At 63.6% G+C, this 57,671-nt stretch carries 48 protein-coding genes (2 of these 48 cut by a window edge); 29 read left to right on the top strand and 19 right to left on the bottom strand.

Annotation, left to right across the window (positions count from 1 at the left end; genetic code table 11):
• Positions 1 to 3,445 carry the 5' portion of a DEAD/DEAH box helicase gene (locus HWX91_RS08225; RefSeq protein WP_081832937.1) on the bottom strand. It extends 1,046 nt beyond the left edge of the window, so the window shows 3,445 of its 4,491 coding nt (coding positions 1-3,445); the start codon lies at positions 3,443 to 3,445; its stop codon lies beyond the left edge, outside the window.
• A 206-nt stretch (positions 3,446 to 3,651) separates the two neighbouring features.
• The gene (locus HWX91_RS08220; RefSeq protein WP_042273988.1) at positions 3,652 to 6,975 is read right to left on the bottom strand and encodes an autotransporter outer membrane beta-barrel domain-containing protein; all 3,324 of its coding nucleotides are present in this window, start codon (positions 6,973 to 6,975) and stop codon (positions 3,652 to 3,654) included.
• Positions 6,976 to 7,315: 340 nt separating this feature from the next.
• On the opposite strand from HWX91_RS08220, the gene HWX91_RS08215 reads away from it, so the two are divergent.
• On the top strand, positions 7,316 to 8,365 hold the full coding sequence (locus tag HWX91_RS08215; RefSeq protein WP_028194652.1) for an aldo/keto reductase: 1,050 nt from the start codon (positions 7,316 to 7,318) through the stop codon (positions 8,363 to 8,365).
• A gap of 34 nt (positions 8,366 to 8,399) precedes the next feature.
• Here the strand turns inward: HWX91_RS08215 and HWX91_RS08210 are convergent, their stop codons facing one another.
• Positions 8,400 to 8,696 carry a carboxymuconolactone decarboxylase family protein gene (locus HWX91_RS08210; protein ID WP_042273986.1) on the bottom strand — a complete coding sequence of 99 codons (297 nt, stop codon included), beginning with the start codon at positions 8,694 to 8,696 and terminating at the stop codon, positions 8,400 to 8,402.
• A 177-nt stretch (positions 8,697 to 8,873) separates the two neighbouring features.
• On the opposite strand from HWX91_RS08210, the gene HWX91_RS08205 reads away from it, so the two are divergent.
• Positions 8,874 to 9,932, top strand: a complete 1,059-nt coding sequence (locus HWX91_RS08205) for an AraC family transcriptional regulator (RefSeq protein WP_028194650.1) — start codon at positions 8,874 to 8,876, stop codon at positions 9,930 to 9,932.
• Positions 9,933 to 9,935: 3 nt separating this feature from the next.
• On the opposite strand, the gene HWX91_RS08200 is transcribed toward HWX91_RS08205, so the two are convergent.
• From HWX91_RS08200 to HWX91_RS08190, 3 genes are all read right to left on the bottom strand, one after another.
• The gene (locus HWX91_RS08200; RefSeq protein ID WP_028194649.1) at positions 9,936 to 10,505 is read right to left on the bottom strand and encodes an FUSC family protein; all 570 of its coding nucleotides are present in this window, start codon (positions 10,503 to 10,505) and stop codon (positions 9,936 to 9,938) included.
• Positions 10,506 to 10,653: 148 nt separating this feature from the next.
• A complete protein-coding gene (locus HWX91_RS08195) occupies positions 10,654 to 11,076 on the bottom strand; it encodes a DUF3175 domain-containing protein (RefSeq protein WP_028194648.1) in 423 nt (140 codons plus the stop codon).
• 16 nt (positions 11,077 to 11,092) lie between these two features.
• The gene (locus HWX91_RS08190; RefSeq protein WP_028194647.1) at positions 11,093 to 11,599 is read right to left on the bottom strand and encodes a PRC-barrel domain-containing protein; all 507 of its coding nucleotides are present in this window, start codon (positions 11,597 to 11,599) and stop codon (positions 11,093 to 11,095) included.
• Positions 11,600 to 11,823: 224 nt separating this feature from the next.
• Here HWX91_RS08190 and HWX91_RS08185 point away from each other — a divergent pair, with 224 nt between their 5' ends.
• From HWX91_RS08185 to HWX91_RS08175, 3 genes are all read left to right on the top strand, one after another.
• The gene (locus tag HWX91_RS08185) at positions 11,824 to 12,387 is read left to right on the top strand and encodes a DUF4142 domain-containing protein (RefSeq protein ID WP_028194646.1); all 564 of its coding nucleotides are present in this window, start codon (positions 11,824 to 11,826) and stop codon (positions 12,385 to 12,387) included.
• Complete coding sequence (locus HWX91_RS08180) at positions 12,384 to 12,728, top strand: DUF1488 family protein (RefSeq protein ID WP_028194645.1); 345 nt, start codon at positions 12,384 to 12,386, stop codon at positions 12,726 to 12,728. The genes HWX91_RS08185 and HWX91_RS08180 overlap by 4 nt, the downstream gene beginning before the upstream one ends.
• Positions 12,729 to 12,827: 99 nt before the next feature.
• Complete coding sequence (locus HWX91_RS08175) at positions 12,828 to 13,409, top strand: membrane protein (RefSeq protein ID WP_028194644.1); 582 nt, start codon at positions 12,828 to 12,830, stop codon at positions 13,407 to 13,409.
• Between the two features lie 108 nt (positions 13,410 to 13,517).
• Here HWX91_RS08175 and HWX91_RS08170 read toward each other — a convergent pair whose 3' ends face one another.
• Positions 13,518 to 13,856, bottom strand: a complete 339-nt coding sequence (locus HWX91_RS08170; protein WP_028194643.1) for a BON domain-containing protein — start codon at positions 13,854 to 13,856, stop codon at positions 13,518 to 13,520.
• Positions 13,857 to 14,255: 399 nt separating this feature from the next.
• Here HWX91_RS08170 and HWX91_RS08165 point away from each other — a divergent pair, with 399 nt between their 5' ends.
• From HWX91_RS08165 to HWX91_RS08130, 8 genes are all read left to right on the top strand, one after another.
• On the top strand, positions 14,256 to 15,761 hold the full coding sequence (locus HWX91_RS08165) for an RNA polymerase factor sigma-54 (RefSeq protein WP_028194642.1): 1,506 nt from the start codon (positions 14,256 to 14,258) through the stop codon (positions 15,759 to 15,761).
• A gap of 138 nt (positions 15,762 to 15,899) precedes the next feature.
• Positions 15,900 to 17,087 carry a pyridoxal phosphate-dependent aminotransferase gene (locus HWX91_RS08160; RefSeq protein ID WP_028194641.1) on the top strand — a complete coding sequence of 396 codons (1,188 nt, stop codon included), beginning with the start codon at positions 15,900 to 15,902 and terminating at the stop codon, positions 17,085 to 17,087.
• A 292-nt stretch (positions 17,088 to 17,379) separates the two neighbouring features.
• Positions 17,380 to 19,176 (top strand): S10 family peptidase, encoded by a 1,797-nt coding sequence (locus HWX91_RS08155; protein ID WP_028194640.1) that lies wholly within the window; start codon positions 17,380 to 17,382, stop codon positions 19,174 to 19,176.
• Between the two features lie 63 nt (positions 19,177 to 19,239).
• Entirely contained in the window at positions 19,240 to 19,986 is a 747-nt protein-coding gene (locus tag HWX91_RS08150) for a FadR/GntR family transcriptional regulator (protein WP_028194639.1), read from the top strand.
• Positions 19,987 to 20,322: 336 nt separating this feature from the next.
• Positions 20,323 to 21,066: a (Fe-S)-binding protein gene (locus HWX91_RS08145; protein WP_028194638.1), complete on the top strand. Its 744-nt coding sequence runs from the start codon at positions 20,323 to 20,325 to the stop codon at positions 21,064 to 21,066.
• Entirely contained in the window at positions 21,063 to 22,454 is a 1,392-nt protein-coding gene (locus HWX91_RS08140) for a lactate utilization protein B (protein ID WP_028194637.1), read from the top strand. Before HWX91_RS08145 ends, HWX91_RS08140 begins: the two co-directional genes overlap by 4 nt.
• A complete protein-coding gene (locus tag HWX91_RS08135; RefSeq protein WP_028194636.1) occupies positions 22,441 to 23,028 on the top strand; it encodes a LutC/YkgG family protein in 588 nt (195 codons plus the stop codon). The genes HWX91_RS08140 and HWX91_RS08135 overlap by 14 nt, the downstream gene beginning before the upstream one ends.
• Positions 23,029 to 23,181: 153 nt before the next feature.
• A complete protein-coding gene (locus HWX91_RS08130; protein WP_028194635.1) occupies positions 23,182 to 23,607 on the top strand; it encodes a type IV toxin-antitoxin system AbiEi family antitoxin domain-containing protein in 426 nt (141 codons plus the stop codon).
• Here HWX91_RS08130 and HWX91_RS40625 read toward each other — a convergent pair.
• Positions 23,582 to 23,821: a hypothetical protein gene (locus tag HWX91_RS40625; protein WP_244144048.1), complete on the bottom strand. Its 240-nt coding sequence runs from the start codon at positions 23,819 to 23,821 to the stop codon at positions 23,582 to 23,584. The two genes, HWX91_RS08130 and HWX91_RS40625, sit on opposite strands and share 26 nt — an antisense overlap.
• Here HWX91_RS40625 and HWX91_RS08125 point away from each other — a divergent pair.
• The 4 genes from HWX91_RS08125 (at position 23,717) to HWX91_RS08110 (ending at position 29,760) form a co-directional block, all read left to right on the top strand.
• Entirely contained in the window at positions 23,717 to 24,526 is an 810-nt protein-coding gene (locus tag HWX91_RS08125; RefSeq protein ID WP_244144043.1) for a nucleotidyl transferase AbiEii/AbiGii toxin family protein, read from the top strand. The genes HWX91_RS40625 and HWX91_RS08125 overlap by 105 nt on opposite strands.
• Positions 24,527 to 24,631: 105 nt before the next feature.
• Positions 24,632 to 26,485, top strand: a complete 1,854-nt coding sequence (locus HWX91_RS08120; protein WP_042273984.1) for a VRR-NUC domain-containing protein — start codon at positions 24,632 to 24,634, stop codon at positions 26,483 to 26,485.
• Positions 26,482 to 28,758 carry an ATP-dependent DNA helicase gene (locus HWX91_RS08115; protein WP_028194633.1) on the top strand — a complete coding sequence of 759 codons (2,277 nt, stop codon included), beginning with the start codon at positions 26,482 to 26,484 and terminating at the stop codon, positions 28,756 to 28,758. Before HWX91_RS08120 ends, HWX91_RS08115 begins: the two co-directional genes overlap by 4 nt.
• Before the next feature lie 150 nt (positions 28,759 to 28,908).
• Positions 28,909 to 29,760 (top strand): alpha/beta fold hydrolase, encoded by an 852-nt coding sequence (locus HWX91_RS08110; RefSeq protein WP_028194632.1) that lies wholly within the window; start codon positions 28,909 to 28,911, stop codon positions 29,758 to 29,760.
• Here the strand turns inward: HWX91_RS08110 and HWX91_RS08105 are convergent.
• The 4 genes from HWX91_RS08105 to HWX91_RS08090 all read right to left on the bottom strand — a co-directional run bounded on the left by HWX91_RS08105 (position 29,699) and on the right by HWX91_RS08090 (position 36,364).
• Complete coding sequence (locus HWX91_RS08105) at positions 29,699 to 32,284, bottom strand: mechanosensitive ion channel family protein (RefSeq protein ID WP_028194631.1); 2,586 nt, start codon at positions 32,282 to 32,284, stop codon at positions 29,699 to 29,701. The genes HWX91_RS08110 and HWX91_RS08105 overlap by 62 nt on opposite strands.
• A 255-nt stretch (positions 32,285 to 32,539) precedes the next feature.
• A complete protein-coding gene (locus HWX91_RS08100) occupies positions 32,540 to 32,890 on the bottom strand; it encodes an NIPSNAP family protein (RefSeq protein ID WP_028194630.1) in 351 nt (116 codons plus the stop codon).
• 119 nt (positions 32,891 to 33,009) lie between these two features.
• Entirely contained in the window at positions 33,010 to 34,752 is a 1,743-nt protein-coding gene (locus tag HWX91_RS08095; protein ID WP_028194629.1) for an MFS transporter, read from the bottom strand.
• Positions 34,753 to 34,927: 175 nt separating this feature from the next.
• Positions 34,928 to 36,364, bottom strand: a complete 1,437-nt coding sequence (locus HWX91_RS08090) for a sigma-54-dependent transcriptional regulator (RefSeq protein WP_028194628.1) — start codon at positions 36,362 to 36,364, stop codon at positions 34,928 to 34,930.
• Positions 36,365 to 37,620: 1,256 nt separating this feature from the next.
• Between HWX91_RS08090 and HWX91_RS08085 the strand changes: the two genes are divergently transcribed.
• From HWX91_RS08085 to HWX91_RS08070, 4 genes are all read left to right on the top strand, one after another.
• Positions 37,621 to 37,908, top strand: a complete 288-nt coding sequence (locus tag HWX91_RS08085) for a hypothetical protein (protein WP_042273981.1) — start codon at positions 37,621 to 37,623, stop codon at positions 37,906 to 37,908.
• Positions 37,909 to 37,970: 62 nt separating this feature from the next.
• Positions 37,971 to 39,173: a CpaE/TadZ family protein gene (locus tag HWX91_RS08080; RefSeq protein ID WP_028194627.1), complete on the top strand. Its 1,203-nt coding sequence runs from the start codon at positions 37,971 to 37,973 to the stop codon at positions 39,171 to 39,173.
• 174 nt (positions 39,174 to 39,347) lie between these two features.
• A complete protein-coding gene (locus HWX91_RS08075) occupies positions 39,348 to 40,133 on the top strand; it encodes a methyltransferase family protein (protein ID WP_375792429.1) in 786 nt (261 codons plus the stop codon).
• Positions 40,134 to 40,227: 94 nt separating this feature from the next.
• On the top strand, positions 40,228 to 41,670 hold the full coding sequence (locus HWX91_RS08070; protein ID WP_028194625.1) for a nicotinate phosphoribosyltransferase: 1,443 nt from the start codon (positions 40,228 to 40,230) through the stop codon (positions 41,668 to 41,670).
• 7 nt (positions 41,671 to 41,677) lie between these two features.
• Here the strand turns inward: HWX91_RS08070 and HWX91_RS08065 are convergent, their stop codons facing one another.
• Positions 41,678 to 43,531 (bottom strand): ABC transporter ATP-binding protein/permease, encoded by a 1,854-nt coding sequence (locus HWX91_RS08065; RefSeq protein WP_028194624.1) that lies wholly within the window; start codon positions 43,529 to 43,531, stop codon positions 41,678 to 41,680.
• A gap of 1 nt (position 43,532) precedes the next feature.
• Complete coding sequence (locus HWX91_RS08060; RefSeq protein ID WP_028194623.1) at positions 43,533 to 44,408, bottom strand: extracellular solute-binding protein; 876 nt, start codon at positions 44,406 to 44,408, stop codon at positions 43,533 to 43,535.
• Between the two features lie 245 nt (positions 44,409 to 44,653).
• On the opposite strand from HWX91_RS08060, the gene HWX91_RS08055 reads away from it, so the two are divergent.
• The 3 genes from HWX91_RS08055 to HWX91_RS08045 all read left to right on the top strand — a co-directional run bounded on the left by HWX91_RS08055 (position 44,654) and on the right by HWX91_RS08045 (position 46,283).
• The gene (locus HWX91_RS08055; RefSeq protein ID WP_028194622.1) at positions 44,654 to 45,142 is read left to right on the top strand and encodes a molybdopterin-dependent oxidoreductase; all 489 of its coding nucleotides are present in this window, start codon (positions 44,654 to 44,656) and stop codon (positions 45,140 to 45,142) included.
• A 93-nt stretch (positions 45,143 to 45,235) separates the two neighbouring features.
• Complete coding sequence (locus tag HWX91_RS08050; RefSeq protein ID WP_375792428.1) at positions 45,236 to 45,832, top strand: nitrogen fixation protein NifQ; 597 nt, start codon at positions 45,236 to 45,238, stop codon at positions 45,830 to 45,832.
• A 52-nt stretch (positions 45,833 to 45,884) separates the two neighbouring features.
• Positions 45,885 to 46,283: a winged helix-turn-helix domain-containing protein gene (locus tag HWX91_RS08045; protein WP_244144027.1), complete on the top strand. Its 399-nt coding sequence runs from the start codon at positions 45,885 to 45,887 to the stop codon at positions 46,281 to 46,283.
• Positions 46,284 to 46,358: 75 nt separating this feature from the next.
• Here the strand turns inward: HWX91_RS08045 and HWX91_RS08040 are convergent, their stop codons facing one another.
• Complete coding sequence (locus HWX91_RS08040; protein WP_028194619.1) at positions 46,359 to 47,711, bottom strand: DUF2325 domain-containing protein; 1,353 nt, start codon at positions 47,709 to 47,711, stop codon at positions 46,359 to 46,361.
• Between the two features lie 129 nt (positions 47,712 to 47,840).
• The gene (locus HWX91_RS08035; RefSeq protein ID WP_244144026.1) at positions 47,841 to 48,371 is read right to left on the bottom strand and encodes a hypothetical protein; all 531 of its coding nucleotides are present in this window, start codon (positions 48,369 to 48,371) and stop codon (positions 47,841 to 47,843) included.
• 252 nt (positions 48,372 to 48,623) lie between these two features.
• On the opposite strand from HWX91_RS08035, the gene HWX91_RS08030 reads away from it, so the two are divergent.
• A complete protein-coding gene (locus tag HWX91_RS08030; RefSeq protein WP_028194618.1) occupies positions 48,624 to 49,103 on the top strand; it encodes a nuclear transport factor 2 family protein in 480 nt (159 codons plus the stop codon).
• A 109-nt stretch (positions 49,104 to 49,212) separates the two neighbouring features.
• Positions 49,213 to 50,091: a 2OG-Fe(II) oxygenase gene (locus tag HWX91_RS08025; protein ID WP_028194617.1), complete on the top strand. Its 879-nt coding sequence runs from the start codon at positions 49,213 to 49,215 to the stop codon at positions 50,089 to 50,091.
• An 87-nt stretch (positions 50,092 to 50,178) separates the two neighbouring features.
• On the opposite strand, the gene HWX91_RS08020 is transcribed toward HWX91_RS08025, so the two are convergent.
• From HWX91_RS08020 to HWX91_RS08010, 3 genes are all read right to left on the bottom strand, one after another.
• Positions 50,179 to 50,613 carry a GNAT family N-acetyltransferase gene (locus HWX91_RS08020; protein ID WP_028194616.1) on the bottom strand — a complete coding sequence of 145 codons (435 nt, stop codon included), beginning with the start codon at positions 50,611 to 50,613 and terminating at the stop codon, positions 50,179 to 50,181.
• A 118-nt stretch (positions 50,614 to 50,731) separates the two neighbouring features.
• Positions 50,732 to 52,171, bottom strand: coding sequence for an MFS transporter (locus HWX91_RS08015; protein ID WP_028194615.1), 1,440 nt, complete (start codon positions 52,169 to 52,171; stop codon positions 50,732 to 50,734).
• A 325-nt stretch (positions 52,172 to 52,496) separates the two neighbouring features.
• Complete coding sequence (locus HWX91_RS08010) at positions 52,497 to 53,378, bottom strand: isocitrate lyase/PEP mutase family protein (RefSeq protein ID WP_028194614.1); 882 nt, start codon at positions 53,376 to 53,378, stop codon at positions 52,497 to 52,499.
• 170 nt (positions 53,379 to 53,548) lie between these two features.
• On the opposite strand from HWX91_RS08010, the gene prpR reads away from it, so the two are divergent.
• From prpR to ahpF, 3 genes are all read left to right on the top strand, one after another.
• Positions 53,549 to 55,558 carry a propionate catabolism operon regulatory protein PrpR gene (gene prpR / locus HWX91_RS08005; RefSeq protein ID WP_102857549.1) on the top strand — a complete coding sequence of 670 codons (2,010 nt, stop codon included), beginning with the start codon at positions 53,549 to 53,551 and terminating at the stop codon, positions 55,556 to 55,558.
• Between the two features lie 136 nt (positions 55,559 to 55,694).
• On the top strand, positions 55,695 to 56,258 hold the full coding sequence (gene ahpC, locus HWX91_RS08000; protein ID WP_028194612.1) for an alkyl hydroperoxide reductase subunit C: 564 nt from the start codon (positions 55,695 to 55,697) through the stop codon (positions 56,256 to 56,258).
• Between the two features lie 148 nt (positions 56,259 to 56,406).
• Positions 56,407 to 57,671, top strand: partial view of an alkyl hydroperoxide reductase subunit F gene (ahpF, locus tag HWX91_RS07995; RefSeq protein WP_028194611.1) — the 5' portion only. Its footprint extends 328 nt past the window's final position; only the first 1,265 of its 1,593 coding nucleotides appear in the window; the start codon lies at positions 56,407 to 56,409; its stop codon lies off the right edge, out of view.

The raw sequence follows: 57,671 nt of genomic DNA, 5'->3' as shown, positions 1-57,671 counted from the left end.
GCACGGCGGCCAACGCTTCACGTCCTTCACTGCGGGTGTCCGGCGTCAGATGCTGCCACTCGAATAGAAAGCGCATGAAGTCGTGCCGTTCCACCGGCTCGATCTCGCGGCGCAAGCGCTTCACGGTATAGCGGTGTATCCGCGCCAGTAAGTGGCGTTCGCACCACTCTTCCTCGCTTGCGCCCGGCGAGAAGCGGCCACGCATCACGTAGCCTTCCGCTTCGAGGCGCAGCAAGGTCTGTTCGACAGATGCCGCCGGCAAGCGCAGCGCTTGCGCAATCGCGTGCACCGGCAGCGGGCCAAAACCGGTCAGCCGCGCGCGCAACACGTCGAGCAGGGCGTCGTCGGCGCTCCAGGTCTCGGTGAAGCCCTTCGGTGCGGTGAGCGGCGGCTCGAACGGCGCGTCCGGATAGAGCGCCTGGAAACAGGTCAGGCGCTCGACGGGTAGCCACAGCACGTCGTCGCCGCCGAACCGCAGGCGGGTCGCGCGGCCGGATTCGGCAAGCGACGCGAGCCACGCCGGCCAGCCTTCGTTGTGACCCGCTTCGGTTCCGGTGATGCACGCGAGGCCCGTTAGCGCTTCGTGCATCTCGTCGGCGGTGCGTGCCTGCGGCCATGCTTCGCCGCGTACGCTGTTGATCGCGTCGGCGTCCAGGGCGCCAAGGTCGTCGGCGCTGGCCGGATCGGTCCAGCGCCGGTTCAGTACCGCTTGCGTGCGGCGCTCTTCGATTGGTGCGTCGTCGAGATAGGCATACGGTTTTGCGTTGAGGATTTCGGCGGCAAGCGGCGAGGGCGCCGGCAGATCGCGGGCGATCAACCGCACGTCGCCCTGTTCGATGCGACGCAGCAAAGCGAGCCAGCGGTCGCTATCCATCGCTTCGTGCAGGCAGTCGTCGACGGTTTGGTCCACTAACGGATGGCGCGGGAGTTCACGCTCGCCGACAACGTTCTCCAGGCACGCAGCTTGCTCCGGAAACACGCTTGCCAGCAGATCTTCGCTACGCATGCGCTGCAATTGCGGCGGCGTCTTGCGCCCGCCGGTATAGCGCGGCAGGCCGAGCGAGGTGGTGGCGTTCCAGCGCCAGCGCACGCCGAACAGCGGTGCGTCGAGCAGCGCCTGGATCAACAGATGCTCGGCGCTGTTCGAATGCAGATAGCGCCATACGTCGTCGAGTACGAACGAATGGCTGCCGGTGAGTGAGAGGACGATCGCGTCTTCGGTGGCGGCGGCTTGCAGTTCGAAGTTGAAGGTCCGGCAAAAACGCTTGCGCAAGGCGAGCCCCCACGCGCGATTCACGCGGCTGCCGAACGGCGTGTGGATCACGAGTTGCGTACCGCCTGATTCGTCGAAAAAGCGCTCCATGACCAGCGTGTTTTGCGTCGGCAGCACGCTGAGGGCGGCACGTGCACGAGCGAGGTAGTCGACAATCTGGCGGGCGGCGGCTTCGTCGAGACCGAGGGTATCGATGAGCCAGTCGATCGCGTGCTGCAGGCGTTCAGCCATGGAATCGGTATCGATACCGGCATCGTCCGCGTTCCCGGCAAGCCGACGCTCGATCTCTTCGCGCAGGCGCGCCACGCCGAATGACAGTTCATCGCTGCGCCCCGGCGCTTCACCCAGCCAGAACGGAATATTCGGCGGCTGCCCTTGCGCGTCCTCGACTCGCACGCGGCCGCTCTCGATCCGCAAAATGCGATATGACGCGTTGCCGAGCTGGAACACATCGCCCGCGAGACTCTCGACCGCGAAATCCTCGTTGACGGTGCCGATATTGATCGCCTGCGGCTCGAGCACCACCGCATAGTCGGCGTTCTCGGGAATCGTGCCGCCCGAGGTCACGGCGACCAGTTTTCCGCCGCGCCGGCCGCGCAGCGTGCCGCTCACTACGTCGCGGTGAATATAGGCGCCGCGCGGGCCGTTGCGGCTCGTGTAGCCTTCCGCGAGCATGCGCAGCACGGCGTCATATTGCTCGCGTTCGAGTTGGGCGTAGGGGGCCGCGCGTCGCACCATGTCGAACAACGCGTCTTCGCTCAGTTCGTTGCTCGACACCTCGGCCACGATCTGTTGGGCGAGCACATCGAGCGGCGCGCGCGGGATCCGCAATGCATCGAGTTCGCCACGCCGCACGCAATCGAGCAGCGCCGCGCATTCGATCAGATCGTCGCGCGAGGCCGGAAACAGCCGACCCTTCGGCATGCCGCCGACGTGGTGGCCCGAGCGCCCCACGCGCTGCAGGAACGGCGCGATCGCGCGTGGCGAACCCATCTGGCAGACCAGATCCACGTCGCCGATATCGATGCCCAGTTCCAGGGAGGCGGTGGCGATCAGCACCCGCAAGTCGCCGCGTTTGAGGCGCTGCTCGGCGTCGAAGCGGTGTTCCTTCGCGAGGCTGCCGTGGTGTGCTGCGACCGCGTCCTTACCGAGGCGCTCGCTCAGATGACGCGCGGCGCGTTCGGCCATACGGCGCGTGTTGACGAAAATGAGCGTGGTGCGATGCATTGCGATCAATTCGGCGAGCCGGTCGTAGACGCGTTCCCACACTTCGTTAGGCATCACCGCTTCGAGCGGCACGGGCGGAATCTCGAGTGCGAGGTCGCGCTCGCGGATGTGCCCCACGTCGACGATCGCGCAATCCGCGGGAGTGGGGCTTTCGATACTCGCGCCGCCCACCAGGAAGCGCGCAACGGCGCTGACCGGTTTTTGCGTCGCCGACAGTCCGATCCGCGGCAAGCGCCGCTCGCACAGCGCGTCGAGCCGCTCGAGGCTGAGCGCCAGATGGCTGCCGCGCTTGCTGCCGGCGAGCGCATGAATTTCGTCGACGATCACCGTGCGCACCGTCGACAGCATGCGCCGGCCGGAATCCGAACCGAGCAGGACGTAGAGCGATTCCGGCGTGGTCACGAGAATATGCGGCGCGCGCTTTTTCAGCGCGTTGCGCTCCTGTTGCGTAGTGTCGCCGGTGCGCACGGCGGTGCGAATTTCGAGCGGCGCTAAGCCGCGCGCGTCGAGTTCCGCGGCGATGCCCTGCAACGGCACTTCCAGATTGATGCGGATGTCGTTGGACAGTGCTTTGAGCGGCGAGACGTAGACCACCAGGGTTTCGTCGGGCAGGACACCGCCGTTGGCGAGGCCTTGCTGAACCAGTTCGTCGAGCGCTGACAGAAAGGCGGTGAGGGTTTTGCCCGAACCGGTGGGCGCGGCGACGAGCGTTGAGCGGCCGCTGCGAATCTGCGGCCAGGCGGCCGCCTGCGCGTCAGTGGGCGCCGGGAAGGTCTTCAGGAACCAGCCGGCGACCGCGGGATGGAAGTCATCGAGCACAGTGGCCGTTGAAAGGCCGGAGGCGGGACGCGCAGCGGCGTCTGGCGCCGTCCGCGAGGCCGGATCGAAGCTGGCGGAATCAGGGTGCGCGCGCAAGGCGGTCGCGGATGTCGAGGCCGAAGTCATGCTGACATAGATGGGGGCGCGGCGTGCCATATCCAGAGGACGGCTAGCGCCGGCCTGTAGCGAAGATCAGCGTTCAGTCTGGCAGGTTTTTACCGGCTTTGCCGAGGGCCGACCGGGGGCGAGGAAGGTGTGAAGCGCGCTGGCAATTGCTACCGGCGCGGATCGTGCCGCGCCGCACCGGTAGCGCTTAGCTGGCTATGCGGAAACTACCAGATCCAGCGCACGCCCGCGTCGCCGGTTATCGTTCTCTGATGCGCGCCGCCCAGGTTCGTCAGCCAGCCGAGCGTCGCGAACACGCTGCCGGACGCGCTGAATTTGCCGACCACACCCGCGCCGAGCTGCGCCTCGGTTTGTCCGACCGTCCCCTGCATGACGGTTCCTCCGCCGAAGGTGACTTTGTCGTCGGCACCGAATTCGCGCAAGAGGCTGACGCGCAGATAAGGGCGCCATGCTGTCGCGAAGGCATCGAACTGACCTTGCAGGCGCGCACCGATTCGTCCGACAAAAGTATTGCCGCTATTGAAGCCGACACTCGACACCCCGTCGTTGAAATCGGACAGCGCAAGGTGCTGCCACACGAGTTGCGCCTGCGGTTCGAGCGAGAGGCCCGCACCGAGCGGAATCGGCAAGCCGCCTTCGAGCGAACCGGTGACCGCATTCCCGTGCGTCGTCGTGCCGACGCCGTCGCGCGAGCGCGGATCGACGTTCGGCGAGCTTCCCATCAGCACGGCGTCGGTGTACCAGCCGCTCGGGCCGACATGGGTCCAGTAACCGCCGAGGCTATACGCGTTGATCGCAAGGTGGCCCACCGCGAGATTGGGCATGCCGAGCGCAAAGCCGTCGACGTCGCCGGTGGCCCGCGCGAAACCGACGAACACGCCGTAGTGGTTGCGCTGGCCGCTCGCGCCGTGATCCGCGTAAAGATCCTGGCCGGCCTGAATGCCGTACACGGACCCGTCGAATTGCGGACTTGCCGTACCGCTCTGGCTCAACACGCTATGACCACCCCATACGCGGCCCCATGCGGCAGGCAATGTGCCGCTTTCGCTCAATAAGGCCTGATCGCCCAGGCGGTCGTGAAACGTATCGATCTGCATCAGGCCGAGTTCACGCGCGACACCGGGCGCCGCGGCGTAGATCGGCACTTCGACGCGATAGAGCGGCGTGGCGGCCGAGCCGGCCGGCGGTGCGGGCGGCAAGGGCGGTGTGCCCTCGGCTGCAACCGGCACGCCGGGTTCGGCGACCGGGGGCTCGCCGGGCGTGCCAGGCGGCTCGCCCGGTGTAGCCGTGGGCAGTGGCGCGACCGTATTGCGCAGATACCAGTTGTCCGTTGTACCGCCGCTCACACCGCCTTTGGCGAGGTAGTAAGAGTACGCGCCGGCCTTCACCGGTGTGGCCAGCGTGAACGCGCTCGAAGCCGTGGTGGCGCCGTTGGCCCCCTTAACCAGCTCGATGCCGTCCGCAATCGTTTGCGCGCCCTGGCCGCCGATGTTCGTGACTTGCAGACGGGTCGAACCGCTGGCCGTCCCGGCGCTCAGTACGAGGCGATCGGACGCCGCGCCGTCGCCGGCGACAACGGTGTTCAGTCCGATGGTGCCATTCTGGCCGGTATAGTTGCCCGTCACGTTCAGCACATTGCCGACGCCGGCGCTGGCCGGACCGCCAATCTGCACGAGTCCTGCATTGAGCAGTGAGCCGTTTATCGAGAACGCGCCGGTCCCCTCGCTGGCCAACAAGGGCAGTGCATTCGCCACCGCCAGCGTGCCATTGTTCTGGACGGCGCCCGTCACGCTGCCATAGCCGCCGAGCGTCGCGCCGGCGGCCACCGTGGTGGCGCCGCCGCCGGTCAGCGCGGCGTTCGCATGGCTAGCGTCGCCGATCGCGAGACTGCCCGCGGCGACCGTGGTGGGGCCGCTATAGGTGCTCACGCCGGTCATCAGCAAACTGCCGCTGCCGGCTTTCGTCAAGGCGCCGCTTCCGCTTACGGCCTGCGTGAGTGTGGAGTTGAACGCTTGTGTGTCGATGGCGCCGCCGCCCGCTGCCAGTGTTATTGCGCGCGTGCCGGCGAGGTCGAAGCTCGAGGTCAATTGCAAGGTGCCGCTGTTGAACGTCAGACCACCTGTGTTCGCGCCGAGCGCATTGTCCGCGCCCACCGCGATTCCGCCTTGATCGATAGTCGTACCGCCCGAGTAGGTGTTGCCGGTGGTCGCCGTCGGCGCGAGCGTCAATACGCCGGCGCCAGTTTTATCGACCGCGCCGGTGCCGCTGATCGTTCCTGCGTAGGTGCCCGCGCTGTCCTGGGCAAAGCGTACCAGGCCATTGTCGGTGACGCTCGCGGGCAGGTTCTGCGCATTCGCCTGCAAGGTCGCGCCGCTATCGACCAGCGCCGTCGCGCTTGCGCCGAGTGTACCGGTGAGACTGAGCGTGCCGGTTTGCACATGCGCGAGCGAGAAGGTCCCGCTGCCGGTCCAGTTCCACAGCGCCCCTTGCATCAGCAAGGTCTGAAAATTGGTAAACGCGTTCGATGCGGTGCCGGAGCCTTGCAGGATCACCGTGGCCGTTCCTCCGGCGCCGCCGTCGGCCGCGCCGTTGATCACGGAGCCGGTTTGCAGGATCAGCGTGTTGTTGCCGTTGCCCATCGTGATCGCCGTGCCGATGCCGCTCTGCACGAGTCCGGCATTCGTGATGGTGCTGCTGCCATTGAGCGTGCGGATGCCGGAGCCGTTCTGGCTGATGATGCTGCCGCCCGCGAGGTTCTGGATCGTTGCCACGAAGCTCGATCCCGCGGTATTCGAGAACACCGCATCGGAGCCGGCACCGCTCGCGGTGATCGTGCCGCTGTTGATCAACTGGTCGTTATTGCCTTGCAGATAAGCGGTTGGACTGTTCGCGCCGGAGGTGGACAGCGTGCCGCTGTTGTTGATGGTGCCGTTGCCGCCCAGAATCGATGCGGCGCGTGCGTTGCTGCCCGAGGTCGTCACCGTGCCGCTGTTGATCAGCGTGTTGTTCGACTGCCCGACGTTCGTTTGTCCCCACGCGGCCGTCATGCCGTAAGCGTTGGGGCCGCTGGTCGTGATCGAGCCGCGGTTGGTCAGTGTGTTGCCGCTGCCGTTGGCGGCCATGCCGTCGTTATAGGCGCCGCTCGTGGTGATGCTGGCGCCGTTCGCGTTGGTGATCTGATTGCCGTTGTTCACGCCGAGCAGCACGGCGCCGCGCGCGGTGCCGGTGCCGCCGCCGCCCGTCAGCGAGAAAGTGCCGCTGCTGGTGATCGTGCTGTTGGTGTCGACGCTGAAGACGACCGGGGTGGCACTGCGTACGAAGTTGCCAGAGGTGGTGTTGTCGGCATTGATCGTCACACCGGTGCTGCCGGTTTGCGCGACGACGGCGGGGAGGCCGCTGCCCGAGCAGGAGACTGTGGTGCCGCTCGGCGGCGCGGTATTGCTGCACGCGGCCATCGCGGAAGGGGTGAGCGCCCTGGAGAGCAGGACGACGCTGCCCAGGCCGATTCCAAACTTTTTCTTCTTCTTCATACGCGTGGTCCTTTTGGTAAAGGCACTGCACCATACGAGCGGAATGGTCCGACTTATACACGTCTTACCGAAACTTTCCAAATGCCCCTGGCATAACTGACGAATATGTTGCAAATCGCCGACGCTTGCCGGAGACCCGCATGGCGACTGGCTCACCAGGGATCGGACTGTTTTTCCAGGCGAAACATTCAGCGGTAACAGTGACGTCTCGCTGTAATGAATTTGAAACATACGTCCGTTCGGTGGCTGCTTGTGCGACGTGTCGCGCGCTGTGGAAATTTGCCGGGTGAAGTACTCTGTAGGGCTCACCGAACCACGAATCTTCAATGGAGTCTCGACGATGCGATACAACCCGTTAGGCCGTACCGGTGTGTTTGTTTCAGAGCTATGCCTGGGCACGATGACCTTCGGCGGTGGCGAAGGCATGTGGAAGCAGATTGGCGATCTGCAGCAAGGGGACGCGGAGCGGCTGGTCGGCCGGGCGCTCGATGCCGGCATCAATTTCATCGACACCGCCGACGTCTACGCGGAAGGACTGTCCGAACAGATTACAGGCCAGGCGCTGAAGAACCTTAAAGTGCCGCGCGACAAAGTTGTGGTCGCAACCAAAGTGTTCGGTCCAACGGCCGGGTTTCCGAACGCACGCGGCGCTTCGCGCTATCACATCATCGACGGTGTCAAGGCGAGCCTGAAACGCCTGCAACTCGATCACGTCGACCTGTATCAGATCCATGGCTTCGATCCGGCCACGCCGATCGAGGAAACCGTGCGCGCGCTCGACACGCTGGTTCAGCATGGCCACGTGCGCTACGTCGGCGTGTCGAACTGGGCCGCGTGGCAGATCGTGAAGGCGCTGGGCATTGCGGAGCGTCTCGGTCTCGCGCGCTTTGAAACGCTACAGGCGTATTACACGCTGGCGGGACGCGACCTCGAACGCGAGCTCGTGCCGATGCTGCGCAGCGAGGGGCTTGGGCTGATGGTGTGGAGTCCGCTCGCGGGCGGCTTGCTGAGCGGTAAATATGGGCGTGAGCAGCAGGGCGAAGCGGGCAGCCGCCGCACCACCTTCGATTTTCCGCCGGTCAATCGCGAACGCGCTTACGACTGCATCGACGTGATGCGCGATCTCGCGGAGGCGAAGAACGTTTCGGTGGCGCAGATCGCGCTCGCGTGGCTGCTGCATCAACGCGTGGTGAGCACGGTCATCGTCGGGGCGAAGAAAATCGAGCAACTCGACGACAACATTGCGGCGACCAGTGTCACGCTGAACGCCGACGAACTGGCGAAGCTCGACAAGGTCAGCGTATTGCCGGCCGAGTACCCGGGCTGGATGCTGGAGCGCCAGGGCGAGGCGCGCCGCAAACAGCTTGAAGAAGCGCGCCATCCGCTCTAGCCCGTGCAAGGCGTATGGGAAGCTGCGGCTTCCCTCACGCCGAGGGTGACTGGTCCGCCTGATAAGCGGCCACGGCGTCCATGGTGCGCGCCGAGTACACCATCGCGGCGCCCGCATTCACCGCGATCGCGACACCGAGCGCTTCGGCGATTTCTTCGCGGGTCGCGCCGTGCTTCAGCGCTTCGGCGGTGTGCACGGTGATACAGCCGTCGCATCGTGCGGTTACCGCGACCGCCAGCGAGATCAGTTCGCGCGTCTTCGCGCCGAGCAGGTCAGCCTTCTGACCCGCGGCTGAGATCGTTTGATAACCCTTCACCGTATCCGGCGACATTTTGGCGATCTCGCCGATACGGCCGAACAGTTCCTTGCGGTAATCGATTCAGTTCCTCGTGACAGAGCTCCTTGGTTGGGGGCAAGCCGGCGGATGCCGGTGCCGTGAGACAAAGTATTGCGCTGTGCCGCGACATCCTGAATACTCGATTCGCTCAACTTTTAGCGCGATCGTCTCATGGATACCCTTAGCCGGCTGATCGACCTTGCCAGGCCGCAAGCCAGCCTCGACCTGCGTTGCCTGTTCAGCGGCGGCTTCGACGTCGATCATGCGCCGATGGAGGCGGGAATTGCGCCTTTTCACCTGGTGCTGGACGGCGCTTGCGTCGTCGAGACGGCGAGTGGCGAGCAGCTTGAATTGCGCGCGGGGGATTTCATGCTGTTTCCACGCGGCGCCGCGCATCGGGTGCGCGATATCGGCCGGGCTGGCGGCGGCGCACCGATCAGGTTGGGTCATGACGGCATGCTGCCTGTGCGCCGCAATGATGGTCGCGATGCTGAGCGCAGTCACGCCGTCAATGAAGCCTGTCCTGCGGCATGCAACCCGGCACGCAATCCCGTCGGCAATGGCGGCAATGGCGGCGACACGCGCGATTCGAGCGGCGAGTGCGACCTCGGCGTGGATCTGGATCTTCTGTGCGGCCGGTTCGTCTACGCGCCCGGTTCCTCCGCGTTGTTGCTCGACGCGCTGCCCGATCCGTTGCATGTGTCGCTCGGCGGCGTGCAAACACTGGGCGCGCTGCAGACGGTGATTATGCTGATGCGTACCGAAGCCGAACGGCGTCAGCCTGGCGCGCTTGCAATCGTCACCGCACTGAGCCTTGCACTCTTCGCAATGGCCCTGCGCATGCATGGGGAACGGCATGCATCCAGTCCTGGCGTGCTGGCTCTACTGGCCGATGCGCGCCTCGGTGCGTCTGTCCAAAACATGCTGAGCATGCCCGAGCGAGCATGGACGATCGCGGAACTGGGTGAGATCGCCGCGATGTCCCGCGCGACTTACGCGCGCCACTTTAACGAGCGCGCGGGTATGAGCGTGATGGACTTTCTCACGCGGATTCGCATGACGATTGCGTGCGACCTGCTGCGGCGCACGCAGCGTAGCGCCGCGGAGATCGGCGAGACGGTGGGGTATCAATCGGAAGCCGCGTTCGGCAAGGCGTTCCAGCAGAGCGTAGGGGTGACGCCGGGACGTTACCGGCGTCAACCGCATGAGAGCGATCGGAATGCCCGTTAAGGGTTAAGTCTTCCCGGGTCTGCCGAACCAGCGTTTCTCGATCGACGACATGATCAGAGTCACCAGCAGCGCGCAGATCGTGCCCAGCGTGACTTCGCCGAGGCGCAGCAGAGCCTTGTCCCATGGCGAACCGGTGCCCGGCACCAGCAGCATGATGGTCGCGGTAATGCCGCCCAAACGCGCGGCGCTGCCGACGTTCACGACCCAGCAGGTCAGGATTGCCACGGCGACGGTGGCCGCATAAGCCGCGAGATTGCCGCCGCCGAGCGTTGCGCCGACGAGGCCGCAAATGCCCCCGACCATCGCGCCGATGAACTGATCGCGCGAGAGATTGCGGGTGTCGATATAACTGTGCTGACTCACCGCGATCGCCGTAATCGCAGCCCAGAATGCCTGTTCGGTATGCAGCCAGCGCCCGATAGCGAAAGCGAGGCTGGCGCCGGCCACCGCCTGCGCGGCCATCACGCCGCCTTCGGCCAGGCGGTCGCCGAGCGGCAGCGTCTTGAGAAAAGCAAACAGCGAATTGGCGGCATTCGCGCGTTCTGCGCGTCTTGAGTTGTCGGGAGCGGTCATCGAACGGGAGGAACCTGTTGCAGCGTGCAAGGAATCGTATTCTAGCGACTCCGTTCTGGCGACTCCGTTTGTGACCACGCAGGCAGGGGCCGCCATGCAAACGAAGCATGCGCGGCCGGTTGAGGGTTAAGCATCCGGACACGTCATCTCATGGTGCGCGTCCGAACGCCTCACGCAACTTGCGTTTGGCCTGTTGCAAGGTGTCGCGGCGCGCTTTCGGCAGATTCCTGCCTGCGCGATTGATATAGAAGTTCAGCATCGACATCGCCGACTGGAACGGCGTGCCCTTGCGGCGGCGGCTTCGCGTCGACGATCGTTTCAGCGATTCGGCGATCGACTCCGCGCTGCCGGTTTTGAAAATATCGTGCTCGATATCCATCGCATCGCTGGTCTCCATGACGTGATGCGACCACTTCTGCGGCTGCCTGGCGCGGCTTCGGCTGGCGGTTTTCGCGCGATGCGCCGCATGCGCGCGAGCATGCCTTTGACGTGGCGGACGCCCGGACTTGCCGCCCGTGGCGGGGCGTTTCGATTTGCTGCTGGTCTTGCCGGTGGCTTTCCTCGCGCCCATGATTTTGCCTCCCGTCCTATAGCTTTACGCCGCCGGCTTCCGGCGCATCCGACGAAGCCGCCGAAATGTCGCCAACCCCCACGTCGTCGCGCCGATGATACGGGGCGGGTCCCCAGTAAGGCTCGCTGCCGTAGTACTGATGCACGGAGGTGGCCCAGGTCTGGTCAGCCATCGCCGGCCAGTGATCCTTGTCGAACCCCGGTGCATTTTTCACACGCTCGGCCGTCATATCGAGGACGAAACACTTCCGCTGCGTGTCGAGCGTCAACGCACGCCACGGAATGGCCAGCAGCTTGTCGCCGATGCCGAGAAAGCCGCCGCTCGAGAGGACTACATACGCGATGCGGCCCGAGCCGACGTCGAGCATGATGTCCTTGACCTTGCCGATATCCTCGCCGTCGCTGCTGATCACCTTGTTGCCGTCGAGGGTGGCGGCTGCCATCACCTCGGGGCCCGGACCGTCGGCGGTCTCACTGCCTTTGCCTACGATACGTGCGCCTTGGGTCTGAGTCTGGTTGGCCATGACGTTTCTCCTTTACGTTTCGATGTAGGGAGAACTGAGCAACCAGCATTCCTTCGATTTGCGGCGAGTGATGCATCACAAGGCATAAGGCTTGCTCTGCATTTGCTCTGTAGCTTGCTATGTATTTCGACGACAGCGTGGAGAGCACCGTGCACGGCAGCACGCGATTGGCGGCCAGGTTGGCCGGCCCGCTTCGATAGACAGGTTGACCAGGGAGAAAATGCATGAAATTCCGGTATTCCCTACAAGTGATGACCGTTGCGCTAGGGTTTGGCGTGGCGTCGGTCGGCACCGTGTGCGCGCAAGCCAGCGACGCTCCCGCGAGCGACGCGCCCACGAGCGCCACTCAACTTTCGCCGGCAGACCAGCAGTTCGTGCAGGATGCCTCGCAGTCCGACGCCACCGAGATCGCGGCAAGCAGGATCGCGCTCAAGAACTCGAGCGATCCGCACGTCAAGAAATTCGCGCAACAGATGATCGCCGACCATACGAAACTCTCGCACGGCATGGCCGCGCTCGTCGCGAAGAAGGGGCTCACCGTGACGCCGGCAGCCGACTCCGCGCTGGTCGGCAAACTGCAGACGCTCAAAGGTCGCGAATTCGATCAGGCCTATGTCGAGCAGATCGGACTGGAGGCGCACCAGCGCGCGGTCGATCTGTTCCAGCAGGAGAGCCAGAGCGGTACCGATTCGCAGTTGAAGGCGGCCGCCGCGCATGCGTTGCCGACCATCAGACATCATCTCGCGATGGCGCAACAACTCGCCGGCGCAATGAAGGGTTCGTCATGAGCGCGACCCTGCCGCGTCCGGCCTATGAGGATTCCCTTATGCACATTACTTTTCCCGACGACCCGCCGGTCTTCGACGGCGCGAATCTGACCGTGCAATTCATGGCGCGCGTCGATGGCGAAACGGTCGTGTGCGCGATCAGCGCCGAAGCGCTGGAAGATCATTTCGGCGCCGATTCCGCGCTCGAATCCGCGTTGATCACAGCCTTCAACCGGGGCCGCAACCGTATCCGTTCGGTTTGCGCGGAAGCACTCGACCGCAACGGTGGGGAAGGCGTAGTGTTGCATAGTGGACTGTTCAGGGTGGAAGGCATGGAACCCGATCGCGGCGCCGCCGCGTAGTTCTGATAGATGCCTGCCGTCTGCGCGCATTTGTGCAGCGCAAAAGGCCGCGCGGCGGCAAGGTCCGCGAAACGCGACTTAACGATGCAAGGAGGCCTTATGTCACTCATCGTCGCAGCACGCTTCACCACTTTTCCCGCCGCTGAAGATGCGGCGCAAAAACTCTTCAACGCGGGGTTCGTCGAAGAAGACGTCACGCTGTTTTTTGTCAATCCGCGCGGCCAGCACGCACGCTACCCGATTGGCGGCGATACTGGCACCGACCCGGCCGCGAAGGAAGCGCCGAAAGGCGCGGGTATCGGCGTCACCATTGGAGCGGTGGCGGGGGCGGTAGTCGGCGTCGGTATATTTGCGACTTTCTCGGCGCCGCTGCTCGTGTCGCTGATTGCAGCGGGCGTCGGTGCTTACGTGGGCTCGCTGATCGGCGCCATGTTGCGCACGCGTGAACGCGGTCATACCGGCCATCACGTGGCGTTTCACGAGGAGTCGCGCGACTCCGGCGTGCTGGTCGCCGTTCATGTGTCGCCCGACAATCAGTTCGACGCGGCTCGCGTCTTGCGCGAAGCAGGGGGCGCGGCGATCGAGCGCGCGAGCGGGCGCTGGCAGCAAGGGCGTTGGGCCGATTTCGATCCACGCAAAACGCCTGAACCGCTCAACGAATTCAGTGAGAAGCATGCCTGAGTGAAGCGAGCAATGCACACGGTTTCGTTCAAGCGTAGACGTGGTTAATCACAAACGGCCCGACAAATTGTCGGGCCGTTTGCATTCCAGCGGGAGAATCGTCCGCGCTTATTCCGCGACGACCTTCAAATGGTTCTTCACGCTCGAGACGCCATCGACGCCTTTCACGACTTCGCCTGCCGCAGCCTTGTCGTCGGCAGTCGGCACGGAACCCGTGAGCCATACCACGCCCTTGCGGGTCTTCACGTGAATGTGGGTCGACTTGACGTTCTTCGCGCTGAGCAGTTCAGCCTTGGCCTTGGTGGTGATGGTGCCGTCGTCCACGTGCTGGCCGATGGTTTCGGATGCTGCCGACGGGGCCGATGCACTGGTCTGCGCCGTAGCGTTCAGTGCGAATGCAACACAAGCGATGCTGCCGGCGGTTTTCAGAAGTTGGATAGTCTTCATGGTTTCTCCATTGGGTATTGATGAAGGATGCGTTCAAAGATGCAGTCATTGCCTGCGATCGTCTGCTGGCGACGAGCTGCGCCCGTCCACACCGAGTTCATCCGCAAGGTATGTGCCTGGCCCGCCGCAGCATGGCGCGCTGCCGGAAAAAGCCGTTACCGCCCATGCATTTAGGCTGAAGAATAGGAGGACACGCCGGTGCGGTCCGCCTGCCGGCGCCGCACCGGCCATAGGACCGGAAATTGCCGGGTACTTGTAAAAATGGGGCTCGGCGCCTGCGCAATCGGCGGGCCTGAAAACGCAAAACTTAGAAAAAACAGCGTGTTGGGAAAGCTGGTATGACAGTTGCTCTATAGAGGTCACGTACGATTTTTCAGCTAATAACCGGACCTCACTACAATGCCGTCAATTGAACTACGCACAAGGCAGTCTCTCGCACTCACGCCTCGTCTGCAGCAATCGGTGCGTCTGTTGCAGTTGTCGTCTCTGGAGTTTCAGCAGGAGTTGCGCACCGCGCTCGATACCAATCCGTTTCTCGAATACGACTCGACCGACACGGAAGACGTCGCGCTCGCCACTACAACGCCAGGCGAAGACTCTGGCGCTACGCCCGCCACGGACCAGGTCGCCGCGGCCGAGTCCGAATCACCGCTGGCTGAAAGCAGCGGCAGCGACACCATGGAAAGCGCGGGGCCAGACGATATGCCCGGTGATTTTTCGGGCGAGTTTTCGGGCGACTACACGGGTGACTACAGCAGCCGTGGTTCGTCGCGCCAGAACGGCGACTCGGAAAACAGCGATCCCGCGGAATGGGCGCGCGCCCAACCGACCTTGCGTGAGCAACTGCACGACTCGTTGCGCCTGTACCGACTCGACGACCGCGACCGCGCGGTGGCCCGCTTCATCATCGAGGCACTCGATGACGATGGTTATCTGCGTCAGGAGTTGAGCGAGCTTGCGGAAAGTGTCGACCTTACGCCTGAATTGACGGAAGAAGAATTGCTGGTCGCGCTGCGCCTCGTGCAATCGCTCGACCGTCCCGGCCTCGGCGCCCGCTCGCTGTCCGAGTGCCTGTCGCTGCAAATCGACGCGCTACCCGCGGATACACCGGGACGCGATGTGGCGAAGCAAATCGTCGAGCATCATCTCGAACGTCTCGCGCGTCGCGAACAGGCTGAACTGCAAAAGCAGATCGGCTGTAGCGCTACGGAATTGCGCGTGGCCTGCGCGCTGGTGCGCAAGCTTGATCCGAAGCCGGGCAACAGCTACGGCCGTACCGACGACAACTACGTGGTGCCGGACGTTATCGTGCGCCAGGTGCGCAACAAGTGGGTGGTGTCGATCAATCCGGCCGTGCAGCCGCGTGCTCGCATCCATCGCATGTATGCGGAGTTGTTCGCGCAGTCGGCCGGTGCGAGCCGTTCGCCGCTCGCGCAGCAATTGCAGGAAGCGCGCTGGCTGATCCGCAATGCGCAGCAGCGCTTCGATACGATTCAGCGCGTGGCCGAGTGCATCGTCGCGCATCAGAAGGCCTTCTTCCAGTACGGTGAAATCGCGCTCAAGCCGATGGTGCTGCGCGACGTGGCCGAAGAGCTCGGTCTGCATGAGTCCACGATCTCGCGCGCGACCGGCAACAAATATATGGCTACGCCGCGTGGCATCTTCGAGTTCAAGCACTTCTTCCCGCGTGAACTCGGCACGGAAAGCGGCGGCACCTGCTCGGCCGCGGCCGTGCGTGCGCTGCTCAAGGAAATGATCGCCGCGGAAAACACGCAGGACCCGCTGTCGGACGTAACGCTCGCGAAGATGCTCGCCGATCAGGGCGTGCTGGTGGCGCGGCGTACGGTGGCCAAGTACCGCCATCTGATGAAAGTGCCGCCGGCCGAACTGCGCCGCCAGGTCTGAACGTTCTTCACTGCCGTTAAAGCCGGGATTCACCGTAGAGTCGCGCGAGATTGACCGCTCGCGTGACTCTTTTTCGTATCTGGACGTTTCGCGCGTGCCCCATTACATTGGCGGGTCAAGTCGAAACGGGATGAGTCAATGAAGTACTCGAATCTGGTCGAGCGTTTGCAAGGCAGGCGCACGTCGGCGTGGGAAATCCACCGTGTTGCCCAGCAGGCGCTCGCCAACGGTGAAGACGTGATCGTGCTGAGCGTGGGCGACCCTGACTTCGCGACACCCGCGCCGATCGTCGAACGTGCAATCGAGGCGTTGCGCGGCGGCGATACGCATTACAGCGCCGTCTCGGGGCGTGAGCCGCTGCGTGCGGCGATTGCCGAAGAACATGTGCGCACCACCGGTTGCGCCGTGAGCGCGGCCAACGTGATTCTGACGGCGGGGGCGCAGAACGGCGTGTTTGCCACCTCGCTGTGTCTGCTGGAAGCAGGCGACGAAGTGATCGTCCCCGAGCCGATGTATCTTACGTACGAGGCCTGCGTGCGCGCCGCGGGCGCCACGCTCGTGCCGGTGCCGGTCGACTCCGCGCGGGCGTTTCACCTCGACTGCGACGCGCTCGAGGCGGCGCTCACGCCGCGCACCAAGGCCATCTTCTTTGCCACACCCTGCAATCCGACCGGCGTGGTGATGCCGCGTGCCGACCTCGAACGCATCGCGCAGCTTGCCTGCCGGCATGATCTGTGGGTGCTGTCCGACGAGGTCTATGCCGATCTCACGTTCGAGCGCGAGCACGTCAGTATCGCCGCGATGCCGGGCATGGCGGAGCGCACAGTGACGCTCGGCAGCCTGTCGAAATCGCATGCCATGGCAGGCTGGCGCGTGGGTTGGGCAATTGGGCCGGCTCTCCTGACCGAGCATATGGGGCGGCTCGCGCTGGCGATGCTCTATGGCTTGCCGGGTTTCATCCAGCAGGCCGCGCTGACGGCTCTGCAGAACAAGGCGCCGATCGTAGCCGGGATGCGCGAGCTATACCGGCGTCGTCGCGACGTCGTGTTCGAACGGTTGCGCCACGTGCCGGGTTTGCGTTGCCTGTTGCCGGAAGCCGGCATGTTCATGATGGTCGATGTCAGCGGCACCGGTCTCCACACGGTCGATTTCACCTGGCAACTGTTTCGGGCTCAAGGCGTATCGTTGCTCGACGCCAGTGCGTTTGGCGAAACGGCGAACGGTTTCGTGCGGCTGGGTTTCGTAGTCGACGAAGCGAGCCTGATCGATGCATGCGAGCGGATTGCCGCATTTGTCGGGGGATTGCCGGCACACAACCGGGCGTAGGGGGAAACGGGCGCAAAGAACGCTGATGAAAGCTCGGACACAGGTGGACCGCTGGCGGGGGCAGGATAATTGGTCGGCTTTCTTAACTGTTTCGAATTGCTTTCGTTTCTCCTCGAAGAAGCAACGCGGTGCAGGGGACGGGCTTTTTTGAGCCGGTTAGAGTCCGTTAAAGCCCGTTAGAGCCCGTTTTCGATTGACGTCGTTCATGCTTGCGTCAAGAATCGTTCGCCGAGTTCGTCTTAGTCTGGACGGCCGGAATATCGGCGCCTATCGACTTGCGGACGGAAACTGCATGGCCATTCGCTTTTATCTCGCGTTGCGCCGGTCATTGATGGCCGGATCCGTGGCGGCCGCGCTGATTGCGATGGCGCTTGTCTTCGCCGTTATCGCCGCGTTCAGCCAGATGTGCGTGGCAGCCGAACTGGACGAACCTTCCGCTGCCACCGCCGGCTCGGGAACCGCCGCGTTGCCGGCCAGTCCGGCGAGCGCGCCCGGCAAACCGGGTACCCAGGCGGGAACAGCCGGTCAGGCCGTCGATGCGAACGGTCAGCCAGTCAGGGCGCCTGGCGCCAATCCTGCACGCCCTGGCCGTCCGCTACGGGTTGCCGCCGCCAGTCAGAACGAATCGGAAGACAACGCGCCGCATAACGCCAAGCCGGAAACTCCGGCGATTCCGGTGCCGCCGGAGAACGCCACGGCGACGCAGCATTCGATCCGGCTCGGCGGCCGCAAGATCGATTACACCGCGACCGCTGGCAACCTGCTGCTGCGTGACAATAGCGGCCAGGCCAATGCGAGCGTGTTCTATATCGCCTATACCGTGGCTACGAAAAATCCCGCGACGCGTCCCGTCACCTTCCTCTTCAACGGCGGACCGGGTGCGGGCACTGTGTTTCTGATGATCGGATCGTTCGGTCCGAAGCGGGTGCGCACGGCGAGTCCCGCGAACACGCCGCCCGCGCCGTATGTGCTGGATGACAACCCCGATAGTCTGCTCGACACCACCGACCTGGTGTTTATCGACGCCGTGGGGGCCGGCTTGTCGAGAATCGTTGGGCACGGCACGGGGAAGGACTTCTGGGGTGTCGATAAAGACCTCGCCGCGTTTTCGCAGTTCATCGATCGCTACCTGACGGTCAACCAGCGTTGGAATTCGCCGAAATATCTGCTCGGCGAATCGTACGGAACCGCGCGCGCCGCGATGCTCGCGTATGAGCTGGGACAAAACAATATCTCGCTCAATGGCGTGATCCTGATGTCCTCGGTGCTCGATTCCGCGGCGTTTTCACCGGGCTCCGATTTCCAGAGCGAAAGCTATTTGCCGAGCTTCGCGGCCGTTGCCTGGTATCACGACAAGATCGTGCCGAAGCCGGCCAACCTGCCGGCTTTTCTCGACGAAGCCCGCGCGTTCGCCCGAGGGCCTTATGCGCAAGCGCTTGCGCAGGGCGACGCATTACCCGACGCGCAGCGCGACGAGATTGCCGCGCGCGTCGCGCAGTTCACCGGACTCGACGTCGATTATGTGAAGCGAAGCCGCCTGCGCCTCTATCCGTCGCGCTTTCGCGATCAGTTGCTGCGCGATCGATCGCGCAGCGTCGGCCGTTTCGATGCGCGTTTCGAAGGGCTCGAGTACGACGGGGTGTCGGAGCGGCCCGATTTCGATGCGTCGGTGGCCGGGGCGTCGAGCGCTTTCGATGCCGCGCTTCATCAGCATCTGGCGCAGGATCTGCACTTCACGCCCGCGGACCGCTATCGCGTCTTCAATAACGAGGCGTTGACGCAATGGGACTGGAAGCATCGCGAGTGGTGGGGGGAACACCTGAACGAGCCGTACGCCGCAGGCGATCTCGCCGAAGCGATGCGGCAGAACCCGCATCTGCGCGTGATGTCGGCGAACGGGTATTTCGACCTTGCCACGCCGTTCTATGCAACCGAGTACGCGCTTGCGCATCTGGGCGTCGATGCGCAACTGCATGCCAACGTGCGTATCGCCTACTACCCGACCGGCCACATGATCTATCTCGACGATGCCGCGTTGCATACCCTCAAGCGGGATCTGGCGAGCTTCTATGCGGCGGGTGCGAGCTAGCTTCGTCAGTGGCGCAAGGTCGGCGAACGGTATAATTCGTCCACTTCTTCACCCGCGCCGCCCATGCCATTTCTCCCGATCCAGTCCTTCACGCGCAAACGACTTTCCGACGTGGTGTCCGACCAGATCAAGCAACTGATCTCGGACGGCGCACTGATGCCGGGCGACCGGTTGCCGGCCGAACGGGATCTGGCCACGCAACTCGGCGTGTCGCGGCCGTCGTTGCGGGAGGCGTTGATCAGGCTGGAAGCGGACGGCTATATTGAAACGTCGGGGCGGGGCGGTTTTACGGTTGTCGACGTCACCGCGCCGATCATTTCCAAGCCGCTTGCCGAACTGCTGCTGCAGAATCCGCGTACCAGTGCCGATATTCTCGAACTGCGCCAGGGTCTCGAATCGATTTCAACAGTGTATGCGGCGCAACGTGCCACGGCGGCCGATCTGCAGAAAATTACCGAAGCATTCGAAGCGTTGAAGGCTGGCTCGCAGTCGCAAGATCGCGTGAACCTGGCGGAACTGGACGCCGCGTTTCACCTCGCGATTGCCGACTCTACGCATAACATCGCGCTTGCCCATGTGATGCACGGCATCCATACGCTGATTCGCGAAGGCATGCGTCAGTACCATCGCCTGATCGATTATGACGAGGCGATGGAAAAACAGTTGATGAGTCAGCATCAGGCCATCTATGACGCGGTCATCGCGCGTGACGCGCAAAAGGCGCGCAAGGCCGCCGAGCGGCATTTGACCTTTGTGCGTGAAATGTACAAAGACGACGCGACGAAACCTGCGCCGAGCGTGATTTCCTGATTCTGCCGGGCGTCTGATGTTCCGGTTTATCTGAGCTTTCGAAGTCCATGCGCGCTCGCTGCGCGAGCGGCGCATTGCGCGCCTGCGCGCCTCCTGTCGACCCACTCAACTCGCTCCTGCTCTGATTTCCGGTTGACATCGTGCGGTGCGCTCCTTATATAATTCATGGTCAGACCAACATGACCAGTCTGACTGAGTGCTCACAATGCATGCTCACGACGAGCGACCGCGCTGACTGGCCAGACGCATGGCGTCGGCGGAAAACAGCTGCGCCGCGACGATTCCAGCACTAGAGTGGATGAATCGCCGGCCGCCGCCTTTCTTTTCAATGAGCTTATGAAAGTCGCCCTGTTTATCCCGTGTTTTATCGATGCGTTCTACCCCGAGGTGGGCATCGCCACGCTCGAATTGCTCGAACGCTTCGGCATCGAGGTCGACTATCCGCAGGAGCAAACCTGCTGCGGCCAGCCGATGGCCAACAGCGGCGCGCAAGCCGAGGCCGCCGGCGCCGAGCGCGTGTTCGCGCACAACTTCGCCGGCTACGACTACATCGTCGGGCCGTCCGCGAGTTGCATCCATCACGTGCGCGAGCATTTGACCGCGATCGCGCAGACCGATGAAGTCGCGAAGGTTCGTGCCAACGCCTATGAGCTCGTCGAATTTCTGCACGACGTGGTCGGCGCGCGCGAGTTTCCATGGGCCGAGTTTCCGCATCGCGTCGGGCTGCATAACAGTTGTAGCGCGTTGCGGCATCTGAAGGAAGCATCGGTTTCGGAGATCTCCGCGACGCCGTTTTCGAAGCCACGCACCTTGCTCGAAGGCGTTAAGGGCATCGAGTTCGTCAAACCGTCGCGGCCCGACGAATGCTGTGGTTTCGGCGGCACCTTCTCGGTGACCGAGGAGCCGGTGTCGGTCCGCATGGGACAGGACAAAGTCCGCGATCATCTCAATGCGGGCGCCGAGTACATCGTATCGGGCGACATGTCGTGCCTGATGCACCAGCAAGGTTGCGCGGAACGCATGAAAGCCGACGCGCGCTTCATTCATATCGCGCAGGTCCTTAACGGAGCACGCGCATGAGCCGGGTCGATCACGCGAAAGCCGCGGGCGCTTTCATCAGGAAGACGGAGCACGTCGCGTTTCACGACAAGCGTCTATGGGATTTGCGCGAGAAGCGCGATGCGCAGGCGCACGGCATTGCGGAATGGGAGACGCTGCGCGACCTGGCGTCGGGTATCAAGGAACACACGCTGTCGCATCTGTCGGACTACCTCGAGCAGTTCGCCGCCGCGGCTGAAGCCAACGGCGTTGTGGTGCATTGGGCCGCGACAGCGGAAGAACACAACGCGCTGGTTCACAAGCTGATGTCCGAGCGCGGCATGACCACGCTCGTCAAAAGCAAGTCGATGCTCACCGACGAATGCAAGATGCGCGAGTATCTCGAGCCGCGCGGCATCACGGTGATGGAAACCGATCTCGGCGAGCGCATCCAGCAACTCGATCACCAGGACCCGAGCCACATGGTGGTGCCCGCGGTCCATAAATTACGCGCCGACGTGGCCGAACTGTTCGGCCGCACCATCGGCACCGATCCGAACAACAGCGATATTCATTACCTCGCCGAAAGCCAGCGGATGAACACGCGGCCGTATTTCGTCGCCGGCAAAACCGCCGGCATGACGGGCTGCAATTTCGCGGTGGCGGAGACGGGCACGGTGGTTGTGTGTACTAACGAAGGCAATGCCGACCTGTCGGCGAATGTGCCGCCTTTGCATATCGCGTCGATCGGTATAGAAAAGCTGATTCCCAAGGTGTCGGATCTCGGCGTCTTCATCCGAATGCTGTCGCGCAGTGCGCTCGGTTCGCCGATTACGCAATACACCTCGCATTTTCGCGCGCCGCGTCCGGGCACCGAGATGCATTTCATCCTCGTCGATCATGGCCGTTCGGAGCGGCTTGCGATGGAGGATTTCTGGTACTCGCTCAAATGCATTCGTTGCGGCGCGTGTATGAATACCTGCCCCGTGTACCGGCGCAGCGGCGGTTTGTCGTATGGCGGCACGTATTCAGGGCCGATTGGCGCGATCATCAATCCGACTTTCGATCTGAAGCGCTATAGCGCGTTGCCGTTCGCGTCGACGCTCAACGGCAGTTGCACGAATGTGTGTCCGGTGAAGATCAATATTCACGAGCAGATCTACAAATGGCGCACGGTGATCGCCGAGCGTCACGAGGTGCCGTTCGTGAAGCAGGAAGTGTTGAAAATGGCGGGGCGTCTGCTCGCGAGTCCGACGCTATATCGGGCGACGGTGTCGTCGATGGGCGGCGCGCTGCGGCGGCTGCCGAATTTCGTGCTGTACAACCCGCTCAATATCTGGGGCCGGCAGCGTGAGTTGCCGGAGGCGCCGAAGCTGACCTTCCACGCCTGGTACAAGAAGAATCGCGGAGGTGGCGATGGCAACGCGTGAAGCTTTTCTGGCGAAGGTGCGCGAGGCACAACCGGCGGCGCGTCCGCGGCCTGAAGTGCCGTTGTTCGCTTCGCAGGGCGGGGATTTGCGGGCGCGCTTCACGGCCGCATTGCAGGCGATGGGCGGCACGTGCGTGGACGTGTCGGCGGCGGCCGACGTGCCGGCGCTGATCCGTGAGCGGTTCGGCGACGCGGTGTCGGTGGCCTCGGCGACTTTCGAAGTGCCCGGCACGCGGGAGATCACGGCGGAAACCGAGCCGGCTTCATTGCAGGACGTCGAGGTGGGCGTGGTGCGGGCGCGCTTCGGTGTCGCTGAAACGGGTTCGGTGTGGTTCAGCGAGCGCGAGTATGGCGTCAATGCGCTGGGGTACATCGTGCAGCATCTGGTGGTGCTGCTCGATCCGGCGCAGTTGCTCGACGGTTTGCAGGACGTGTACCGACGCGATGACTTTCGCGACGCGCGCTTTGCCGCGTTGGTTACAGGCCCTTCGGCCACGGCGGATATTGAAGGCGTGCTGATTCGCGGCGCGCAGGGGGTGAGGTCGTTGACGGTGGTGTGGGTGGCGGGGTCGTAAGGGATCTGGTGCAGGCCTGGCTCCAGGGGACGACGCCCGATCTCATCCGGGCACGTGTTATACTAACTCGATGATCGGTATTTGTTCGATTTTTGTTATTATAATCATTGGGTTGCATGTTGATTTAGGTCAACTCTATGAGCGGAGTTTGTCATGGTCCTCGAAGACCGGCTGAAGATAGCAATTGCCAGGCGGGAGTCCGATGTGTTCCTGCGGACCGAGCTTGCCCGTCTTGGTAGCGAGGCCCAGCTTGGCCGGGCGCTTCGCAAACTGCTCGACAGTGGGGTCATCGTTAAACTCGGCGTTGGCGTGTATGCAAAAGCCAAGCGTAGTGTCCTGTCAGGCGTACCGATCCCGGTTCAGCCGGTTGAGGTTCTAGCCGAGCAAGCCTTGACGAGGATGGGTGTCGAGGTCTACCCGAGCAGGCAAGTCGAGTTGTACAACGCGGGTGAAACGACTCAATTGCCGGCCGGCACGGTAATCAACACCGGCAATCGCCGCATCGTGCGGAAATTAGGTTTCGGCAATAAAACTGTTCAATATGAAAATAATCTCAGAAGAACAGAAAGAGCTTATTGATTCGATTACCGCGGAAGGGCTGGCCGGAAACCTCTCTGCCTTCGTTCTCGAGAAAGATATCCACGTCACTGACGCCTTGCATGCGTTGGCGAAACTTCAGCATCGGCACATTCAGTTCGTTTTTTGCGGTGGTACGAGCCTGTCCAAGGCGCATGGTCTGATCGAACGGATGTCCGAAGACGTCGATCTGAAAGTGGTGTTGAATGCCGATCACGGGTTCACGCAAAGCGGCGTGAAGACTCATCTCGGCAAGCTAAAAAACGCCGTAATCGACGCGATGAAGGCACTGGGCTTCCACTTCGTCGAAGAAGAAAAACGGGCTCTTAACGCGAACCGTTACTTCGCGTCCGGTTGGCGTTACAACACGCGCTATACCGCTCACACCAGCTTACGACCTCATTTAAGCCTCGAATTTACAGTGCGTACGCCGAGCTTTGCCGTTGTGCAAAAACCTATCGGCTATCTGATCGACCGTTTGGCGGGCCGCGAAAGGGCGCCGATCCGTATGCCGTGTGTGGCTATCGAAGAAACACTCGCGGAAAAAGTCCTGTCGTTTTTGCGCCGTCACGCGGAACACAGAGCCGGCGTGCGGGAAAAGTGGGATCAGGCATTGGTGCGCCACATTTACGACACCTATTGCATCGTGGGCTCGAACGCGGCGTTCGTCGATCGAGCGGCTGCCCACTTTAAAGACTGTGTCGAATACGATCGCGGAGAGTTTCACCATCACGCCGCGTTTGTCGACGATCCAAAGCAATCCATGACCGCGGCTCTCGCGACTGCGGAAACAGAAGCGCAGACGAAACGTGAGTATGAGCAGGTGCTGCTGCCGCTTGTCTATGGAGCGATGAGGCCGACGTTCGGAGAGGCCTTCGCAGTGTTCAAGTCCACGGCGTCGAAGCTTCTGGCAACGCTTTGAGAACCGCTACACGTCGCACCACTTTCAATAAGGCGTAGGTTAGCTGGTTCTTCCACGGTTTTTGCTATCATCACTGTATAAACATACAGGTTCCGTCAAACCCCCGTGGCAATAGATGCTCCGTCAGACCTCCGCGCTGATGCCCCTTACTACCTGTTGAACTTCGAGCGCGCGCTCGCGTGGCTCGCCGAGCGTTACGACGATCTGCTGGACGCGCACGAACACGGTTTTCTGCGCGATTTCGCCGCTTTGCCGCAGCCTTCGCGTGCGTTGCTGGTGCGCATGCTGATGCGCAAGGGCGAACTGTTCCGCGCCAGCCGCCTTTCTTATGACGAGATCGGTTGTCCCTTCGAAGCCGTTGCTCCCCTCGCGGCGCTCGGCTGGGTCGACACTGAACCGCGCCTGACGCTCGACGATCTCTTTGCGCTCACCACCCGTCCCGAGTTGCTGCTGATCTTTGCGGACGCCATCGCGTTGATTCCAGGCGCGAAGGGCTTGCGCAAACCCGATCTGCTCGAAGCACTGCGGCCGTTGTTCGCCGACCGCGGAGACGAAGGCGACGAACAAAGCGTTACCGCGCATCCGTTGTCCACATGGCATAGCGAAACCACTGACCGTATTTTCCATGTCGCCGTCGCGCCGCTCTGCGAGCGTCTGCGCCTGATGTTCTTCGGCAATCTCCAGCAGGACTGGTCGGAGTTCGTGCTTGCCGATCTCGGCGTGTTCCAGTACGAGAAGGTTGCGTTCGCGCCGTCGTCGCGCGCATTCCAGCAACGTGCGGACGTGGACGTCTATCTTGCGCTGCAGGCCTGCCGCGAAGCACTCGAATGGCTGCCCACGGGAGACGCTGAAGCCGCCGCGATCGACGAACTCGTCGCCGCGATTGCCGCAATCGAAATTTCGAATCCCTGGCTCGAAACGCGGCGCGCGAAACTGTTGTTTCGTATAGGCCAGCATTGTGAGCGTCAATGGAACTGGGCCGCCGCACTGGCCGTCTACGAGCGCTGTGCCTGGCCAGGCGCGCGCCATCGGCGCTTGCGGGTGCTCGAACGCAGCGAACGATTCGACGAAGCCTTCGCGCTCGCTTCGCAAGCCGCTGCCGCGCCTGAAAGCGAAGAGGAAATGCAGCGTGTCGCGCGCATGCTGCCGCGGTTGCGGCGCAAGCGCGGCGAGCGGGTGGCGCGCGTGCCTGCCGCACGGCCGGTCGAGCGCGGCACACTGGTGTTGCCGAGGCCGGAGGCGCCACAACCGGTCGAATACGTTGCCCGGGATCATTTGACTTGCGAGTCGGCGCCGGTTCATTACGTCGAAAACGCGCTGATCAACTCGTTGTTCGGTTTGCTGTGCTGGGAGCCGGTATTTGCGGCTGTGCCCGGGGCATTCTTCCATCCGTTCCAGCGCGGACCGGCCGATCTGCACGCGCCGGATTTTCATGCGCGCCGCGCGGACCTGTTCGCCACCTGTCTTGCGCAACTCGACGGCAGTGCCTATCGCGAAACGATTCTGCGGCATCTGCAAAGCAAGGCGGGTCTGCAATCGCCGTTTGTATTCTGGGGCTTGCTGACGCACGAACTGGTGACGTTGGCGCTCGATTGTCTGCCGGCCGCGCATCTGAAGCTGTGGTTCGAGCGTTTGCTGCGCGATATCCGCGGCAACCGCTCAGGCCTGCCGGACCTGATCCGTTTCTGGCCGGCCGAGCGCCGTTATGAGCTGATCGAAGTGAAGGGCCCCGGCGACCGCTTGCAGGACAACCAGATCCGCTGGCTCGCGTACTGCGCGCAGCACGGCATGCCGGTACGCGTACTCGATGTGCGCTGGGACGATGATGATGCCGCTGTGGCCGGGACAGCGACGGTGTGGGAGGCGGCGACAGCGGTCACGACAGCGGCTAGGAATGCAGCTCCGAAAGCGGCGGCCGAAAACGTCACCACCGGTGCCGCGAACGAGGGCGCCATATGACCTACGTGGTCGCCGTACGGGCGATGTGCGAATTTACCGCAAGGCGCGGCGACCTGGATCTGCGCTTCACGCCCGCTCCCACCTCGCTGGAGGGCATGGCGGGCCACGTGACGGTGGCCGGGCGGCGCGCGGGCGGCTATGAAACCGAGATCACGCTAAGCGGCACGCATCGTGGCCTGACGGTGCGTGGCCGCGCCGACGGCTACGATCCGGTGTCGAACCGGCTGGAAGAGGTCAAGACCTATCGCGGCGCGCTCGAACGGATGCCCGCCAATCACCGCACCCTGCATTGGGCGCAGGCGCTGGTGTACGGCCATCTGCTATGCCGTGCCCGCGGGCTCGCCGAATTGACGGTCGCGCTCGTGTACTTCGATATTGGCACCCAGAAGGAAACGTCGCTGGCCGAAACACACAGTGCACGTGAGTTGGAGATTTTCTTCGTCGAGCAATGCGAGTGCTTTCTCGATTGGGCCGTGCAGGAGGAGGCCCATCGCGCGGCGCGCAACGCTGCGCTCAGCGCCTTGCAGTTTCCGCACGGCACGTTCCGTAGCGGGCAGCGCGAGCTTGCTGTGTCGGTGTATCGTGCCGCGCGAGACGGCACGCCGTTGATGGCGCAAGCGCCGACCGGCATCGGCAAGACCCTGGCGACGATTTTTCCGCTGCTCAAGGCCTGCGCGTCGGACCAGATCGACCGCGTGTTCTTCCTCACCGCGAAGACGCCGGGCCGCGCGCTTGCCCTCGATGCGATCGAAACGCTGCATCGGGGCGCCGCGCCGTCCGCAACGCGGTTGCCGCTCAGAACGCTGGAACTGGTCGCGCGCGACAAAGCCTGTGAGCATCCCGACAAAGCCTGCAATGGCGAGTCCTGTCCGCTCGCGCGCGGCTTCTACGACCGGCTCGATGCAGCCCGCAGCGCGGCGTTGGCCGGGCCGAAGCTCGACCGCATGTCGGTGCGCGAAGCGGCGCTCGCGCACGAGGTCTGCCCGTACTATCTGGCGCAGGAACTGGCACGCTGGTCCGACGTGGTGGTCGGCGATTACAACTACTACTACGACAGCAGTGCGATGCTGTACGCGCTCACGCAGATCAATCAGTGGCGCGTCGGCGTGCTGGTGGACGAGGCGCACAACCTGCTCGAGCGGGCGCGCCGCATGTACAGCGCGTCGCTCGACCAGGCGGCGTTCCGGCTCGCCCGCAAAACCGCACCGGCAACCCTGAAGAGGCCGCTTGAACGGCTTCAGCGCGAATGGAACGCCGTCAAACGCGCGCAGACCGCCACCTATCAGGTCTACGCCGAGGTACCCGGCAAGCTGCTTGCGGCGGCCCAAAACATGATCGGCGCAGTGACGGACCAGTTGGCCGAAGCGCCGCTTTCTATCGACGAGGCGTCATTGCGGTTCTTCTTCGACGCCATGCATTTCGTCGCGCTGGCGGAGCAGTTTGGCGAGCATTCGATTTTCGACATCACGCTCAGCACGGATCGCTACGCGCCGCGCGACAAGACCAACGCCACGCTGTGCGTGCGCAACGTGATCCCCGCACCGTTTCTCGCCGGGCGCTACGCTGCCGCGCGCACCACGGTGATGTTTTCCGGCACGCTCAATCCGCATCATTTCTATCGCGACACGCTGGGTCTGCCTGAGCAGACCAACTGGCTCGAGGTCGAAGGGCCATTTCGCGCCGAGCAGTTGCAGGTGCGCGTGGCGGGCAATGTATCGACGCGCTGGCGCGACCGCGAGCGTTCGCTCGTGCCCATCGTCGAGCTGATCGCGAAGCAGTACGCCGCGCAGCCGGGCAACTATCTCGGGTTTCTGAGCAGCTTCGAGTATCTGCAGCAGGTGGTGGGGTTGATGCGCGAGCGTCACCCAGAACTGCCGGTATGGGCACAGGAACCGGGTATGGACGAGGCAGCACGCGATGCGTTCCTCGCGCGCTTTCGCACCATGGGCCAGGGTGTCGGCTTTGCAGTGTTAGGCGGCGCGTTTTCCGAGGGCGTCGATCTGGTCGGGCAGCAGTTGATCGGCGCCTTCATCGCGACGCTCGGTCTGCCGCAAATGAACGACGTCAACGAGCAGATGCGCCGCACGATGGACGCAAAGTTCGGCAACGGCTACGACTACATGTATCTGTATCCGGGGTTGCAGAAGGTCGTGCAAGCCGCGGGACGGGTCATCCGGACCGAGCAGGATCAGGGCGTGGTGCATCTGATCGACGACCGCTACCGGCGGCCGGAAGTGCGCCGGCTGTTGCCGCGCTGGTGGCAGGTGCAATAGAGGCAATAAACGCAACAGGCGCAACAGGCGCGCCATCGGCATAAGCCGATCTCTTTACCTCCCAGGTAATCGACCTGCGTACCGCCGCCAGGCAAAGTGGCGGCACGGCACAACGATTCCGACCCAGCGACTCCAGGTAAAGAGGCTCTCATGAACGCAACCGCACCGTATCTCACCGACGAACCCAACACCGTCCGCACCGCGGACCATACGCGTCTTTTCTACCGCGACTGGGGGCACGGCACGCCGCTCGTGTTTCTGTCCGGCTGGACGCTGAATTCGGACATGTGGGCCTATCAGATGGAGCCGCTGTCGCGCCTCGGCTGCCGTTGCATCGCTTATGACCGCCGCGGCCACGGCCGTTCGAGCGATCCGGGGCGCGGCTACGACTTCGACACGCTCGCCGCCGATCTCGATAGCGTACTGAGCACGCTCGATCTAAGCAACGTGACGCTGGTTGCGCATTCGATCGCGAGCGGCGAAGTGGTGCGCTACCTGACGCGCTATGGGGCGGAACGTGTGGCACGGGTTGCGTTCATCGCGCCGGCCGCCACGCCGTATCTGCTGAAAACCGAAGACAACCCGAACGGGATCGACGCCGCCCTTTTCGAGCAAGGCCGCGTTGCGCTGCGGCGCTCTTTCCCCGACTGGATCGAGGCCAATGCCGCGCTTTACTTCGGATCGGGCACGTCGCGCGCACCGCTGGACTGGACGATCCGCATGATGCTGCAAACCTCGCATCAGGCCATGCTCGAACTCGCCCGCGTTCAGACCGTCACCGATTTTCGCGCGGAGTTGGCCCGCATCCGCGTGCCGTCGCTGGTCGTGCAGGGTGACCGCGACGCCTCAGCGCCGCTCGAATTGACCGGCCGGCCCACGGCGGCGCTGATCGGAGGCGCTTCGCTGAACGTCTACGAAGGCGCCGGCCATGGCCTCTACTTCACGCATGCGGAGAGGTTGAACCAGGATTTGCTGGCGTTCCTGGGCCACCGGCCGGCTTAGGGTCGGCTGGCGGTTGATCGTCGAGCGGTGCGTCGGCCTTCGAGTCGGCCTTTGAGTCGGCCGCTGTTTTCAGCGAGGTATCGGCTGCCGGCGTTGCCGGCGCCTGGCTTTCCGGTGCGGCCTTGGGAGCGTCATGCGGCGTGCCGTTCGATTCGACTTTGGCCGCCACGCTGTCCGGGTCCCACGTCAGCAAATGCCGTTGCGGGTTTGCGATGGCGATGCCGCGCGCGTTGAACTGATCGAGAATGCGCCGGTTGAATTCGCGCTGTACGCCCCAGCGCGCGGTGTCGCGGCATTGGATCTGGCCGGCCAGCGTTACCGCCGAGCCATCCACGCCATCCACGCCCCAGAAGCTGAAGTCGGACAGGATGCCGTCCTTGTATTTCTCGTCCTCGCGCAGCGCGGCACCGATTTCCTTCAGCGTGGCGATTGCCAGATCCACATCTTCGCCGAACACGATATTCACTTTCACCGCCGCATTGCCGAGTCCGCGATTGGTGTTGTTCACTGTCGAAACCGAACTGAACGGCACGGTATAGAGCGAGCCGTCGCTGCCGCGCAGCCGCACGGTACGAATCGACAGATACTCGACCGTGCCGGACACGCCCGCGAGCGTGACCCAGTCGCCGACCTGCATGGCGTTTTCCATCAGCAGGAACATGCCGGTGATGAAATCCTGCACCAGCTTTTGCGAGCCGAAGCCGAGCGCCACGCCGAAGATACTCGCGCCTGCCAGCAGCGGGCCGATATTCACGCCGATCTCACTCAGTCCGGTGAGCACTACCACCAGCGCGATCACGCAAAAGAGCACGCTGCGCAGCATCGGCAGGAGCGTGCGCAGACGCGCGGCGCGCACCAGGTCGCCGCTCGTGGTCCAGCGGTCCAGCCGCTTTTCGATCGCCACATTGGCGCCTTCCCACACCACCAGCGCGATCCCCGCAGCGACCCCGATCGTGACCAGCGCCGAAGCCAGCCGATGACCGATCGAACCGGTCTGGAACAGCTCGCCCACGTCGACACCCCATACCTGCAGCAGCGCGAGTGCGGTGACGATGCCGATAATCCACGACACGATCCGCCGCAGCAGCGGGTAATAGCGGTAAGCATGCTCCTGCACGAGTGACTTTGCCGTATCGCCCTGGACATTGAAGAGCCGCGCCATGGCGCCGAAAATCACGATCGCGACGACCCGCGCGCCGACCAGGATCGCCAGCGTAATGCCGCCGAGATGCAGCAGCGTGTGATAGCCGTTCTGCACGTCGAGCGCCCAGATGAACCAGAGCGCCATGACGATAAACGCGGCGAACCACGCCCATGCGTCGGCGAGGGCGTGGCCGAACATCTCCAGCGACTTGCTCGCGGCGAAGCGCTTGCGGATCAGGTCGCCGACCGGCTTTGCGCAACGCAGGATCAGGATCGAGATCATGATGTGGCCGGCGAGCGCGACCACCTTCATCAGCGCGAGATGCGCCGCATCGTTCAGGCCGAGCGACTGCGCGATCTCCGCGATCGCCGAACCGGCGCCGACCACGGCAACGATCCGCACGATCCAGCGCTGCAAGAAAACAGCCCACGTATCGCCCATGCGCAACAGACGCAGGCGTGGCGCGGTAGGTTGCAGGAAGAAGCCGCTGCCGATCACGATCAGGCGGCACAGTACATAGATGTCGATGATCGAATCGAGCGCGCGGTCCTGCGGCGTGCCGTCGGTGGTGAAGATCGACATGAGCGCGCTTGCCGTGGCGACGAATATCGCCAGCGGCAACAGGCGCAGCACGGCGGTCAGCAGCGCGCGCGGCAGACGCTGCAGGAGCGTCCAGTGATGCGCGGCGTGCTGCTTGCCTTTGGCCTCGATGGCTTTGCCGCTGGTGGGCGAGGACGTGGGCGTGCTGGCGGATGCGCCCGGCGCATCGGCGGGCGGCGCATTGGCGTCGTCGGCCGCCTGTTCGCGCCGTGCGGCGAGGGCCTTGTAGGCGCGGCGCAGCAGGCGGCGCGCGAGCCATTCGATTCCGAACGCGGGCAGCAGCGCCGCCAGCAGAGACCACGTCACCTGGCCCAGGATGCTGCGCGCTTGCGGGTTGGTCGATTGCCAATGCCACCAGGCGCGCACCGAGGCGACGTCAAGCAGCGCGGCGAGCGAAGTGCGCAGCGATGCGCCGAGGCGCACGGCCCAATGCGCACCCTGACGCGCCAGTTGCGAGGCAAGGCCATTGGACTGGAATGCGGCTGGAACGAGTGCGGCGGCACTGCTGGCCGCAGCCGGCGCTGAAGCCGCGGTTGCCGCTGAGGCAGGGGGAGCGCTGAGGGCGCCCGCGGCGGCGATCGCCCGGAGGGTGTCGCTGACTTGCGCGCGGCGGGCGGGGTCATTGAGGACGCTGAGGGCCTGACGGGCCTGTTCGGGCGTCAGGGTAAGCGCGGCGGCGGATGCCCCGGAGGCGGCGGCGGGTTGCACCGCGGCGGCAAAGACCGGCGCGGTGCTCAGAATGAGAAAAAGGAAAAGCCAGGCTTGAAGTATTTTGCGCATAGGGTGTAAAGCGGGGTACCAGCTTCGGACGGTGGTGCCGGGACGCGTGAACCGGTTCGGCGGCGTGACCTTGAACCGACACGGGATTGATCGTACAAGTTCCATCCGTGACGGCTTTCGGTGGCCATGCGAAAGCTCGGCCAGATGGTCCGGATTGTAACGTCCGCCAGCAAAAAGCCTGCCTGTCGGACGATGCCGTCGCTGGCACCGACACCGACGACCACGCCGTCGCGAACCCGCCGGCGTACCCGTCGCTTATTCCGTTGCGTCCACCGCGCCCGATGCCGCCACCCCTAGCGTGCCTTCCACCACTTCAGTGAAGGTGCGCTCCTCGCGCAGAATGAAGCGCCTCGTCTGCGCGAACTGGAAATTTTCCCGCGCTTCCGCATCGCTGCGCAGACGCGCCCGATAGGCTTCATAGGCGGCGAGGCTGTCGAATGCAATCAGGCCCCAGGCGATGTCGTTGGTGCCTTCATGGGGCAGAAAGTAGCCGATCAGATGGCCGCCGCAGCGGGGAATGATGCGGCCCCAGTTGCGAGCGTACTCGTCGAAGGCTTCGCGCTGGAACGGGTCGATCTGATAGCGGATGAAGCAGGTAATTATCATGTGCAGGCTCCCGATCGGGTGGCAGTGATGGTCTGAGGTAACCAGTTGCCAGTATGGCGACCGGCTGACCACGACGTTTCACCGCCTTCTGAACTGTCGATGGAAATAGCGCGGCCTCGCTAGGGCCCATGTTGCGAGCGGATCGTCAACGCCGCGAGCAACCCGCCGGCCAGCGCGCATGCCGCCGACACCAGCGCCACCGCCCGCAGCGCCGCACCCAACGCCTCGGTCTGGGCCTGGGTTTGGGCGCCGGTCTTGGTCCGGGTCTCGGTCCGGGTCTCGGTCCGGGTTTCGGTCATTCCCGCGTTCACTTCGGCATGCGAAGGGCTCCGCGCAACACCGGACGGCGCGGCCCCCGCATCGCTACCTGCCTGCGCCAGGCCCGTTTGCGCCAGGCGTCCCGTCTGGCGTGCCGCGTCGGGCACATGCAACGCGTCGAGCCGCGCGTCGAGCGCCGCGTCGTGCGACCACACGTACACGATCCCGAGCACGGCGATCGCCAGCAGACTCGCCACCCTGGCAACGGCGTTATTGATGCCTGACGCAACGCCGGTGCGCGCGGCCGGTACGGAGGTCATCACGGTGGTCGTCAACGGTGCGACCGTAATCGTCATGCCGAGTCCGAGCACGACCAGTGCTGGAAAGTAGCCGCGCCAGTATTCGCCGCGTACCCAGGGCAGCGCGAGCATGGCAAAGCCGAGCGCCGCGATTGCAGGTCCGACGCCCAGCAGGAGCCGCGCGCCGTAACGGCCCGTCAGCCCGCCGGTGAAACGCGACAACACGCCGATCGTGACCGGCACCGGCAGCAGTGCGGCGCCGGCTTGCGTCGCGCTGTAGCCATAGGCGCGAATCAGCGTAAACGGCAGGAAAAACAGTGCGCCGCCCAGGCCGAAGTACAGCAGCAGCGTGACGAGGTTCGCGCCGGTGAAGTTGCGCGAACGGAACACGTCGAGCGGCATCATCGGATCAGGGGACTTCGCTTCTAGCGCGACAAAGCCGGCCAGCACCAGCATGCCCGCGAGGATCAAAGCCTGCACCCGGTGATCGCCGAAACCGCGCGCCGCGGCGATGGTCAGGCCGTAGGTCAGCGCGGCGAGTCCTGCGGTGGCTGTCGCCGCGCCTCGCCAGTCGAGTCTCGGCGGCGCGGGCCCGTTGAGCGTGGAGGTAGGGCCGGATGGCTCGTCTTTTCGCCGGTTATCCGGCACGGCGACGATTGCCAGCGCGATGGTTGCGCACGCAACCGGTACGTTCAGAAAGAAAATCGCCCGCCACGAAAACGCGTCGACGAGCCAGCCGCCCGCCACCGGTCCGAGCGCCGACGTGATCGCGCCGACGCCGGCCCAGGTGCCGATTGCCCGGCCGCGTTCCTTGTCGTCGAACACCGCGCCGATAATGGCAAGACTGCTCGGCACCAGCAGCGCCGCGCCGATGCCTTGCACGGCGCGCGCCGCGATCAGGGCGCGGGCGTCCGGCGCCAGGCCGCAAGCAATCGACGCTAGCGTGAACACGCCGATTCCCGCGATAAACACGGTGCGGCGGCCGAGCGTATCGCCGAGCGAGCCGCCCACCAGCACCAACGCGCCGAGAAACAGCAGATAGGCGTTGACCACCCACTGGATGGCCGCGACGCTCGCGCCCAGCTCGGTCTGGATCGAGGGCAGCGCGACGTTGACCACGGAGCTGTCGATGAACGCCATGCTCGAACCAAGGATAGTCGCGGCAAGCACGAGCTTTTTGCGCCGGCAGGGAGGACCGAGGCCGAGGGGCTGAGCGTGGATGGCAAGCGTGTCGCACGGACTCGCCTGGGCCGGAAGGACGGAGGAAGGGCGGCGCGCAAGCGCCGGAGCGTGCGGATCGGCCAAGTCCACTCCCGGGTGGATGAACGGCTTTCAGCATAGCAACGCCAGCGGAGATCCGATAGGCGGTTACGACTTCTGGCGCGCTGGACCGCGATAACCATCCTGCCCGGCGCGTCCGGCGCACCCGGCCCGGGCCGCCAGACTTACGCAGCTTCGCCCGTTCAGGCGGCCGGCAAAATCAAACCAGATACGGCGCCTGCCGCTCCGCCTCCTCGTCGGCATCCGTGCCGCCGTTGGCATTCGGCGCACGCCCGACCGCCGGTTCCTGATGCAGCCGGTTCGCATGCATCAGGCGATACAGCGTGGCGCGTGAAATGCCGAGTTCGGCCGCGGCGTCGGACAATTTGTAGCCATGCCGCTGCAACGCGTGCTCGATGGCGTCCTTTTCAGCCTTGCTGCGGATCTCCGCGAGCGTCACGGCCGGCCCGCTGTCGGTTTCCGGCAAGCCGAGGTCGCTCGCGGTGATAAAGCGGCCCTCGCTCATCACCACCGCGCGGCGCACGCAGTTGATCAGCTCGCGCACATTGCCCGGCCACGGATAGTTCGACATGGCGACGATCGCGTCGCTCGAGAGCCCGCGCAGTTTGCGCGCGCCGTCCTGCCGGTACATGCTGAGCGCGTAGTTGGCGAGCAGCTTGATGTCGCCGCCGCGCTCGCGCAACGGCGGCTCGACGAGCCGCAGCACGCACAGGCGGTGATACAGGTCGGAGCGGAAACGGCCGTCGTCGACGGCGCGGTCCAGATCGACATGGGTTGCCGAAATCACCCGCACGTCGACCTTGATCGGTCCGCTGCCGCCCAGCCGTTCGATGGTGCCTTCCTGCAGGAAACGCAGCAGGACCGCCTGGCACTCGTGCGGCATGTCGCCGATTTCGTCCAGAAACAGGGTGCCATCGTTGGCGCTTTCGATGCGGCCGATTTTGCGTTGCAACGCGCCCGTAAAGGCGCCGCGTTCGTGGCCGAACAATTCGGCTTGCAGCAGGCTCGGCGGAATCGCGGCGCAATTGATCGCGACGAACGCCCGGCCCGCGCGCGGCGAGCGCTCGTGAATCGCCCGTGCGGTCAGTTCTTTGCCGGTGCCCGATTCGCCTGCGACGAACACCGGCGCATCGGTCACGCCGCATTTGTCGATCCGGCGATACAACTGCTGCATCGCCTCGCATTGCCCGACCATGCCGTGCCGGCCGAGCGAGGGTTCCGTGACGACCGGCGCGTGCCTGAGGCTCGACAGTCCGTGCGCATGGCCGAGCGCGAACACGAGCCGTTCGTTCAACCAGGGCCGGGTCACGAAATCGAAGCAGTAATCGAGGATAAAGCGGCTAACCAGTTCGTTCTCCGACTGGCCCGGCGCGATTTGCGCGACCCAGTTGGTTTCGACGCGCCGCATGCACGAGGCCAGAGCCGACAGGTATTGGGACGTGCAGTCCGTGGGCAATTCGACGAGGCCGACCTTGATATTGGCGCGCTCGATCATGCGCTCGGCGATCGCCGTGCTTTTGGCGTGCACTGCTTGCCAGCCCGATGCGGCCAGGAAGTGGGCAAGGTTCTGATCGGGCGCGCTCGACACGTACAGAACGGTGCGTTCGCTGTCGACAGGTGCGCTAATCGTATTCATGTTACCCCCGGATCGTTGCTTCTCTCAGAACGGCTTTCGACGAATTGGACAGACCGGCAGTGGCAAATTCACGGTAGCGGCAATGACGGGGACTTGGAGCGGCGTGAGCCGCCGAGCGCTGCATTTCGGACAGGCAGCAGAATGAGTGTTCACCGCTGAAACTGCCTGACTATTTCATCCCCGAATCACAAAAAGCCGTTTATTACCTCGGTGGCCTGGCACAGGCGCTCTAAGCGGCGCATGGCCTAACGATATGCGAAAGCGCTTTGGAGCGCCATATAAACAATTCCGGATCAGGAAGCGTTTTTCGCACCGGAACGTATCGGCGTGCCGTTCAAAAATAGCAGGTCAAGCCCGGCTGTGAGTGTAAGACCACATAGTGACCGCAAATCTCATGCTGTTAATCAGGCAATAAATGACGCGTCGTCGAATTTCCAGGCATTACCGCGTCTCAAGCTTGCGACATTTTGGGCAGCGGCTGCGAAAGCCGTTTTGTGGCCCGAAGCGTCGGCATATTTGACCGGTGCACGCCGCAAAGCGTGGCCGGAAAGGGGCCGATAAAAAGTGCGCCGATGGCCTGCGCAGGTAGATCCTTCCGCCTTGCGTTAGCCGTTGAATCCGGCGCGTGTCAAATCCGAATCAAGCTGTGCCGCGTGACCCGGCCTGGCGCGGTGCGTTGCAGCAAATACTCCATCCAGCAAGGGATTGATGATGCATGGCACAGCCATTGCAATAGGAGTCTCACAAGCAGATTGATTGCCGCCAGGCTCCGGATGCACGGGGAAACAGCAACTGGAGCCCAGCGGCAAAACTTGTCTTCGTAAGCGCGGCCGGGGAAGCCAATGTGTCTTACGAGGGTGCGGCGGGGCCACTGAAAAACGGACGTCAAAAAAACGGGGCGAATGAGCGATACGAAGTATCGGTCATTCCGTCACCGGACGACGTGAAGCATTGACCTCGCCACTTTATCCGTCGAACTGGACGGATTTGAAAGTGAACGGTCGAGGCTGATCGTCATAGCGACAGATACCGTGCTCGGGCAGATTACGGGCATGCGAAGCAAAGAATAGGGAAGCGGCAGCGGGGAAGGGGCAGCGCACGGTCCGTACGGCCGGCGCGACGAAGCGGGGAGGAATGGCCTGAGTCTCCACAGAGGGGCACACGCTACGAGGAGAACTGGGCGCCGTGCCCGCGCATCAAGGCGGGCACGGCTTACCTGGAGATGGCCTTGCAATGGCTCTTCATTCGGGGGTGTCATGAAAACGATCAGCAAGCCGGCCGCATTGCGGCTGAATCACCAGAACACGGCGTACGGCGCCGGCGTCTTCTACTCGCGGCACTTTGCGCAACAGCAGTCGTTGATCGCCGCGCCGTCGGCCGATCTGCTCACGCTGGTGATCGCCGAGGCAATCAAACGCAAGGCTCAGGCCGAGATTCAGCGCGACGTGTTACGCGAAGCGATCTATGAAATTCCGGTTTTGCCCGAACGTGATCACGATCGGGGCGCAGCCATCTACCCAGCCGATCCCGACGACGACGTCTGAAAGTGGAGCGGGATTGACGTGGCCTTACCCACCGGAAGGCTTCAGTTCGGCGGAGGCCCGACATGATCGACATCTTTCTGATTTCGTCCAGCGCGGAGCGCGCGCCGCATATCGTCGCGCGCCTCGAAGAAAGCGGCGTGGTATTTCGTTTGCGCACCGCTTATGGCACGGCGCGGCAATTGCGCGTGCATGCCCGCGAAATCAGGAGCGCCGATCTGCTGATCGTCGACGACGTCGATCTGAGCGCGCGCGAGTTGCACGGTGTCGAAGAGGCGCTGGCCTGCTCGCCCGCGTTGTATTGCATGCTGGTCACGCCGGCGCCGTCCGCGGCCCTGCTGACCGCGGCAATGCGTGTCGGCGTGCGGCACGTGCTGTCATGGCCGCTGGACGCGTATGAGATTGCCGCGGCGCTCACGCATATCGCCGGGAAGAAAAGCGCGGGCGTGCGTCGTGCCGGGCGGATCGTGTCGTTGGCATCGTGCAAGGGCGGCAGCGGCACGACGCTGATCGCCGTGAATCTCGCCTGGTCGCTGGCCGCGCAGCGTAACCGTCGCGTGCTGCTGATCGACCTCAGTCAGCAATTCGCCGACGCGAGCCTGCTCCTCGCCGACAAGCCGCCGCCGGTGACGCTCGCCGATCTATGCCTGCAGATCGACTGTCTCGACGCCGCTTTGCTGGATACCTGCGTGATGCACGTCCACGCGAACCTCGACGTGCTGGCGGGAGCCGGCGATCCGCTCAAGGCGGCCGCGATGTTGCCCGCGCAACTGGAGCAGATTCTCGCGCTGGTGCGCGAGCGCTATGACGCCGTGCTGATCGACATCGGCCAGAGCCTCAATCCGTTGGCGATCCATGCGCTCGATCACAGCGATGCGATCTGCATGGTCGTGCGGCAAAATCCGCTGTACCTGCACGGTGGCCGCCGGATGCTCGATATTTTCAGGGAACTGGGCTATCCGCCCAGCAAGGTGCGGGTCGTGGTGAATCAATACGACAAGAACGCTCGCATCAATCTGCCGACCCTCGAACAGACCCTCGGCGCGAAGGTCGCGCACCAGCTTCCGCGCGACGACAAGCAGGTCAACGAGGCGCTCAACCGCGGCGTGCCGCTCGTCACCACCGCCCACGACAGCGCGCTGGCGCGCGGCATCTGCCTGCTCGCCGACATGCTGTGGCCCGCCATCGCCGAGCCCCGCAAAGGCATGCTCGGCCGCCTGTTCGCTGCGCGGCCTAACGTGCCGCCGCAGTTGAAGCCGGGCCACTGAACCAGGCCGATCGCTGGAACCCGCACGCCCGGCCTGAATCCGGGCGCGGGTGGCATGACGCGTGGCATGATATGGACATCGGCCCGTTGCGACTGCTACGCTGCGGCACGGGTGGAGCAGAAATCTTCATGCAGCAGACTTGAAAAATAATTCGCAGATCGAAGTGAGTGACGCATGACAGAAACCACACGCTCGGGGGAAGTCGATAGAGAGGCTTCTCTCGAGAATGCCGCGAACGGCGAGCCGGCCAGCGCGGCAGCTCGCGTCGGCGGCGAGGGTAGCGGTAAGGGCAGCGGTGAGGGCAGCGGTGAATACGGCGGGGAAGACCGCGCGATGGCGGCCGGCGGCTGGCGCGAGGCGGCGGTCGAAATCGCCGCGCGTGTCGCCGCGGGGTTCATGCTGAGCATTTTTACCTATGCGGCGGTCAGGCAATGGCTTGTTGCGCCCACCCGTATCACCTTGTTGCTGCTCGTGGTGAGCGCGTTCATGACTCTCGGCCTGTCGCTGTTTGCGCGGGTGCCCATCAAACGTGACTGGACGCCTTTTGCGTTCGTTTGCTCGGTAGGCGGAACATTCTATTTTCTGGCCGTGCGGCTGTCGCCGGGGACCCAGCTCATTCCGGAACTGGCCGGTGCGTCATTGCAGTTGCTGGGGATCTTCTGGCAGATGTTTGCGAAGGTGTCGCTGAGCCGGTCCTTTGGCATCTTGCCCGCCAATCGCGGGGTGATCTCCCACGGCGCTTACCGGTTCATGCGTCACCCCATGTACCTGGGGTATTTCCTGACGGATATCGGGTTTTTGCTGGCGAACTTCGGAATTCAGAACGTGATCGTCTACGGATGCCAGTTTGCGTTGCAGATTGGCCGCATTGTGCGGGAGGAACGGCTGCTGTCCGAAGACGAGCTGTATCGGGCGTACCGGGGTAAGGTGCGGTTCCGGGTGATTCCGGGCGTGTTTTGACGATGTATGGTGTAGTTTGGGCTACGGCGTAAGCGGCAAAATACCCGGCCGGTCCGATTACCCTTGAGAGAGCCGCATCAGCGCAACGTCACCCATGCAAAGCGATATCAACCCGTTCAACGACATGGCGTCGATCCTGTCCAATCCGATCCTCAACACGGATTCCTACAAGGCGTCGCACTATCTGCAATATCCGCCCGAGGCGTCGGCGATGTTTTCATACATCGAATCGCGCGGCGGCCGCTATGACCGCACGCTGTTCTTCGGCCTGCAGATGCTGATCAAGGAGTATCTGTGCCGCCCGATTACGGCGGCCATGATCGACCAGGCGAAGGCGTTTTTCACGGCGCACGGCGAGCCGTTCAACGAAGCCGGCTGGCGTTACATCGTCGAGCAGCGCGGCGGCTATCTGCCGGTGCGGATTCGCGCGGTGCCGGAAGGCTCGGTCGTGCCCACGCACAATGTGCTGATGACGGTCGAGTGCGACGATCCGCAGGTGTTCTGGCTGGCCTCGTATCTGGAAACCATGCTGCTGCGCGTGTGGTATCCGATCACGGTCGCGACGCAAAGCTGGCATCTGCGCAAAACGATCCGCGCCTGGCTGGAGAAAAGTAGCGACGACCTCACGCAATTGCCGTTCAAGCTGCACGATTTCGGCGCGCGCGGCGTGTCGAGCGCGGAGTCGGCGGCGATCGGCGGTTCGGCACATCTGGTCAGTTTCATGGGTTCGGATACGGTGCTCGGCGTGCTTGCCGCGAACCACTACTACAACGAGCCGATGGCGGCGTTCTCGGTGCCGGCCGCCGAGCACAGCACGATCACGTCATGGGGGCGCGAGCGGGAAACCGACGCCTTCCGCAACATGATCGCGAAGTTCGGCAAGCCGGGGGCGATCGTGTCGGTGGTCTCCGATTCCTACGACCTGTTTGCCGCGCTCAAGGTATGGGGCACGGAATTGAAGCAGGCGGTGCTCGATTCGGGCGGCACGCTGGTGATCCGGCCGGATTCCGGCGATCCGCTGACGATCGTTCTGCAAACCATGCAGGCACTCGAGGCTTCGTTCGGTTCGACAGTGAACGGCAAGGGGCGGCGCGTGCTCAATAACGTCCGCGTGATTCAGGGCGACGGTGTGAATCCGGACTCTATCGAAGCGATCCTTGCCGGCATGGATCGGGCCGGCTTCGCCGCGGACAACATCGTGTTCGGCATGGGCGGTGCTTTGTTGCAGCAGATCAACCGCGATACGCAGCGGTTTGCCATGAAGTGTTCGGCCATCCGGCTTGGCGATGCATGGCACGACGTCCACAAGGATCCGGTTACGGATGCCGGCAAGCGGTCGATGAAAGGGCGGCTTACGTTGCTGCAGAATCGTCACACCGGCGAGTATCGAACGGCGACGCTGCCGGTGGCGTGGGACGAGCGCACCGTTGAAGGCGATTGGGACGAGGCGCTCGTCACCGTTTTCGATTCAGGAAAGCTGCTCGTGGACACGGCGTTTTCCGACGTCAGGAAGCGGGCTCACGCGGGCGAGAATTAGCCGCGGGTCAACTGAGCTTCCAGGCCGACACGCCGGATTCGTCAATATCGATCCGGCAGGGGCTTCCTTCGCGCAGGCGGGTGTCCCCGTTGGCGATATCGAACCGTACCCCCGCGATATTCAGCCTGACATACCGCTCGCCGCGCCGTAATTCAACCGCCTCGACCACGCCGGCATGCGCGCCATCGGGACAAAGATGCACGGCGTGCGACGAGATGCGCCACATCACGCGTTGCCCAACGGCAATCTCCTGGTCGCCGTGAGCCGTTGCGATTGTCAAACCATTGCCGATCTCGATCCGACCCGGGGCGGTCACCGAACCCTCGCCGACATTGTGCAAGCCCAGCAGTTCGGCGACCCGCATCGAAGCCGGCTGTTCGAATACCGCGGCAATGGCACCCGCTTGCAACACCCGGCCCTGTTCGACCACCAGCACTTCGTCGGCGAGGAGAGCCGCCTCGTCGGGATCGTGCGTGACGATGATGGTCACCGCGGCTATCTCGCGCTGCAAGGCTCGCAACGACTGCTGCAAACGCCGCCGCCGCGGCGTATCGAGCGCCGCGAACGGCTCGTCGAACAGCAGCAATTCGCTATGACGCGTGAGCGCCCGGGCCAGCGCCACACGCTGCCGCTGACCGAACGACAACTGATGCGGCAAGCGCGCGACCAGTTGCGCGAGACCCAGGTGTTCGAGCCAGTAACGCGCGCTGGCGGCATCGGCGTCGACCGGAAACGCGAGTTGCTGCGCGACCGTCATGTGCGGAAACAGACCGTAGTCTTGCGGCATATAACCGATCTGGCGGCGCTCGGGCGGCAGCGGGCTCAAATCGGTGGCGCCGAGCCGGACGGAACAGGATGCGTTGGATTCGAGCCCCGCAATCAGGCGCAATGCCAGCGATTTGCCGGAGCCCGACGGTCCGATGATCGCGAGCCGTCGTGTCGCGGGCGTCCACGCGATGTCGAGTTCGAACGCGCCCAGGCGGCGTTGCAGATGAAAGGCGAGACGCCGGCCGGCGGTCTCGCCCCGGCTGGCGGTGAGATCCGTGCCGGGTTCCGGCGCGTCGTCGCCGTTTTCGGTTTGTTCGAGCGCGGATTTCTGCCGAACGCTATAGACCGACAGCGCCGCGCAAACAATCGCAATGGCGAGCGTTGGCAGCAGCAGGGGCATCATCGCCGGCAGACCCTGGCCGCCGAATACTACGTACGTATACACCGGCAGCGAGTACGGGTGATAGGCCACCATCACCGTTGCGCCGAATTCGCCGAACGCACGCAACCACGCGAGCGCGAGTCCTGCACGAATCGCCGGCCACGCGACCGGCAACATCACGCGGAAAAAACGGCTGCCCGCATGGTGACCGAGCGTGGCGGCCACGTCGTCGAGCACCGGGTCCACGGCGGCAAACGCCGATTTCGCGGCGATGATCAGGAAGGGCGCGGCCACGAAGACTTCCGCGAGCACGATGCCGGCAAACGAATCCGTCAGCGCCCCGTCGGTGAACTGGCCGACCCAGCTATACGGGCCGAGCAGAAACAGCAGCAGCACGCCGCTCGTGAGCGGCGGCAAGGCGAGCGGCAACTGTACGACGAAGCCGAGCAGCGCCATCTTGCGCGAGTTCGACCGTGCCAGCAGATAGCCGAGCGGCACGCCGCCGAGCAGAATCACGAGCGAGGCCACACTGGCGCTCGCCGCCGAGATGCCGACCGCCGACCACACCGCGCGCCAGTCGACATGCGGCCAGTCGGCCGCGCCGAGTTGCGGCACGCTCGCGACAAACGGCGCGCATAGATACACGGCAAGCAGCGCCGCCAGCCACAGCAGCGGTCGCGCGGCGGACCGGTTTACCGCCGGTTTTGCCATCTTACTGTGCCGCGTCGATCACGGCCTGGACCGAAGGCGGCATTCCCTGTACATCGCCGGTAATGGTCGGCTTGATCACATCGACGCCGTGTTGCTTCAGCAGAGCACCGCCTTGCGCGCTCAGCAGGAAGTCGACGAAGCTGCTCGCGCCGTCGCGGTTCGGGGCGTCGCTCAGAATCGTCAGCGTGTAGCTTGCTTTAGCCTGCAATTCGGGCGCCGGACGGAGCGCCGGAATTTTCAGGTCGGAGGTTTCGGTCGAGTAGAAAAAGCCGGCGTCGAGTTGACCGGATTGCAGACGGCCTACTAACGTTTCTTCAGGCAAAACCTGAGCGGGATTTTCCGCGTCGCCCAGCGTTTTTTCGACGAGATCCGCTTGATGGTAGAGCGCCGCGGCCTTCGTCATCATCTCGACAGTGAAGGCGCCCTTCGGATCCAGCTTCGGATCGGTACGGCCGATGCGGATGCCCGGTTCCTGCAGCACCTGGTCCCAGCGCTTGCTCCTGAAGTCCGCCGCGAATCTGCTTTGCGGGTTGTAACCGATCATCAGCGGCGATTCGGCGAAGTTCACATACCACGTCACGTGATTGCCGTTCGCCTCGCCCATCAGGCTGGTGTTTACCTTCGGGCTGGCGCTGATGAATACGTCGCCGCGCCGCAGTTTGCCCTTGATTTCGTTGGCGATCTTGTTCGAGCCCGCTGCATAGCCACGGAAATGCTGGCCGGTCGCCTTTTCAAAGGCGGGTCCGACGCTGCGCTCCATCAGATTGACGAGCGAACCGGCGTACAGCACGTTGACCGTATTGTCCTGCGCGAAGGCGGGTGCGGCCGCCACCACGCCGGTGACGACAACGAAAGATGCCAGCAGCTTGCGAATCATGCGATTAACCCCGATGCGTTATTAAGAGCGATATATTACGACGTCATCGCCTTGCGTTGTGCGTCGTTGCGCGCCTGGTCCGATCGATTAATTGAGCGGGAAAGTGCGCACGTAGCGGGTGCCGCCCGTGTTGCCGGCGCGTACCGACGCATTTTTGCCCCATGGCGATCATCGCAGCGTAATATACACACGGACATAACGAGCCAACAAGCGGCTCAGACACGAAATGCTGGAGATAAACGCATATGGATGGTGTGAATGAGATTGCCGCGCCTGCCGTCGAATGCGCGCTCGTCCTGTGCGGACGATTTCAGCGCCCGTTGTCTTTCGACCTCGAGCGGCTCAAGGCGTACGAAAGCGTGCTGTCCACGCCCTTCGACCTGCGCTGCTATACGACGAACCGTTTTATCCGCAGCGTCGAGCCATACCGCGGCGTGCGTTTGACGACCTTGCTCTCGGAAGCGGGCCTGCCGAACGAGGTGCCGGGCGAGTTCAAGCGCACGGTATTCGTGGCCGTCGGACACGATGGTTACGTCGTGACGTTTTCATGGCATGAGTTGTTCAACAGCCCGATCGGCGAGAACGTGCTGGTCGCATACGAATGCGGCGGCCGCGCGCTCGACGCCGAAGACGGCGCGCCGATTCTGTTTTCCGGTTCGGACATTCTGCCCGCCCCACGCCATGTCAAACGACTCGCCCGTATCGAGGCGCATGTTTTGAGGCCGTTGGGGTAGGCGATCTGGGCGACTGGCGTAACATGGTCCGTTGCTCACCATTGCGTTGCCGCCATGCCTGACGAACCGCTTTCGCCTGCTGTTGGAGGTGCCGTGCCCGGCACCGCGCCGCTGCGTACGCCGCTCGATGAGCCGGTTGCCAAGCGCGCGGCGACGTGGCTGGCTGGGGCGACGGACGCCGCCTCGCCCGATACACAACTGTTCGCCAGACTGATTGCCGTGCGCGACGTGCGTCACGAACTCGCGCTGCTGGGCTTGCCGCAGCCGGCATGGCGCGCGCTAGTGGCGCGGCACTTCGCGCATGCGGCCGCGCTTGCGCCGCTATCCGCGTTGCCACCGGTGGACACCGGCGAATACGCGGCATTCGTCGACACGTTGCGCGCGCTCCTGCTCACGCATGCCAGCGGCACCGTCGACGCGGACGACGCCCACTGTCTTGCTTCGATCATCGCGCACGCATGCCTGCGGCCCGATCACCTGTGGCGCGACCTCGGTCTTGCGGGCCGCGAAGAGGTCACCTGGATGCTGACGCGTTATTTCCCGAAGCTCGTAGCCTTGAATGTCGACAATCTGCGCTGGAAGAAATTCCTTGCCCAGCAGCGCGCGCTTTCGTTAGGGCTTGAGCCCGGCCCGGCTCCAGGTTGTCCGGGTTGCGAAGACTACCGGCATTGCTTCCCCGGCGGCCATTGAAGGCCGTTTAGCGTGGGTGGCAGGGCGAGGCGGTTCGTGTATCCTTTCGCGCATGGCTGATACCGCGAAAACCAAACCAAGACCCGCGACGAAATCCGCGAAACCGCGCCCCGAAGTGCGCTTCAGAATGCGTATTCTGAGCGGCGACGCTGTTGCGCTCGGACCCGGCAAAGTCGAACTGCTCGAAGCTGTGCGCGAACACGGCTCGATCTCGGCGGCGGCGCGCAGTCTCGGCATGTCGTACCGGCGCGCATGGCTGCTGATCGACGAGTTGAACCGCTCGCTCAAAGTGCCCGCTACCCATTCGGAGCAGGGCGGTCAAAGCGGCGGCGGCTGCACGTTGACGCCGGTGGGCGAAGACATTATTCGTCTGTACCGCGAGGTCGAAATCGAGGCGCAACGAAGCTGCGCAAAACAGATTGCCGAGTTGACCCGGTTGATCCGCCCGTAAGCGTCGGAGTGCTATCCGGTTCAGTGTCCGGGTTTAAGCGTAAGCGGCTGGCGGCTACCTCTTACCACCGGCAACTCAACCGTGGCGCAGGCAAAACGCCGAGGGCGGCGGATTACCTAACTGGGCAAGATGCTCGGGCCGCAGCCGGTCCATCAATTCGACGAAGCTCGCCACGCTCGCCGTGCGCAACGGGTAGTAGTCGATCTGATGGCGCTCGCATACGCGCTTAAGCGTCGTCATCGAATCGTGATCGACGCAGTCCACCGGAAACACGACGATATCCGCGCCCGGCAGCGCAGCGGCAAGCAAACCCTTGCGATCTTCCACGCCGCCGTCATGCACCACGAAATCACCGCCGGCGGCTTCCACCAGCCGCTTGAGCGCGGCATTCGAGCCGGGGCGGCCGCCTACATACACGACCCGTTTGCCGCGTACGCTGTCCAGGCTCGCTTGCCGCATCCTGACGGCGCCATGGCCTTGGGCGGCATCCACCGTTGCGCGCTCCAGTGCATCACATTCGCTTTGCACCAGTTTGAGGAGCGCCAGCGCCTGATCGTGGCTCTTGCGTAACGCCAGCGCCGCGCCTCGCTCCTGCAGCACCCGCTGCTCCGCGGCCTCGCGGCGGCTGGTATGCAGGGCCACCCGCTGGTCGGTCTCGGCCAGTTTGTCGCGCAGTCTGGATACTTCGGCTTCGAGGTCCGTGGGGTCCGTCGGCATCTGGCGCGCGGTCAGCGCGGTGAGCTGCGCGATCTGCTCATTGAGCGCGGCGATCGACGCATCGCGCTGCCTGCTGATTTCCTGCAAACGGGCTTGCTGCCGCTCGATTTTCTCTTTCAATTCGGCGTTTTCCGCTTCGAGCGCAACCAGCCTGCGAATGTCCGCGCGATTCGCCGCGCCGACCAGATGCGACAGCATGTGCAGTTCGCCGAACGCTTTCTGGCGGATGTGCAGGTTCGCATACGGATGCGTCATCAACGCCCAGTAAGCCGGTGGGATGTCGCCGTTTTTCAGCGCTTCGTCCCAGAGCTTCTGCAGTTCGACCTCGTCGGCGGCTTTGTCGAAGCGCCGGATCGCGGCCGCATAGTGCTCGTCGAGCAACTTGTGCAGGGCTTTGGCGCCCGCGCCGCCATCGATCGCGAGTTCGACCGCCGAGTGATGAATCTCCAGATCGCTCGCGTCCCGGCTGTCGAGGGTAGTGAATTTAGGCACCAGCTTGCGCAGCTCATGTGTGCTGAGACAGGTGCCGATGATCGAACAATGCAACTGGCCGTCGAGCTCGGCGAGGCGCGCGCGCCGTTTGGTGTTCGAGAACGACGTTTTGGCGGGCGTGCAGCACGGATCGGCCGCGCGCAAGCCGGTGCCGGCCAGTTCGTCGCTGGACAGCTTGAGACGCGAGGGTTGGGCAAGGCGAAACGGGGGCGTGTGCATGAGGACCTCGAATCCGGTTCTGGCGTCAGGCTGGCTGAGCCTGCGTGCTCGGCATGCAGGTCATGCACGCCACGCAAGCGTCGCTTTCGATATATTCGAAAAGATATAACGCCGGGCAAATAAAAACGTTCATGTGTGGCTATGGCGATCCAGCACGTGCCCGACGCACAGGCCGATAAAGGCTGTGTCGAGCCGTTCGAGTTCCGCCACCACCTTGCGCAACGCGGCCAGATCGTTGCTATAGGCGTCCGAGAAAATCGCGTCGCGAAGCTGCTCGGCCGAGCGCGCCTCTTCAATCGACGCTTTCAGCTCGCGCAGGCGGACGAACGCCGCCGCCCTGGCCTCGTCGGCGAGGATCGAGAGCAACTGGTTCAATGAGTGCGAACCCGAGGTGCCCACCGAGGCGAAGTTCAGGCGATCGTCCGTCAGCATCGACACGAAGCGCTGCACGCTGCCATAAAGGCGCCGGTAAGCATCGACGACATCGCGGATCAACTCGGCGCGGCCTCGTTCGGACGTCGACTTGACTGCAACAATGGTCGACGAAAAATCCTTCGGAACGCGTCCCGAAGGGTTGGCCGAGGTGGGCCGCACGATCGGTCGCGAGGTGGATGGCGCTGCGGGTCCCGCTGTAAGTTGCGCTGTAACTGGATTACGCACCGCTGCTGGCTCCTGCTGGCTTGTTTCGCTTCATCGTGCGCGGGCGACGGGCGAGCCGCGCTTCACGAAGCATACCGTGATATTCGACAGGATATAACGAAAGGCGGCGCGAGTGTTACAGAGGCCGCACCCCGGCCGCGCCGTTTTCCGCTATCGTGTGCTGCCTGCGCGCCTCAAGTCCTGGTGCGCGCTCCTTTTCCGGATCGTCTCCACGGCCGGCAACGCTTCAGCACAAGCAATGAGCCATTTCAAATGAGCCATCCCAATACCGAACTGATCGAGCGTTTTTACACCGCGTTCCAGCAGCGCGACGCCGACACCATGGCCGTCTGCTACGCCGACGACGTGGTCTTCAGCGATCCGGCCTTTGGCGAGCTGCGCGGCGAAGAGGCGCGCGATATGTGGCGCATGCTGGTGGCGCGGGCGCAGGACTTCTCGCTGACGTTCGACGGTGTCGAAGCCGATGAGCATAATGGTCGCGCTCACTGGGTGGCCCGTTACACTTTCAGTCAGACAGGCCGCACGGTGGTCAACCGCATCGACGCCCGCTTCAGGTTTCGCGAGGGCCGCATCGTCGAACATCGCGATGCGTTTGACCTTTGGCGGTGGACCCGTCAGGCTTTAGGCGTCAAAGGTGTGCTGCTCGGCTGGACCCCTTTCGTGCAGCGCGCAATCAGGGCACAGGCAAGAAAAGGCCTCGATCTCTATCGCCGCAGACAGCGCAGCGCTTAAGAGATCAACCGGAGACCAGCCGGACATCAACCCGCTTCGCTCCATCCAGACTTGCTATGGCCCGGCCAGTTGATGCAGTATTTCGTGATATGAACAAGCGGGGAATGCTATGCCGGTAGTGGATGCGTCGTGGGAAGCGTGGCTGAGCAGCAATGTGGCACGCGGTTGCAGCATCGACTCGATGATCGACGCGATGGTGCAGGCCGGCTTCGCCACGGAAGCCGCGCGCGTGGAAGTGCACAGGGCGTTTGGCAAGGACCCGGTTGACGCGGGGGGCTCGCCGCCGGGTGCGATCGAGGCCGCGCTGGCGAAAGCCGCGCCGCAAACCTACCAGTACGACACGCCGCCGGTTGCGCGCGGCAATGTGATCCGCGCGCACGATCGCGACGTCCGCGTGCTGATGCGTTGCGAGCGGCCGCAGGTAATCGTGTTCGCGGATGTGTTGTCGCCCGAAGAATGCAACGAGATGATCGAACGCTCGCGGCATCGGTTGAAGCGCTCGACTACGGTCAATCCCGCCACCGGCAAGGAAGATGTAATCCGTAACCGCACCAGCGAAGGCATCTGGTACCAGCGCGGGGAAGACGCGTTCATCGAGCGGCTGGACCGGCGCATAGCGAGTCTGATGAACTGGCCGGTTGAAAACGGCGAGGGGCTGCAGATCCTGCATTACGGCACGACCGGCGAATATCGTCCGCACTTCGACTATTTTCCGCCCGATCAGGCCGGCAGCGCGGTTCATACCGCGCAGGGCGGCCAGCGCGTGGCAACCCTCGTGATCTATCTGAACGACGTGCCCGACGGCGGCGAAACGATTTTCCCGGAAGCGGGAATGTCGGTCGCGGCGCGACAAGGCGGCGCGGTGTATTTCCGCTATATGAACGGCCAGCGCCAACTCGATCCGCTGACCTTGCACGGCGGTGCGCCGGTGCTCGGCGGCGACAAATGGATCATGACGAAGTGGATGCGCGAGCGGGCCTACGGCTGACGCGCAAGCAATACGCGCGAGGGGCGCGATTTTTCCGCTATTCGGCCGCGTGACGCCCGGACCGGCGTCCGGCCGCCCGTGCTTCGCTCAAGCAGTCTTGTAGACGTCCGGATTGTGCAGTTCCATATAACGCTCCGGCGTCGTCAGTCCTTTGAAGCCGTGCGGCTCGTAGACGTGGTGAGCGTCGGTCGTGACCAGCACGATCCTGCGCAAACCGGTCAACTGTGGGCTGGCAAATACGTGCCTCATCAACGCCGAAGCGTATCCCTTGCCGCGATAGGCCGGCAGCACGAAGACGTCGCACAGGTAGGCGAAGGTCGCCTGGTCTGTGATCAGGCGGGCAAACGCGATCTGCCTGCCTTCGATATACGCGCCGAAACAGAGCGAGCCGGCCATCGCCCGGTCGAACGTCTCGCGTGGCATGCCCTTCGCCCATGGGGTCTGCTGGGAGAGGAACGCATAGATCATCTCGATGTCGAGATCGGCCTTGTTGTCTGAAATTGTCAGCTCGTTCGCTGGCATCGCGTCTCTCCGCCTGTTCTGGTTCAGCAATCAAAGGAGGCAGTGCCGGCAGGGCAGCGTGGTTTTTCTTTACGTTTCTATTCACGCTTCCATTGCCGCTTCACGGCCCGCGTTGTCGTCAGCTTTTCGCCGGGCCCTCGACGCTGCGCGAGCCGCCGCCGATGCTCTGTCCCGCGTTGCGCGCGAGGCCCAGGTAACCGGTCACGGACACCAGCGTCAGCACACCGGCAAACAGAAACGCCAGACGGAAATCGTCCAGCGTGAAAACGTGGCCGCTTGTCTCGCCATTGAAGACCGCTGCCGCGCGCAACGAAACGGCGCCGAAGGCAATGCCCAGACCGATCGTCATCTGGGCGGCGGCGCTCCATAGCGTGCTGGCCGCGCTCATCTGCGGTTGTGAGACGTCCGCGTAGGCGAGCGTGGCAAGCGTCGAGAATTGCATCGAGCGCGCCACGCCGTAAATGAACACGACGAACAACACAAGCACGAGCGGCACGTTCGGCGTCAGCAGTCCGCAGGCAATGATGAAAATGCCGGCCACCGTTACGTCGATAATCGACACCATGCGGAAACCATAGCGTTGCAGGATGCGAGTGGTCAGGGCCTTCATGCCGAGATTGCCGAGCGCGCTCGCGAGCAACAACAGGCCCGACTTGAACGCCGACAAGCCGAAACCCACCTGGAACAGCAGCGGCATCAGATACGGCACCGCGCCAATGCCGATGCGGGTGAACGAGCCGGTGACCACCGTCACGGAAAAAGTCGGGATTTTCAGCGTGGAAACGTCGATTAGCGGATGCGGGTGACGTTTTGCGTGCTGAAACGCCAGCACGCCCATCATCAAGCCGCCGAGGATGACCGCGCCGGCCACCCAGGGATTCTCGCCGGGCTGGCTCGCCAGTTCGGCGCCGTACAGGATCGCCGTCAGCGTGGTGGCGCTCAGCAGGAGCCCGACGACGTCGAGCGGTTTGCGTTCGGTGCCGCGCAGGTTAGGCACCAGCGCGAGCGCAATGGCCATTGCGGCCAGACCGAACGGCACATTCAACAGAAAGATCCAGCGCCAGTTCGCATACGTGGTGATGAAGCCGCCCACCGGCGGCCCGATCACCGGCGCGGCAATCGCCGGCCATGTGATGGTCGAGATCGCCTGCATCATGCGGCTCTTCTCCGTACTGCGGACCACGATCAGGCGGCCGACCGGCACCATCATCGCGCCGCCCATGCCTTGCAGCAGCCGCGCGGCTGTAAATTCGGCCACATTCTGCGACAAGCCGCACAACACCGAAGCCACCGTGAACACGCCGATCGCGCTGACGAACACCGTGCGCGAGCCGCAGCGGTCGGCAACCCAGCCGCTCACCGGGATGAAAATCGCCAGCGCCAGCATATAGGCCGTCATGCCCAGACTCAGGCTGTTCGGTCCGACGCCGAACGAGTGCGCCATTTGCGGCAGCGCTGTGGCGATTACCGTGGTGTCGAGATACTCCATGAAGAAGGTGGCGGCCACAATGTACGGCAGCCAGCCGACGTGCGAATTGCGTGCGCCACCGCCGGTCATGAGCTCTTCCTCATCGCACCGCGTGTGGATTCGCTGACGCCGCTGCGCCGGCGCGTACTCAGAGCGCGTGTTGACTTCATGTTTTTGCGACTACCTTTCGAAAACGTGTTTCCGGCATCCGGATATAGACGATCAACAGGATCGCAGACCATACGGTGACGTACCAGTCGAGATACGACTCATGGCTGCTAGCCTCGAATCGTAACGCAACAAACCCGGTCGTACCTGCGAGGATCGCAGCGGTCAGCGCGTAAGGCAAGCCGACGGCGAGCGCGCGGATGGGTGCCGGAAACAGTTCGGTCTTCGCCAGCAGGTGAACTGCCGCTCAATCCTTCGCCGCGTACTCCTTGTCGAGCTTGTCGTACAGCGGTTTGTTCACGAGGCGCTGGCGTTCGCTGAACGGCGCGACCAGCGTAGCGTCTTCATCGAGGCGGCCGTTGCTCTTCAATGTGCCGAGCGCGCGCTGCATGCCGAGCACCGCGCCTTGCAGCGCCGCGTTTGCGTACAGCACGATGCCGTAGCCGAGTTTGGCGAGCGCTTCACGCGATTGCACCGGCGTCTTGCCGCCGATCACGATGTTGATCAGTTGCGGCTTGTCGAACAGTCCTGGAAGGCGCTCGATATCGGCGAGCGATTCGGTTGCTTCGATAAACAGAATGTCCGCACCGGCTTCGATAAAGCGATGACCGCGTTCGATCGCGTCTTCAATGCCGTGGACCGCAGCCGCGTCGGTGCGGGCCATGATCTGCAGATTGCCGTCTTCGCGGGCATCGACTGCCGCGCGGATCTTGCCGACCATTTCGCTCGTGCTGACGACTTCCTTGCCGGCGAAGTGGCCGCATTTCTTCGGCATGATCTGGTCTTCGAACTGGATCACGTCGGCGCCGCTGCGCTCCAGCACGCGCACGGTCTGGCGTACATTCAGCGCGTTGCCGAAGCCGGTGTCGGCGTCGACGATCAGCGGCAGGGCAACCGCGTCGCGAATCCGCGCGCAATGCTCGGCGACTTCGGCGAGGCCAATGAAGCCGAGATCGGGCAGGCCGAGCGACATGTTGGTGACGCCCGCGCCCGTGATGTAAATCGCTTCGAAGCCGGCGTCCTCGATCACGCGTGCACTCATCGCGTTAAAGGCGCCCGGCACGAGCAGACCCTGGCGTTGATTGACTTTGGCGCGGAAGGCGGCGCGGCGGGTGGCGGAAGTGCTCATGGCGGTATGTCTCCAGATGGGAAGTAAGTGATAGAAGCTCGGCCTGACTGCGCAGGAACCATGCCATTCGCCGGGTCCTGGAATTAATGCCGAACAATCAGTAGCTTAGGCTGAGCGAGAGCAGAGGCTCGGTTCGTGGCAGAATGCTAGTGTGTTCCATGAAACGTTTCATGGAACGTTCCAGTTGTGAACGGAGCGCTGCAGTGTCTATTTTCACGTCGTCTCTTGCCGGTCCTCAACCGGGCCTGCCAGGTGTTGCTCTGGTCAGTATCAGCCGCTTGCAATCGGTTTGCGAGACGGTCGCGCCGCGTTATGCCGATCGCGCCAGGTTCTTTTCGGTCCGTGAAGGCTACGGCGCTGCCGTTACGGCCCTGCAGGCCTACGTGGACGCGGGTTCGGTCGATGTGGTACTGGCCGCCGGATCGAACGGCGCCTACCTGCGCGACAACCTGAGCGTCCCGGTGGTGATGGTCAAGGTGAACGGTTTCGACGTGCTGAGCGCGATCACCCGCGCCACCACGAGCTGGCCGGGCGCGCAGATCGGCCTCGTCCTGCATGAAACCATCTCGCACGAACTCGCGGACCTGCGCGGATGGCTGAACATCGGTCTGAAGCAGCGCGCCTATCGCTCGATCGACGAAGTGAGGCTGGCGGTCGCGAATCTGGCGGCCGAGGGCTGCAGCGTAATCATCGGCCCTGGCATGGCCTGCGATTTCGCCCAGCAAGCCGGCATGGAGAGTGTTTTTCTGTACTCGCTCGGCGCGGTCGAAGAAGCGTTCGAGCGCTCCGTTGAACTGGCGCGCGTGAGCCGCCAGAAGGAATCGAAGCGGGTGCGCCTGAACACGATCGTCGCCCATTTGCGCGACGGCGTGGCCGCCTTCGACGATGCCGGCCAGCTCGAAGCCATCAATCCGGCAATGCTGGATCTGCTCGGCCTCGACCGCGAACAGGACGTTGCGGCGCAATTGACACGCGCTGTCGGCCCATTGCTGCGCGGGACGCTCGAACATGGCATGCCGGTCGAGGAGCGAATCGAGCAGATCGGCGGCCGCGCGCTGATCGTCAACTGTATGCCGATCGTCGAGCAGGGCCTGCGTTCGGGCTCGGTGCTGACGGTGCAGGACGCGCTGGTCGCGCAGCGGATCGACCGTTCGCTGCGCACCAGTCAACGGCCCAAACACCTGGTCGCACGGCACCATCTGGACGATCTGGTCGGCAACTCGCCGGCGCTTGAACGGGTGCGGCGGCTCGCCCGCGCGGGTGCGGCTCACGACGCCACCGTGCTGTTGAGCGGCGAAAGCGGCACCGGCAAGGAACTGGTCGCGCAGGGCATCCACAATGCCAGCCGGCGGCGCGGCAACCCGTTCGTTGCCTTCAACTGTGCGGCGCTCCCCGAAGGGCTGATCGAAAGCGAGTTGTTCGGCCATGAGGAAGGGGCGTTTACCGGCGCGCGCCGCGGCGGCAAGCCGGGCCTTTTCGAAATCGCCCATACCGGCACGATTTTTCTCGACGAAATCGGCGAGATGCCGGCGGCGCTGCAAAGCCGGCTGCTGCGCGTGTTGCAGGAGCGTGAAGTGATGAAGCTCGGCGCCGGGCGCGCGACGCCTGTCGACGTGCGGGTGATTGCCGCCACACATCGCGATCTGCACGCGCTGGTCGCGCAGGGCGTGTTTCGCGCGGATTTGTATTTTCGTCTGAATCTGCTTCAGATAGCGTTGCCGCCGCTGCGCGACAGGCGCGACGATGTCGAACAACTGGCGCGGCACCTGCTGGAGCGCAGTGCGCGCCAATACGGGCTATCGGAGGCTGCGCTCGAGCGGGTGCTGAGCTTTCTCACGCCCCTGTTCGAGCACTATGCATGGCCTGGCAATGTGCGGGAGCTGGAAAATCTGCTCGCGCGCGCCGCTATTTATCTGAACAATGCGGCCGGCGACGAGTGGCAGGACCTGCAAACGGTGTTTCCTGAGTTCGGGCGGATGCGTCAGGTGGCCGCAGACGGGGACGGCGCGATGGATCATACCAGGCTCACCGGCGATAGTCCGGTCCGTCGTTCACCCAGCCGTCGGGACCTCGAACGCGCGCTCGAACAGGCCGGCGGCAACCGCGCCGCAGCAAGCCGGGCGCTGGGCATCGGCCGCACAACCCTCTGGCGGCTGATGAAGGATTTACCGGAAGATTGATGCGCTGCAATAGCCTCCGGCAGCCGTTCAAATAGTAATAAACTATCAAAATAATTGAAACACACCACTTTACCTATTAAGCAGTGTCTGACATACTGACTCCACTTTCCAACCACTCAGAAAGAGGACTCAGTAAATGCCGATCATCAACAGTCAAGTCAAACCGTTCAAGGCGCAGGCATATCACAACGGCGATTTCCAGACCGTCACTGAAGAAGACCTGAAGGGCAAGTGGTCGGTTTTCGTTTTCTACCCGGCTGACTTCACCTTCGTGTGCCCGACCGAACTGGGCGACCTGGCCGACCGTTACGCCGAATTCCAGAAGCTCGGCGTCGAAATCTACAGCGTGTCGACCGATACGCATTTCACGCACAAGGCATGGCACGACACGTCGGACACGATCCAGAAGATCAAGTACCCGATGCTGGCTGACCCGACGCTGGCGATTTCGCGCAACTTCGACGTGCTGATCGAAGAAGAAGGTCTGGCACTGCGCGGCACGTTCGTGATCAACCCGGAAGGCGAGATCAAGCTGGCCGAAATCCACGACAACGGCATTGGCCGTGACGCTGGCGAACTGCTGCGCAAGGTGCAAGCTGCGCAATACATCGCGGCTCACCCGGGTGAAGTTTGCCCCGCCAAGTGGACGCCGGGCGCTGAAACGCTGACCCCGTCGCTCGACCTGATCGGCAAGATCTAAGGTCTAAAGACCTCTGGCAGTAAGCGCCTCACGGCGCATCGCCGTGCGGACCGCGTCTTACCGCGGTTCGTACGTCTCCGGGCTGCGCGCTCCTATCCGGATGCGCACAGCGCGGGACCCAACACCCCTCGTCACGGAATCGAAAGCCATGCTGGACGCCAATCTCAAGACTCAGTTGAAATCCTACCTCGAGAAGGTTAGCAGACCTATCGAGATCGTTGCTTCGCTCGACGACAGCGCGAAATCGCAAGAGCTGCTGGCGTTGCTGAACGATATCGCGACGTTGTCGGAACGCGTCACCGTGATCGAACGCCGCGGCGACAGCGAGCGCAAGCCGTCGTTTTCGATCGGCGAGCCGGGTAAGGAAACGGGCATCCGTTTCGCCGGTATTCCGATGGGGCATGAATTCACGTCGCTCGTCCTCGCGCTGTTGCAGGTCGGCGGCCATCCGGTCAAACTCGACGACGCGGTGATCGAACAGATCCGCAATCTCGACGGCGACTATCAATTCGAAACGTATTTTTCGCTGTCATGCCAGAACTGCCCGGAAGTCGTCCAGGCGCTGAACGTGATGGCGCTGCTCAACCCGCGCATCCGTCACGTGGCGATCGACGGCGCGCTGTTCCAGAACGAAGTCGAAGCGCGCCAGATCATGGCGGTACCGACCATGTTCATGAACGGCGAAGTGTTTGGCCAGGGCCGCAGCGGTGTGAAGGAAATCCTTGCCAAGCTCGACACCAATGCCGGTGCGCGTGCTGCGAAGGAACTGGAAAAGAAGCCGGTGTTCGATACGCTGATCGTCGGCGGCGGCCCTGCCGGCGCGGCCGCGGCGATTTACTCGGCGCGTAAGGGCATTGCCACGGGCGTGGTGGCCGAGCGCTTCGGCGGCCAGGTGCTCGATACGCTGGCGATCGAGAATTTCGTCTCCGTCACGGAAACGGAAGGACCGAAGTTCGCGATGGCGCTCGAGCAGCACGTGAAGAGCTACGAAGTCGACATCATGGACGTGCAGCGCGCCGAAGCGCTGATCCCGGGCCGCATCAACGAGGTGCGTCTGGCGAATGGCGCGGTGCTGAAGGCAAAGACGATCGTTCTGGCAACCGGCGCGCGTTGGCGCGAAATCAACGTGCCGGGCGAGCGCGAGTACCGTAACCACGGCGTGGCGTACTGCCCGCACTGCGATGGTCCGCTGTTCAAGGGCAAGCGCGTGGCGGTGATCGGCGGCGGCAACTCGGGCGTCGAAGCGGCGATCGATCTCGCGGGTCTGGTGCGTGAAGTGACGCTGCTGGAATTCGGTGCGCAACTGCGTGCCGACGAAGTGCTGCAACGCAAGCTGCGCAGTCTCGCCAACGTGACCATCGTGACGCAGGCACAGACTACGGAGATCACCGGCGACGGCAAGAAGGTCAACGG

This window comes from Paraburkholderia fungorum (genome assembly GCF_902833645.1).
Classification (GTDB): domain Bacteria; phylum Pseudomonadota; class Gammaproteobacteria; order Burkholderiales; family Burkholderiaceae; genus Paraburkholderia; species Paraburkholderia fungorum.
The sequence above is the reverse complement of the archived record's forward strand: the minus strand, read 5'-3'. Positions and strand labels throughout refer to the sequence as shown.

Bases quoted from the DNA above. Each gene is read 5' to 3' on its own strand.
- HWX91_RS08220 (WP_042273988.1), bottom strand. From the start codon at position 6,975: ATGAAGAAGAAGAAAAAGTTTGGAATCGGCCTGGGCAGCGTCGTCCTG.
- HWX91_RS08215 (WP_028194652.1), top strand. From the start codon at position 7,316: ATGCGATACAACCCGTTAGGCCGTACCGGTGTGTTTGTTTCAGAGCTA.
- HWX91_RS08210 (WP_042273986.1), bottom strand. From the start codon at position 8,696: ATGTCGCCGGATACGGTGAAGGGTTATCAAACGATCTCAGCCGCGGGT.
- HWX91_RS08205 (WP_028194650.1), top strand. From the start codon at position 8,874: ATGGATACCCTTAGCCGGCTGATCGACCTTGCCAGGCCGCAAGCCAGC.
- HWX91_RS08200 (WP_028194649.1), bottom strand. From the start codon at position 10,505: ATGACCGCTCCCGACAACTCAAGACGCGCAGAACGCGCGAATGCCGCC.
- HWX91_RS08195 (WP_028194648.1), bottom strand. From the start codon at position 11,076: ATGGGCGCGAGGAAAGCCACCGGCAAGACCAGCAGCAAATCGAAACGC.
- HWX91_RS08190 (WP_028194647.1), bottom strand. From the start codon at position 11,599: ATGGCCAACCAGACTCAGACCCAAGGCGCACGTATCGTAGGCAAAGGC.
- HWX91_RS08185 (WP_028194646.1), top strand. From the start codon at position 11,824: ATGAAATTCCGGTATTCCCTACAAGTGATGACCGTTGCGCTAGGGTTT.
- HWX91_RS08180 (WP_028194645.1), top strand. From the start codon at position 12,384: ATGAGCGCGACCCTGCCGCGTCCGGCCTATGAGGATTCCCTTATGCAC.
- HWX91_RS08175 (WP_028194644.1), top strand. From the start codon at position 12,828: ATGTCACTCATCGTCGCAGCACGCTTCACCACTTTTCCCGCCGCTGAA.
- HWX91_RS08170 (WP_028194643.1), bottom strand. From the start codon at position 13,856: ATGAAGACTATCCAACTTCTGAAAACCGCCGGCAGCATCGCTTGTGTT.
- HWX91_RS08165 (WP_028194642.1), top strand. From the start codon at position 14,256: ATGCCGTCAATTGAACTACGCACAAGGCAGTCTCTCGCACTCACGCCT.
- HWX91_RS08160 (WP_028194641.1), top strand. From the start codon at position 15,900: ATGAAGTACTCGAATCTGGTCGAGCGTTTGCAAGGCAGGCGCACGTCG.
- HWX91_RS08155 (WP_028194640.1), top strand. From the start codon at position 17,380: ATGGCCATTCGCTTTTATCTCGCGTTGCGCCGGTCATTGATGGCCGGA.
- HWX91_RS08150 (WP_028194639.1), top strand. From the start codon at position 19,240: ATGCCATTTCTCCCGATCCAGTCCTTCACGCGCAAACGACTTTCCGAC.
- HWX91_RS08145 (WP_028194638.1), top strand. From the start codon at position 20,323: ATGAAAGTCGCCCTGTTTATCCCGTGTTTTATCGATGCGTTCTACCCC.
- HWX91_RS08140 (WP_028194637.1), top strand. From the start codon at position 21,063: ATGAGCCGGGTCGATCACGCGAAAGCCGCGGGCGCTTTCATCAGGAAG.
- HWX91_RS08135 (WP_028194636.1), top strand. From the start codon at position 22,441: ATGGCAACGCGTGAAGCTTTTCTGGCGAAGGTGCGCGAGGCACAACCG.
- HWX91_RS08130 (WP_028194635.1), top strand. From the start codon at position 23,182: ATGGTCCTCGAAGACCGGCTGAAGATAGCAATTGCCAGGCGGGAGTCC.
- HWX91_RS08115 (WP_028194633.1), top strand. From the start codon at position 26,482: ATGACCTACGTGGTCGCCGTACGGGCGATGTGCGAATTTACCGCAAGG.
- HWX91_RS08110 (WP_028194632.1), top strand. From the start codon at position 28,909: ATGAACGCAACCGCACCGTATCTCACCGACGAACCCAACACCGTCCGC.
- HWX91_RS08105 (WP_028194631.1), bottom strand. From the start codon at position 32,284: ATGCGCAAAATACTTCAAGCCTGGCTTTTCCTTTTTCTCATTCTGAGC.
- HWX91_RS08100 (WP_028194630.1), bottom strand. From the start codon at position 32,890: ATGATAATTACCTGCTTCATCCGCTATCAGATCGACCCGTTCCAGCGC.
- HWX91_RS08090 (WP_028194628.1), bottom strand. From the start codon at position 36,364: ATGAATACGATTAGCGCACCTGTCGACAGCGAACGCACCGTTCTGTAC.
- HWX91_RS08085 (WP_042273981.1), top strand. From the start codon at position 37,621: ATGAAAACGATCAGCAAGCCGGCCGCATTGCGGCTGAATCACCAGAAC.
- HWX91_RS08080 (WP_028194627.1), top strand. From the start codon at position 37,971: ATGATCGACATCTTTCTGATTTCGTCCAGCGCGGAGCGCGCGCCGCAT.
- HWX91_RS08075 (WP_375792429.1), top strand. From the start codon at position 39,348: ATGACAGAAACCACACGCTCGGGGGAAGTCGATAGAGAGGCTTCTCTC.
- HWX91_RS08070 (WP_028194625.1), top strand. From the start codon at position 40,228: ATGCAAAGCGATATCAACCCGTTCAACGACATGGCGTCGATCCTGTCC.
- HWX91_RS08065 (WP_028194624.1), bottom strand. From the start codon at position 43,531: ATGGCAAAACCGGCGGTAAACCGGTCCGCCGCGCGACCGCTGCTGTGG.
- HWX91_RS08060 (WP_028194623.1), bottom strand. From the start codon at position 44,408: ATGATTCGCAAGCTGCTGGCATCTTTCGTTGTCGTCACCGGCGTGGTG.
- HWX91_RS08055 (WP_028194622.1), top strand. From the start codon at position 44,654: ATGGATGGTGTGAATGAGATTGCCGCGCCTGCCGTCGAATGCGCGCTC.
- HWX91_RS08045 (WP_244144027.1), top strand. From the start codon at position 45,885: ATGGCTGATACCGCGAAAACCAAACCAAGACCCGCGACGAAATCCGCG.
- HWX91_RS08040 (WP_028194619.1), bottom strand. From the start codon at position 47,711: ATGCACACGCCCCCGTTTCGCCTTGCCCAACCCTCGCGTCTCAAGCTG.
- HWX91_RS08030 (WP_028194618.1), top strand. From the start codon at position 48,624: ATGAGCCATCCCAATACCGAACTGATCGAGCGTTTTTACACCGCGTTC.
- HWX91_RS08025 (WP_028194617.1), top strand. From the start codon at position 49,213: ATGCCGGTAGTGGATGCGTCGTGGGAAGCGTGGCTGAGCAGCAATGTG.
- HWX91_RS08020 (WP_028194616.1), bottom strand. From the start codon at position 50,613: ATGCCAGCGAACGAGCTGACAATTTCAGACAACAAGGCCGATCTCGAC.
- HWX91_RS08015 (WP_028194615.1), bottom strand. From the start codon at position 52,171: ATGACCGGCGGTGGCGCACGCAATTCGCACGTCGGCTGGCTGCCGTAC.
- HWX91_RS08010 (WP_028194614.1), bottom strand. From the start codon at position 53,378: ATGAGCACTTCCGCCACCCGCCGCGCCGCCTTCCGCGCCAAAGTCAAT.
- prpR (WP_102857549.1), top strand. From the start codon at position 53,549: ATGGAACGTTCCAGTTGTGAACGGAGCGCTGCAGTGTCTATTTTCACG.
- ahpC (WP_028194612.1), top strand. From the start codon at position 55,695: ATGCCGATCATCAACAGTCAAGTCAAACCGTTCAAGGCGCAGGCATAT.